Raw genomic sequence first — 57,671 nt, 5'->3', positions numbered from 1 at the left:
TCTTTATAACTTAGTTGTGTTGTCACAGAAAAAACCTCAATCAAATAAAAACCGGTCGAAATTATACCACCAAGCAAACGTTTGCGATAGCGTCCGCCTGTAAATCTTTTTAATAGCATTTTGAAATATCAAAATACTATTATCTATTTCAATGCTATAAAAAACTCATCTAGGATAGGGCTATCCCACTATTGAGAAGAAGGAACACACAATGTCATTACTTTCAGCAAATTTCACCGACTGGCTGGCAAAACACGCAGACACTCTCGATCAATCTAATCAACACAGTGCCGAGTTACTCACCAAAATCGCTAATGAAGGCATTTTCCGCTTAGGTGTACCCGCCGAATTTGGCGGCGACGGTAAATCAATTTTCAATGCAATTCAAGGCATTGAAGCCCTTGCCCAATACTCCCTAACCGCCGCTTTCATCAGTTGGGGACACCGCACGCTGATCGAAAATCTGATTGCCTCCGCTAATCCGATCCCCCGCCAATTATGGCTGGCGGAATTGCTAAGCGGTAAACGCGCCGGCGGCACAGGGTTGTCTAATGCGGTCAAATTCCTCTCCGGCGTGGAAGAGTTGCAAGTTACCCTTTCCGAACGGGGCGGTAAAAAAGTTTTAAACGGGCGACTGCCTTGGGTAACCAACTTGCAAGCGGGGCGTTTCGTTGCTATTTTTGCAGCCGCGGTCGAAGGCAGCAATCAATCGGTTATCTTGACCATCCCCTCTGAAGCAGACGGCTTGAGTCGCAGCGATGATCTGGAATTTATCGCACTGCAAGGCAGCAATACCGCTGCATTAACCTTTGAGAATGTGGAACTAAATCCCGATTGGATAATCTCATCAGACGCAAATCACTATCTCGCACAAATTCGCCCCGCTTTTTTAGGCTTACAGTGCGGAATGCCGTTCGGGCTTGCTAAGCGTTGCTTAGCAGAAGTTGCCGCAACGCTGGCATCAAACCGAGCCGTCTTACAGCAAGAATGGCAAACCGTCAGCCAACGCCTAGCGGAGATTGAGCAACAATTAGCACAGGGATTGGCGGAAAAAGATTACTTTATTCGCCACCCGAAAGCCCTGTTCCAATTACGGATAGACATTGTTGATGTGGTCGCTCAAAGTGTATTACTGGAACTGCAAACCGGCGGCGGACGAGGCTACCTCAAACACGGCGGGTTAAGTTTCGCACGCCGTTGGCGTGAAGCGGCATTTTTGCCGATTGTTACGCCAAGTGCCGTCCAACTGCGTTTAGTGTTAGCGAACAGCAAATAGCACACGGCTCGGTTATTTGCTGAAAAAGTCGGCGTATTTTTGCAAATTTATTTGCCAAAGGGCTTTTCTTTTGTTATTTATACGCCCCTAAAAACAGCCCCTAAATTTAGCAGCATCACCCAAGTTGGCAAAATCGCCCGCAATACTCTTTCATCACGCGGTCGCTTTTGTCAACATTTTTGCAAAATGCCCTTTGGCAACTCGGGGAAATCGTGATCGGCAGTTAGGGAAACCAAAACGGAGTGAATTATGACAGTGGCAAAAACCACTTCTTTAAGCTTATTGACCCTTGCCGGGGTAACCCCTTACCAACTCGGTAAGGACGAAGAGTATATGAACGAAGCACAAGAAGCGCATTTTCGTAAAATTCTCAAAGCGTGGCACGCACAAATTATGGAAGAAGCGGAACGTACCAAAAGCCAGATGCAAGATGATATTACCAATTTTGCCGATCCTGCCGACCGTGCCACTCAAGAGGAAGAATTTAGCTTAGAGTTACGCAACCGTGATCGTGAACGGAAACTGCTCAAACGCATTGAACAGACCCTGATTAAATTAGACGAAGGCGATTACGGCTACTGCGATGCCTGCGGGATTGAAATCGGTCTGAAACGCTTAGAAGCCCGCCCAACCGCCGAGTTGTGCGTAGATTGCAAAACTCTTGCCGAAATTCGTGAAAAGCAGATGGGCGGTTAATTTCCCGGCTTAAACAAACAGATATGGACAATGAATTTCATTGTCCATTGTTACTTTATACGAGGTGTATTATTTTAAACTACATTAAATCCTTTTTTTCTCGGCAAAAAAAAGAGAAAAACCTACCGCTTGCAGAGCCGATTTCCCCTCAAAAATCGGGCAAGCCGCTTGTTCAGACTGCGCCGAAACGGGATAGCAGTGTCGCGCCAAAGAAAAATAGTAAAAAAGCGGCACATACTCCTCCGCATATTCTACATCAGCAATTTACGGTTAATGCGGCGGATTACGGCATCTCCCTGAAACATTTTCCGCAAAATGCGATCAACATTGTCAATAAATTACTCAATCACGGCTATCAAGCCTACATTGTCGGCGGCTGTATTCGTGATTTATTGTTAGGCAAGCCCGCCAAAGATTTTGATATTGCTACCAATGCTCGTCCGGAAGAGATCCAAAAGATTTTCGGTCGCCAATGTCGCATTATTGGTCGCCGTTTCCGCCTTGCTCATATTGTCTATGGGCGGGAGATTTACGAAGTCGCTACTTTCCGTGCCGAACATCACCGCAACAGCAATGACAGAATGTCCAAAACCAGTGAAACGGGAATGTTGTTGCGGGATAATGTGTACGGCACAATGCGGGAAGATGCGGAACGGCGGGATTTCAGCGTTAATGCGCTCTACTTTGATGTCAAACGCCAACTGATCTTCGACTTTTTCAACGGCATCAGGGATCTGCGTGCTGGCAAACTGTCCCTGATCGGCGATCCTGTTGTCCGCTATCAAGAAGATCCGGTCAGAATGTTGCGTGCCATACGCTTTATGGCAAAATTGGATATGTTTTTGGAAAAAAGCAGCGATGCACCAATTCGCCAAATGGCACACTTGCTAAAAGCAATTCCGCCGGCACGGCTATTTGATGAATCGTTAAAATTACTGCAATCCGGCTGCGGCTTTAAAACCTACCAATTACTGCGTCAGTACGGCTTGTTTGAACAACTTTTTCCGGTACTCGCCCCTTATTTTACCGAGCGGAACGACTCACAAAGCGAGAAAATGATCGCCAAAGCGTTAAACTCAACGGACGAGCGTATCCGGGATAACCTACGGGTCAATCCCGCCTTTTTATTCGCCGCGCTACTTTGGTATCCCCTGCGGGAAAAAATTGACGAACTGAAAAACGAAGGCGGCTTAAACAGCTATGATGCAATGATGCTGGCGGCTAACGATATTTTGGCGGAAAGTAATCGTGCCGTTGCACTGCACCGCCGTCATACCGCCGTTATTCGAGATATTTGGGCGTTACAATTCCAATTCCCGAAACGCACGGAAAAACGGGCAAAACAAACCCTTGCTCACATCAAATTCCGTGCCGGTTTCGATTTACTGGTGATGCGGGCGGAAATTGAGGGCGGCGATTTAGTGGAATTAAGTGCGTGGTGGCACGAGTTTCAATTCAGTAACGATAACCAACGCCACGATATTCTGCAAAATGTGAGAACTCCGCCAAGTGAAGAGCAACCGAAGCGTAAACGCAAACCCCGCCGCCGCTTTTCACGCGCGAAAAAATCGACACGGGGAGAAAACTGATGCCTAGCGTTTATATTGCCCTCGGCTCAAACTTGGCAAATCCTGTTGCACAGTTGGAACAAGCGGTTGTTTCGCTCCAAAAATTTGCAAAGGAAATGAGCGTCAGTGCCTTTTACGGTAGCAAACCGCTAGGCCCTCAAGATCAACCCGATTATGTCAATGCCGTTGCAAAATTTGACACGGAACTCACCGCTTTAGCGCTGTTGGATCGCCTACAACAGATTGAGAATGAACAAGGGCGGGTACGCTTACGCCGTTGGGGAGAGCGTACCTTGGATCTGGATATTTTGCTTTACGGCAATGAGCAAATCAGCAGCGAACGTTTAACCGTGCCGCACTACGATATGACAAACCGTGAATTTGTCATCGTGCCGCTCTACGAACTCAATCCCGATTTAATCTTACCGGACGGCACGCCGCTACGCAGCCTGTACCAACAGTTTCAAGATCATCAGATGGTGAAAATCCGATAAGCGAGATGGTCTCTGACATTTTATGTGTAAAGCGTAGCCCCACTTCCCTTACATTGAGGGAAGTGTAGCAATGAAAAACTAAAAAAAGAGAGGCATTTCTATATATCTCTCTTTTTACTTTATGAGAAGATTACTGAGCGGTTAGCGACCGCCCTTTCAGATGGATAATCACCACTTCCGCTTGCGAGCCGAGCCGCATTGGGATTCCCCAAAAGCCGTAACCGGACGTAACCACATAATGCCCTTGTCCGATTTTTTGGTAGCCGTAATCAAGGGGATAAAGTAAGGCGGTGATCAAATTTGCCGGAAAAATCTGCCCTCGATGAGTATGCCCCGACACTTGTAAATCAATGGGTAGTTTGGCGTGCTGCTCAATTTCGCTCGGACGGTGGTCGAGCAGCAAAATCGGCAGGGTCGAATCGAGGTTTGCCAATAATTCGGCAGCCGTCGGGCGATTTGCGACTAAATCGTCGTTACGCCCGATAATCGCAAATTTTTGCGGTAAAACGACCGCTTGATCCGCCAATAAATGAATACCGGCTTGGTGGATTTGCTCTGCAATCGCCGCTTGCTGTCCGAAAAGATCGTGATTGCCGAGGGTAGCATAAACCCCCAACGGGGCATTTAATTTCTTGAGGGACAGTTGCATATTTTCGGCAAGGTAGGCTTCCACATTATCGTCCATAATATCCCCCGGTAGCAAAATCAGATCGACCTTTTCCCGTTCAAAGATCGTGGCTAATTTGTCAAGCTGGCGGCGACCGACTAATTTGCCGAGATGTAAATCGCTGGCAACGCCGATCTTCATCGGAGCGATCGGTTTATCCAATTCAATATCATAATGCACGACATTGGGAACATAGGCGTTATACACACTCGTGCCGATCAGGGCGATAAATAAAATGCAATAGCCGCCTTTTAAGTAACGGTTAAGACGTTGCGGTTCAATCCAACGCTTAGCGAACCAAGACAATAACTGGGTGGCAAGGCGGCTTAACAGTGCGAACCATAAGATGACGAGTAACAATGCCAACGGGCGAAATAATGTTATTTGAGTGGTGAAATGCAGCAGAATTAAACCGTTGATCACGAGATAATTCAGGACAAGATTAACACGTCGTGCCGTTTTGCCGAAATTAAACAGCCACGCTTGCGTACGAGAGAAGGTATAAACCAGCCCTTGTAGGATAATCACCACAATCGCAAAGGTAATATAATAGCGGTATTCCATTTTTCCTCTTTAAAAATCAATTTGATGTCGTAGTGGTATCATATCGCAAAAAATACCGTATAACGCACCGCTTGTTGAATAACTTTGGTCATCAATTCGATCAAGAAAGCCCTATCGACTAATGCCGATAGGGCTTGGATATAGCAAACGCCTTAGGACAAGGAGAAAATATGTCTGAAATTGCTATTTAGCAAGTTTCTGACGAATGGCGTTTGCTAATTCGGTGCTGACTTTTTCAAAGTGAGCTAATTGTCTTTCCACAATTTCCGGTACGGTTACACCTGATAAACCAGCAGCAAAGTTACCTGCTAAACGGTCTTTTTGTTCCGGTGTGAAGATATTGTATAACGTAGCCGGTTGTGAGTAATAATCTTCATCGTACTCACGGAAGTTGAAGTGCGCCGCTTCACGCTCAATTTGAAGTGGTAATTGATCGTGGGTCGGAACGTATGTGTCAAAACGGTTCGGTGCATAGTTCGGGTTTTCACCGCCGTTGTGATCTACACGCATTGCACCGTCACGGTGAGTCGTGTGGTACGGGCATTTTGGTGCGTTCACCGGAATTTGGTGGTGGTTCACGCCTAAACGGTAACGCTGTGCATCTTGGTAAGAGAACAGACGACCTTGTAACATACGGTCTGGTGAGAAACCGATCCCCGGAACGATGTTGCTTGGCGCAAATGCCGCTTGTTCAACTTCAGCAAAGTAGTTTTGCGGGTTGCGGTTTAACTCTAATACACCCACTTCGATTAACGGGTAATCACCGTGCGGCCATACTTTCGTTAAGTCAAACGCATAGTTGTGTTTATGCGCATCTGCTTCCGGCATAATTTGGACTTGGACTGTCCAACGTGGGAATTCGCCACGCTCAATCGCTTCGTATAAATCTTGTTGGCTGGATTCACGGTTTTCACCCACTACTTTTGCCGCTTCTTCGTTGGTGTAGAATTTGTGGCCTTGTTGGGTTTTGAAATGGAATTTCACCCAGAAACGTTCGTTGTTATCGTTTACAAAGCTGTAAGTATGGCTACCGTAACCGTTCATATGACGCAATGTTTGCGGAATACCACGGTCAGAGAACAATGTCATAATTTGGTGCATTGACTCAGGGTGGCGAGACCAGAAATCCCACGCAGCATTCGCATCACGCAAGTTGGTTTGCGGGTTACGTTTTTGAGTATGAATAAAATCAGGGAATTTTAACGGATCACGGATAAAGAATACCGGTGTGTTGTTACCCACTAAGTCCCAGTTACCTTGAGAGGTATAGAACTTTAATGAGAAACCGCGTACATCACGCTCTGCATCTGCCGCACCACGTTCACCCGCTACGGTTGAAAAGCGTAATAACACTTCAGTTTGCGTACCCGGTTTAAATACCGCCGCTTTGGTGTATTGGGTAATATCTTGTGTTACGGTGAAAGTACCGTAAGCTGCCGAACCTTTAGCGTGAACCACACGCTCAGGGATACGCTCACGGGCAAAGTGGGCTAATTTCTCTTGAAACCAGACGTCTTGTAAAAGTAAAGGACCACGCGGACCTGCCGACATTGTATTGTCGTTATCCACCACCGGCGCACCGGCTGCCGATGTTAAAGTTTTGTGATCAAAAGGGCATTTCGTTGACATAAGTCATTCCTCCAACAAATAGATAGGTAAAACTACGGCGGCTATTATAAGCGTGCCGAAACATTTCTCAATCTATCAATCTAATAAAATATCTCGATTGATTTACTTTTAATTGATAGATTTTGAAAATCAAAATCACTAAAAATTCGTCATTCTTCAATATGAACGAAATTCATAGTCGATTGAAAATCTTTCACTTTTATTTTATCTAATGACCGCCTATACTTCCATTGTAACAAAATTGTTAAGACAAGGGGAGAAAATGACACAAACTTTTATTGAAGGCAGCATTATCGCCCGACTATTTTTACATCGGGCTATGCCTATTGATTTTGGCTTCACTGATCGCCGGTTATATTGATGCGATTGCCGGTGGTGCAGGGCTGATCTTAATTCCGGCATTTTTGATGGTGGGGCTGCCGCCCCAGCTTGCATTAGGGCAGGAGAAATTGGTCAGTACCCTCGGCACGATTGCCGCCATCAAAAACTTTATGAAAAGTAGTGCGATCATTTGGAAAATTGTGCCGATTGGCATAGCCTCCGCCTTATTGGGCGCTTATTTAGGGGCAGAAGTCATTTTGATGCTGCCGACCCACATCATCAATTATATTATTTTTGCGTTTTTGCCGCTCGGCTTGGCTGCGACCTTGTTTAAAGGTAAATTGCTTGCCGGCAATCCGCAAACAAACGAAATTAAAGAATCTGCGTTAGCAGTGTTTATTACCTGCTTAATTGTGGGCTTTTACGACGGCTTTTTCGGGCCGGGCACAGGCAGTATTTTCATTATTGCGTTGTTTATCATCAATAAATTAAGCCTGCTACAAGCCTCGGCAACCTCGAAGATCTTTAATTTTGCCTCAAATATCGGTGCTTTTGTCTCCTTTTTAATTGCCGGCAAAATGGCTTTTCTGATTGGTATTCCGATGATTATCGCCAATTTACTCGGCAATCATTTCGGCAGCTTACACGCTATTCGTTCTAACGGTGAAATTATTAAGAAAATTTTAGTGATCACCGTGGGACTATTAATGGTATCCTTAGCCTACAAAGCATTATCTTAAGAGGAGAAACACGATGAAAACCGCATTAGTAACAGGCGCAACCGCCGGTTTCGGCTTAGCCATTTGTAAAACTTTAATTGAAGCCGGCTACCAAGTGATCGGCACGGGCAGACGCACCGAGCGTCTCAATGAATTAAAATTGCAATTCGGCGACCGATTTCTACCGCTTGCATTTGATGTGCAAGACCTCACAGAGACCGAAAAACAGCTCGCTGCCCGTCCGCAAAGCTGGCAAGCGGTTGATTTATTGGTGAATAATGCCGGCTTGGCATTAGGATTGGAACGGGCGGATCAAGCCAATCTTGACGATTGGACAACAATGATCGACACCAACATCAAAGGCTTAGTCGCCATTACCCGCTTTATCCTGCCGGAAATGGTGGCGAAAAATAGCGGACATATCATCAATCTCGGTTCGATTGCTGGCAGCTACGCCTACCCCGGCGGGAATGTTTACGGCGGTACGAAAGCCTTCGTCAAGCAGTTTAGCCTTAATTTAAGGGCGGATTTGGCGGGAACGGCTATTCGGGTAAGTAATGTCGAACCGGGTCTATGCGGCGGCACGGAATTTTCCAATATCCGCTTTAAAGGCGATGACGAAAAAGCGGCTAAAGTCTATGAAAATGTGCAGTATGTTACCCCGCAGGATATTGCTAATATTGTGCTTTGGCTCAATCAACAGCCGCCGCACGTTAATATTAACCGCATTGAAGTGATGCCTACCGCCCAAACTTTTGCACCGTTAGCCGTTTCAAGAGCGAACGGATAAACCAATAACACGTCGGGCGGTATATTTTCCTATCGCCTGACGGTTCTTTTCCTTGTCCAAATTTATACTACGGTAGCATTTAACAACACCACGCTTGTGTCCGTCATAACATCACTCCGTTCTAAGAGGTGATGAAACAGACTTACTGCGTGTACCTAACCGCTTCGGAATATCAATTTGTAGGATTTCAGTTTGTCCCTAGAAGTTGATTAAAATCGTTTTTGGTCAAACTGCGATATTATTCGCAAATTTTCCCGCTAAACCGACCGCTTGTTTAGCTGCGTAGCCCTACCCCTTTTTCAATCAAGGTATAGGCGATAAGATAAAGCCCCAGCACAAACCCAGCCAATACGCCGAAAGTATAGTAGATAGAGACATCCGCCGTCCCTAAAAAGCCGTAACGGAAACCGCTGATCATATACACAATCGGGTTAAACTGAGAGACACTTTGCCAAAACGGCGGCAGTAGGCTAATCGAGTAAAATACCCCGCCAAGATAGGTTAACGGCGTTAGCACAAAGGTGGGGATTGTGCCGATATCATCAAAGGTTTTCGCAAAAATCGCGTTGATTAAACCGCCCAAGGCAAAGGCAATAATCGTCATCAGCATCGTCAGTACAATCACTGCCCAAGAATAGATCTCGTAAGAAACAAAACAGAGGGCGACAAGGGTAACCAAGATGCCGACCAACCCGCCTCTCACCAAACTGCCCGCCACATAGCCCCAAATAATAATGTGAGTTGAAAGCGGCGAAACGAGCAATTCTTCAATATTGCGCACAAATTTACTAAGGAAAAACGAGGACGCAGTATTATTATACGCCGCCGTAATCGCAGACATCATTATCAGCCCCGGGGCGATAAACTGCATATAATTCACACCGTTCATTTCCCCGATACGATGACCGATCAATGTCCCAAAAATCAAGAAATAGAGCAATGTCGTAATGATCGGCGGGACTAAGGTTTGTCGCCAAATCCGCAGCACCCGTTTTGCTTCCTTCATTGCCAGCGTATAAAATCCAATCATATTTTGCCTCATTTCTCCCTAAATGCTGTGCTGATCTCGCTTAATCACACGGCACAATCTTAATTGCCAAGCCGCCCGTGGAGGTTTCACGGTATTTGGCATTCATATCTTTGCCGGTTTCGTACATTGTTTCAATCACTTTATCCAAGCTCACTCTCGGCTCGGAGGTTAAACGCAGTGCCATTCGGCAAGCATTGATTGCTTTGACGGACGCAATCGCATTCCGCTCAATACACGGCACTTGCACCTGCCCGCCCACCGGATCGCAGGTTAAGCCGAGATTATGCTCCATTGCGATTTCCGCCGCAATACATACTTGAGTCGGCGAGCCGCCCATAATTTCCGCCAAGCCTGCCGCCGCCATTGAGCACGCTACACCAACTTCACCCTGACAGCCCACTTCCGCACCGGAAATAGACGCATTCATTTTGTACAGCGAGCCGATTGCACTGGTTGCCAATAAATAGCGTTCAATAATATCGTCATTTAGCTCCCCGATAAATCGGCGGTAATACGCCAACACTGCCGGCACAATCCCGCACGCACCGTTGGTTGGCGCAGTAACCACGCGACCGCCCGCCGCATTTTCTTCATTTACGGCTAAAGCAAACATATTCACCCAATCAATAATTTGCATCGGATCATTATTTAATTTGCCCGTTGCCTCAAGGGTTCGGCGTAAAGCGGGCGCGCGGCGGACAACTTTTAACGGCCCCGGCAATAAACCTTCCGTATTTAGTCCCCGCTCAATACAACTGTCCATCGCCTGCCAAATTTTCGCCAAATACTCTTTAATCTCTTGCTTCGGGCGCAACGCCAGTTCATTACGCCACACTAAACTGGCAAGCGGTAACCCTTGGGCTTTGCAGTGATATAGCAGATCTTCGGCATTTTTATAGGGGAACGGCACACTGATTTTGCTTTGTTGGGATTCACCAAAATGCTCATCATCGACAATAAAACCGCCGCCGATCGAGTAATAGGTTTTACTGAACAGCGTTTCATCGCCGGCAAAGGCAGTGAAAATCACGCCGTTTTCGTGGCGAGGCAGAAAATCATAATGGAACGGCATATCCGCAAAGAAATCAAACCGAATTGTTTTGGCACTCTCCGGTCGTGCTTCCGCCAATACTAATTGTTGATCGGCTTTCAACCGGGTAATCACGCCTTCAATCCGCTCAATATCGACATTATCCGGTAAATAGCCCATCAATCCCATAATCACGGCAATATCGGTGCTATGCCCCCTTCCTGTCAGGGCAAGCGAGCCGTAAACATCAACACGCAAGCGGTCGGTTTTTGCCAATAATTTGCAAGCGACCAATTCATCAATAAATTCTTTGCCGGCTTTCATCGGGCCGACCGTATGGGAACTAGACGGGCCAATCCCCACTTTGAACATATCAAATACACTAATCATAAACACACTCAATCATAACAGACGAAAAAGTAGGTATCGCCGCAATGCCGATACCTACTCGTAAACTCAGCTCAAAATAGGAAAGATTCTATCACATTAGAATAAGCCGTAAACTATCGCTGAAATGGCAATCAGCCCCATTACGACCACAAAAACATTGCTAAGTTTACCGCCGAATTTTTGTAAAGACGGCACAGTGCGAATAGCATACATTGGCATAATAAACAGGATCATCGCAATCACCGGCCCGCCTAAGCTCTCAATGAAGCCGAGAATACTTGGGTTGATGGTTGCCACAATCCAAAGGGTAACCAAAAAGATCACCGCCGTAATTTTTTTGAATTTTGCCGGTTTGATCGGCTCATCACGCAACTGATTAACCAGCCCCTCTAAACCTTCTCTCGCCCCTAAATAATGCCCGAAGAATGAACTTCCGATGGCAAGGAAAGCGACCAACGGTCCAAAGTAAGAGATGACCGGATTATCGAATTTATTTGCCAAATAAGATAGCACCGAGATGTTTTGCGATTTGGCTTCCGCTAACTCCTGCGGCGTTAAAGTTAATACGCAACTAAACACAAAGAACATCACAAATAACACTAAAATGCCTGCGGTGCAACGTAAGGTACGGCTGGCATTTTTATCGGTTTGTGCCGGATCTTGATAGAATTTTTGCTGCGAAAGGGCAAAACTTGAAATTGCCGGCGAGTGATTAAATGCAAAGACTAAAACAGGAATTGTCAGCCATAATGTCAGCGCAAAATCACCGGCTTGCGGCACTTCGCTTAATGCAGCACCGTTCCAATGCGGAATTAAATAAATAGACAAACCTAATAGAATCGCCACCAAAGGATAGACCAAATAGGTGGTAATTTTCAACATCACCGCTTCATTGAGCAACATTACACCAATCATCACCGCAATTAAAATCAGCGATAAAATGTATCTCGGCGGCACCGGCATTTGCAATTGGTTCTCCAAAAACGACGCTACGGTGTTAGTAATACCAACACCGTAGATCAATAAAATCGGGAAAATCGCTAAAAAGTAAAGTAACGTAATCATTACCCCTGCCAACTTACCAAAATGCTCCCGCACTACACTGGTAATATCGCTGCCCGGCTGCTTAGACGACAACACAAAACGGGCAAGCCCACGGTGTGCCAAATAGGTCATCGGTCCGACTAACACCGCCATTACCACTAAAGGTAAAAAGCCGCCCATTCCGGCATTGATAGGCAAAAACAGTACACCGGCTCCGACCGCTGTACCAAATAAATTAAGTACCCACGTTAATGAAAAACGTGTTGATGAAGTTTGATCCATTCGATCCTCCAAAAGATTGAACAAGCGGTTGCCAAAACGGCAACCAAAATGATTTGGAGGATAACTAATCTAACAATGCAAACATAAGATCCACCGCCAAACCGAATGCGATCATAGTGCTTTTAGGAAAAATCACAATCCCAAAGTGTAAAAAATGTGATCTAGGTAAAAGAAACTCAAGCTAATTTATTTATCTTGAATAAAATTTACTTTTTATTGCTTGTTTTTAGGGCGACTATTTTTTGTTCAGGTGATAAAGAGCTAAGTAAAACCGACTCACTGTTCCAACTAAAAAGAGAGGAAATCTTTTAGTTCATCACCCCTAGCCATTAAACATCGGTAATAGTTTAAACATTGCCGAAAAATGAAACAGTGCGGTTAATATGCCAAATAAGATCACAATACATAATAGCGGAGTTCCACCACACACTCTGAATGGTTTATGCATAGGCGTTTGGCGTGCTTTATAGACTAAAATAGCAGGAATGATACACGCCCAGATAGTCGCTACCGCACCGGCATAACCGATCGCTTGCAAAAAGCCCAACGGAAATAATACTGACAGAAGTAAAGGCGGCAAGAAGGTAACAGCCCAAGATTTTGTTCTCCCCCTACGGCAATTATCAAATTGAAATAGATCGGCTAAAAAATCAAAGACACCTAACCCCACGCCGATAAAAGAAGACAAAATTGCCGAAATGGTGAATATGTTGATAGCGTTTTTCACCGAGTCCGATGCAATCATCTCCCCTAATCTATTCAGTAGCACATCTAAGCTGCCGTTATTGGCAATCACATCGCCAAACTGATGACGGGGTAAATTGCCAAAAATACCAAGCAACCAAACTAAGTAGAAGGCTAATGCAATCAATGTTCCGCCTAAAATAGCATATTTGGCTTTATGTTCATTGCCATAATAAGCCCGCATTGTCGATACTGAATGATGGTAGCCGAAAGAGGTTAATGCAACCGGTAACATTGCGATCGCATAAGGCGCATACCGACCGTCTTCTGTCTGTAAATCAAACAAAATGTGTAGGTCAATATTGAGAATGAGACCGTAACTGCTGATCACAAAGCTACATAGCATAAATAAAATAAGCACAACGGAAATACGATCAACCCAACGGGTAGAATGCCAAACAAAAACAGAAAAAACACAGACAAAAATGATTGATCCAATGCGACTTCCAAATTTCCCCAAAGAGATTATGGGACTTATCAATTCAGCTAAAATACTGCCCGAAGCCGTAATATACGCATAGAGTAAGATGCTTCCGACAAAATAGACCGCCACATTATTTATGATACTTATTTCTCGTCCAAGTATCTTCTTTGTTACCGAACTGAAAGATGCCCTAAGATCGAAATCTTGATAAGGCTTCCAGCAGTAGCCAGCCTGATAGTGTCATCACGATCATTGTGGATATAATCGCAAGGCTAGACCAAATAGTCCAAGCACCTGCACCCGATGTCGGCAGCCCGAGCATTCCTGCTCCAACACAAACACTGGCAATAATACAAGCACCGCCAATAAGAGAAGGGGTTTTATTCATAATCGCTCCTCACCCACTCACCATAGGTAATAGCCTAATAAAAAATACCGCACGGTAAGTGCGGTATAGACTGATTAAACTTCTGTTAAACGAGCGGTAAAATGACGCAATACCTTAGGCTCATAAGTAAACGTAAGACCTCTAATTTTTTCAGCATTCGCTTTTACTTTAGCAAAAGCTTCAATAATAAAGTCCATATGTGTCTGCGTATAAGTCGCTCGTGGGATGGTTAATCGCAATAATTCAGCAGGACAAGGTAGCTGTAAGCCGGTTTTTGGATCTCGCCCTAATAAGAACGAACCGATTTCAACCGCTCTGATCCCCGCCACTTTATACAATTCACAGGATAAAGCTTGGGCAGGAAATTGCGCCGGAGGGATATGAGGTAATAATTTTCCGGCATCGACAAACGCAGCGTGCCCGCCGGGTTGTTGGCATACAACACCGTTCTGTTCCAACCCATCGACCAAATAGGCAACTTGATTGATGCGATACGCTAACCAATCTTGACGCATTCCATCTCGTAGCCCAACCGCTAAACGTTCCATCGCACCGCCTTCCAGCCCGCCATAAGTCGGAAAGCCTTCCTGCACAACGCAAAGCGTGCGGCACTCATTATAGACGTCCTCAAATTTGTTTTCTTTAAAGCAGAGTAGCCCGCCCATTTGCACCATTGCATCTTTTTTGGCTGACATTGCTAATATGTCTGCGTAGCGATAGCTTTCATAGGTAATTTGTTCGATTGTCCAATCTCGATAGCCCGCTTCTCGTTGCTGAATAAAATAGGCATTTTCGGCAAAACGGGCGGAGTCCATTACAACGGGAATATCATATTTCTGGGCAATTTCATACATTCCTTTCATATTTTCGATTGAAACGGGCTGACCACCGGCGGAATTGCAAGTAATCGTACAGACAATATATGGCACATTTTCCGCTCCTACTGCTAAAATTCCCTGCTCTAATTTGTCCAAATCAAAATTGCCCTTAAAATCGTGTTCAACGGCAGTATCAAATGCTTCCTTAATATAAGTATTACACACTGTTGCTCCATTGATTTGGCTATGACCTTGGGTGGTATCAAAAAAATAGTTAGAAAACACTGTCATTTTGTGCCGATCTAAGCCTTTTTCTTGCTCTCGTTTTTTTATCAAGACCGGAATATAAATTTGTTCCGCCCCACGCCCTTGATGAGTCGGAATAGTATAGTGATAACCAAAAATCGTTTTTACTGCCTCGGCTAACGCATAATAACCGCGGCTACCACTGTACGCCTCATCGCCCCGTAACATTGCCGCCTGCATATCCTGCGTAATTGCGCCAGTTCCGCTATCGGTTAATAAATCAATAAAGACATCTTCGCTATCTAATAAAAAAGGGTTCATTCCCGCCTTTAAAATCGCTTGCTCACGATATTCCCGAGAGGTTCTTTTCACCGGCTCAATCACACGGATACGGAAAGGTTCAGGTAAATGTTTAAAGTTATTCATCATAAATCCTTGCACTAAAATAAAAGGAGACGCCCCTTACATAATATGTAAAGGCAGCCTATTCAAATAACCATACTACGTCCTTATTAAGAGAAGATAGGACGTTAGCTCTTTGCTATTTGATTAACAGAAATCAATAAACCACACTAGAAATAAAGCGGTAAGTTATTGAATATAAAATTGAAAAGAAGAATAAGACGAGATTATGGGAAATAGAAAGAGAGTTTTGGATCAATAATAAACCAACATTGATTTTTAGATAAAGTAAACATAGGATTTACCCTCTATAAACGACAGTGAATATAAATACAACCACCCTAAATAAGATATTTCAATATCGTATACAACATAACAGATTAGGTTATTTTGTCATTCATTCTGTGTTATTTTTGTGAAGTTGATCACATTTTTGCAACAAATACGCGTAAAGCTACCGCTTGTTTGCTTTATTCCATATAAGTGAAGCGATGAATTTTCCCACTCAGTCTCCGTTTTCTGTAAACTTTTGAAAAAGATGAATGATCGTTCATTTTGCGACTAGTCCAAAACAGAGGATTTATTTACAATAGTCTTATTTTCTATCAGAAGGAAGACCAAATGCAATTTTCCAAAATCAGCTTTACCCTTGTTGCCGCATTAGTTCTGAGTGCGTGCAGCAGCAAAATGAGCCAAGACGGTTCTCTAGAACAAGCACAGCAAACCTACCAGCAATATCAAGATATCAGTCAGCAATTCCAGATCAATGAAAAATGGTGGCAGAACTATCAAGATCCGGAATTAAACCATCTAGTCGAAACAGCGTTAGCTAATAATATTGATTTAGCCAAAGCCGCTATTGCTGTAAACCGTGCATTATACAATGCCAATTTAGTCGGTGCGGATTTAGTGCCAACCTTTAACGGCAGCGGTTCTACTTCCGTATCAAAAGGGGTTGGCTCGGCGGGCAGAAACGCTGTTTCAACCGGCACCTCCAATCTCGGTAGCCAACTTGGTTTTAATTTAAGCTATACTCTTGATCTTTGGGGACGTTTAAAAGATACCGCCAGTGCGGCAGAATGGGAACATAAAGCTACCCAAGAGGATTTACAGGCAGCCCGTTTGTCCTTAATTAACAGTGTCATTAACAGCTATTACAATTTGGCTTATTACCAAGAAGCGATCCTTGTTACCCAGCAAAGTATCAAAAACTACGAGCAGATGAGCAAAATTCTCACGAATAAACTCAATGCCGGTGCAATTGATCAATTAAGCGTGGATCAATCAATTCAAGCCGCATTAGCCGCAAAAAATACCCTTATCAGCTTACAGTCTGCCCGTAAAACCGCAGAACAAACCTTGCGTAACTTGCTTAATTTACAACCTAACCAACCGCTTGCAGTACGTTACCCAAGCCTAAGCAAAATTAAATTGCAGGGGGTGAATTTAAATGTGCCGGTATCTGCTATCGCTAACCGTCCTGATGTCATCGCCCGTTTGCAACGTTTACAAAGTGCGTTTAACAGCTTAACTGCGATGGAAAATAGCTGGTTCCCGACTATCACCCTAGGCGGCAGCCTAGCCAGCAGTGCGGTGAAAGTCGGCGATGTCGCAGATAATCCTGTGGCGGGCGGAACAATCTCCTTCAACTTGCCTTTCTTAGATTGGAACCGTGTCAAAAACAACATTAAGATTTCCGAAGAGAACTACAAATTGGCGAAGCTGAACTACGAACAGACGATCACCAGCGCCCTGAATGAAATCGACACCTACTATGCGGCATACCAACTTTCCCGCAACGGCTACGCCAATTTACAAAAACAGTATGAATACGATAAACGCATCAGCGGCTACTACAAAAACCGTTATCAACAGGGCGTATCCGAATTGCGTGAATGGTTAAATGCAATCAACGCCGAAAATACCTCGCAGCGAGCCTTACTCGAAAGTAAATATACTATTCTGCGCAATGAAAATGCGGTTTATCAAGCAATGGCAGGCAAATACCAACGCTAACCCCTCTTACAAGCGGTCAGATCCCCTTAATTTATTGCAAAAGGAAGGGGATTTTTATGTCCGCTCCCTATTCATTGCAGAAAAGGGTATAATCCCCCGCTCATTCTTATTTCTATACCGATTACAATGAAATTTATTATTAAACTTTTCCCTGAAATTATGATTAAAAGCGACTCCGTTCGGAAACGCTTTATCAAAATTCTCACCAGTAATATTCGCAATGTATTAACAAAACACGATGAAACCGTTGCCGTTGTTCGCCATTGGGATTTTATCGAAGTTCGCACTAAAACTGCCGACAACGCACCGCTAATACTGGATTTACTGCAACGCACTCCCGGTATTCACCATATTTTGGAAGTGGAAGAAACTCCGTTCAACTCGCTACACGATATCTTTGAGCAAACCTATCAAGCGGTCAAAGAGACGCTGGTCGGCAAAACATTCTGCGTACGGGTGCGCCGCAAAGGCAAACACGATTTCCGCTCCCTCGATGTTGAACGCTATGTCGGCGGCGGTTTAAATCAACATATTGAGTCCGCCAATGTACGTCTGACTCATCCTGATGTAACGGTGCGTATTGATATTGACCACGACAAAATGCTACTGATTAAAGCACGCCACGAAGGCTTGGGCGGCTACCCGATCGGCACACAGGAAGACGTACTGTCCCTCATCTCTGGCGGATTTGACTCCGGCGTGTCGAGCTATATGCTCATTCGCCGAGGCTCACGGGTACATTACTGTTTCTTTAATTTGGGCGGCGCTGCGCACGAAATCGGCGTCAAACAGATGGCATATCACATTTGGCAACGCTACGGTAGCTCCCACAAAGTCCGTTTTGTCGCCATTAATTTTGAAACGGTGGTAGGCAAGATTTTGGAAAACGTCGATAACGGGCAAATGGGCGTGGTATTAAAGCGAATGATGGTGCGGGCGGCCAGCAAAATAGCCGAACGCTTTGATATTCAAGCGATCGTAACCGGTGAGGCTTTAGGGCAAGTCTCCAGCCAAACCCTTACCAATTTACGCTTAATTGATAAAGCAGCCGACACCTTAGTGCTACGCCCGCTGATTGCCCACGACAAGGAGCAGATTATTGCAATGGCAAAGCAGATCGGCACGGACGATATTGCCAAATCAATGCCGGAATTTTGTGGGGTAATCTCGAAAAATCCAACGGTAAAAGCGGTTGAGAGTAAAATTCTTGAAGAAGAAGGGCATTTTGACTTCACGATCCTTAAACAAGCGGTTGCCAACGCACAATTTTTGGATATTCGAGACATTGCAGAACAGACGGAAAAAGAGGTTGTCTCCGTTGAAACGACCTCGGCATTGGGCGAGAACGATGTAATTTTGGACATTCGCAGCCCGGAAGAAGTAGATGAAACCCCTTTTGAATTAGCCGGTGTCGAAGTTAAACAGCTTCCGTTTTACAAACTCTCTAGCCAATTTGCCAGTTTGGATCAATCCAAAACCTATTTGCTCTATTGCCAACGTGGTGTGATGAGCAAACTGCAAGCGCTCTATTTAAAGGAAAACGGTTTTCACAACGTCAAAGTCTTCCTCTAAAAATAATGGGCTGAAAAGCCCACTATTTTAAAGTTCGGATTTTAATTTGCGGATAAGTTCCAGATTTGCCGGAGGGAACTGCCCTTCATCAAGTTCGGACTGTGCCAGCCAAAAGCCTTCCTGCCCTTCTCGTCCAAAGGGTTCGCCAACCCACTCTTCAACCAAGTAGAAGAAAAACGCTATCGTTTTATTCGGGTAGTCAAAACAAAAATGTTCATAAGGAAAGGCACTTAATACGTGAATGCCGATTTCTTCTTCCAATTCACGTTTTAAGGCTTGTTCCGGCGTTTCCCCCGCTTCGACTTTTCCGCCCGGAAATTCGAGGGATTGCGCGAAATCCTGACCTTCCAGCCGTTGTGTGAGATAAATTTGCCCAAATTCGTTGCGGATAATGCCCGCAGCAACTTGAACGATCGGTTTATCCATTTTATATCCTACTGTTTTTCCGTGTTAAAACAGGCGGTCAGTTTGAGCGGGATTTTTGCAAAAGCGTTGCACATTTTTCCGTTAAACCGACCGCTTGCGCCTTTATGCGTAGCGTGCTTTGCTGCCGTGGCAGTGCTTATATTTTTTGCCTGACCCGCACGGGCAAGGCTCGTTGCGTCCGATATTCAAATTTGCAAAATCTTGCTCCGAACCGCCCGCTTGTGTGCCGCTTTCCGCCCCTTCCGCTTGGTAAGCGGCGGCTTCCTGATCGGCAAGGGCTTGACGTTCACGCTCCGCCTGTTCGACTTCCTCTTGGCTGCGGACTTGAATACGGCTTAAAATGCTGATTACGTTGGCTTTCAGATGATCCAGCATTTCGGTGAACATCGCAAAAGATTCTTTTTTATACTCTTGCTTCGGATCTTTTTGCGCATAGCCCCGCAGGTGAATCCCTTTGCGTAAATAATCCATTGCGGATAAATGCTCTTTCCAAAGTTCATCAAGGTTTTGTAACATTACGCCTTTTTCAAAGTTGCGCATTACCTCTGCGCCCACGATTTGCTCTTTCGCTTGATACTGCTGTTTCGCCAGATCAATAATCCGCTCACGCAAGGTTTCCTCGTGTAGATCGCTCTCTTTTTCAAGCCATTCAGCGATCGGCAATACCATTGAAAACTCTTGTTTTAAGCGGTTTTCCAGCCCTTCGATATCCCACATTTCTTCGATAGATTGCGGCGGAATATATTGGTCGATCACTGCATTGAACACATCGGCACGGATAGTTTCAATCATCGGTGAAATATCGTCCGTTTCAAGCAAATGATTGCGCTGCTCGTAAATGGCTTTACGTTGTTCATTTGCGACATCATCGTATTGCAGAAGGTGCTTACGGCCGTCAAAGTTATGAGCTTCCACTTTTGCCTGCGCCGAGGCAATCACTTTGGTCAGCAATTTAGATTCCATCGCCTCGCCCTCTTCGGTGAAGGCTTTGCGCATCATATTCAACTTGCCTTCGTTAAGGTAAATGCGCATCAACGCATCGTCCAGCGAGAGATAGAAACGGGACGAGCCCGGATCGCCTTGCCGCCCTGCCCGTCCACGCAACTGGTTGTCGATCCGGCGGGATTCGTGGCGTTCCGTACCGATAATGTGTAAACCGCCGGCTTTCATTACGGTATCGTGGCGAGCCTGCCACTCTGTTTTGATGGCTTCGATTTGTTCATCGGTCGGGTTATCCAACTTAGCAATTTCTGCTTTCCAGTTACCGCCCAAGACAATATCCGTCCCCCGTCCCGCCATATTGGTCGCAATGGTAACAGCCCCCGGATAGCCGGCATCGGCGACAATTTCTGCCTCTTGTGCGTGGAATTTTGCATTCAATACTTTATGGGGAATACCGGCTTGGGTCAGTGCTGCCGAAAGCGCTTCCGATTTCTCAATCGAGATTGTGCCGACCAGCACCGGTTGATTGCGGGCAATACAGCCTTCAATGTCCTTAATCACCGCTTGGAATTTTTCCGGCTCGCTCTTAAACATTAAATCCGTTTTATCATCGCGGATCATCGGGCGGTTAGTCGGAATTACTACCGTATCTAAGCCGTAAATTTGTTGAAATTCAAAGGCTTCAGTATCGGCAGTACCCGTCATACCGGCTAATTTTTCATAAAGACGAAAATAGTTTTGGTAGGTGATTGAGGCAACCGTCTGGTTCTCCCCTTGAATATTCACCTTTTCTTTGGCTTCGATCGCCTGATGCAGCCCATCAGACCAACGGCGACCTGCCATTGTCCGTCCGGTATGTTCGTCAATAATCACCACTTCACCGTCTTTCACGATGTAATCGACGTTGATCTCGAACAATTTGTGCGCACGTAATGCGGCATAAACGTGGTGCAACAAGCTGATGCGTGCCGGTGAATAGAGGCTTTCGTGTTCTTGCATCAAGCCCATTTCGGTGAGTAATTGTTCGACTTTCACCTGCCCCCGTTCGGTCAAATGCGCCTGTTTATTTTTCAGATCAAGGGTGAAATCGCCTTCGCCGGTAAATTCTTCGCTGTCTTCTTTATCCTGTGCAATCAAATGCGGAATGACTTTATCAATCGCTTGATAAATATGGGTGGCATCTTCCGCCGGCCCAGAAATAATGAGCGGTGTGCGGGCTTCATCAATCAGGATAGAGTCCACTTCATCGACCAATGCATAATGCAGCGGGCGTTGAAAACGTTCCTCTTTAGAATGGGCGAGATTATCCCGCAAATAGTCAAAGCCTAGTTCACTGTTGGTTGCGTAGGTAATATCCGCCGCATAAGCCTGACGTTTTTCATCGGGGGCTAAGCCGGGAATATTGACCGCCACGCTCATTCCTAAAAATTCAAATAACGGGCGGTTTGTTTCGGCATCACGGCGTGCCAAGTAATCATTAACGGTAACAACGTGTACGCCTTTGCCCGTCAAGGCGTTCAAATAGCAAGGCAAGGTTGCAGTGAGCGTTTTCCCTTCTCCCGTACGCATTTCGGCGATGTTACGTTCGGTCAGCACCATACCGCCGATAAGTTGCACATCAAAATGACGCATTCCCAACACCCGCTTACTCGCCTCACGCACCGTTGCAAAGGCTTCGTGTAACAGGCTGTCAAGGCTTGCCCCTTCAGCTAAACGTTGTTTAAATTCTGCGGTTTTTGCTTGTAATTGCGCATCGGTTAATTGTTCAAATTCCGGTTCTAATTTATTGATTTGCGCCACACGCTTGTTTAAACGGCGTAAAGTGCGATCATTGCTGCTGCCGAAAATCGCCGTCATCAATTTTGTTAACATAAGGTTTTCCAATTCTCAAATAGGGTGAAATAAAAAGCACTTGCCCGCTCGGCAAGCTATTCAAAATACAATATCAAACGGATTAAACGTATAGCGGCCCTGCTCGAATAGGCGGTTTAGGCGAAACGATCAAGCGGTAAGATGCGGTAAAAAATTCACAAAACATCACCGCTTGCAACGGTTGGAAAGGGATAATCGGTGAATCGAACCGAACAAAATAGGGCTGCTCCGGCTCGGCGCTGTCCATTTCGATCATTTCAGGGGCAAACACTTGCGAATTTTGGGTATCCTCGTGCAAATGCCCGTTTGCTAAATGCGGCAATGCGAAAATTGCCACCAATCCCACAAGAAATGGCGACCAAAATGCCGATTTAGAAAAGTAACGAAAAGATCTCATTAGTCGATTTACTGAAAAAATTGTGCCGATTATACGATAATTTTTGTAGAATGTTGCCAATTATGGTGATAAATCCACGAAAAACAAGGCAAAAGCGAGAAAACAGATGAAAAAAAACACAACTAGAAACATCGGCGAGCTTTTACAGAACTCAAGCCTTGCTAAGATTGTCCAACGCGCTAACGAACTCAATATGTTGAACCATAACATTCAACAATTATTGCCAAGTCAATATCGTGGGCTTTACCGAATTGTCAATTTATACGATAATTTACTCGTTTTTGAGGTGCAAAACGCCACCGTCCGTCAGGGGCTTTTGCTGCAACAAGCCCATTTACTCAAATGCATTCAAACGGATTTACCCCAAGTCAGCGAACTTCAGTTTAAGGTTAATCCTGATTTTAAACCCGTTTAATTGCCTTTTTGAACCGTGAGGAATTAACAATGAAAAAGATTATCCTAATGTCTATCGGCACCCTATTAAGTGCCTGTTCTACGCTCTCGCCAAAAAGCGTCTCCGGTACTTATGAAGGGACGCTCCCTTGTGCCGATTGTGAAAAAATCGAAGCGAAATTAGTGTTAAATGCGGACAACACTTATCAATACAACACGTTGTATTTTAAAAATAAAGAGAAACACCCATTCATCGAAAAAGGCACTTACACTTGGGACGGCAATAAAAAAGGTGTTATCCGTTTAACCAATTCCGGCAATTTAGCGGTGAAATTATCCGATACTTTCGTAGAATTTTGCGATGCGAACGGCGAAACGAGCAAAAGCGGTAATAATTATAAACTGCATAAAACCCCGTAATCTTCAGGCTTCGCTTGCTTACCCACATCAGCCGAAAAGGGCGGTATTGTCGCCCTTAAATAAAGCTGGTCTATTTTGCTTGTTTGAGTTTGTCCACCGTTTTAATCACCGCCCTTGATTGTTTGTCCATTGATACTTCAATGCGGTGATCAACCACCACATTCATATTGATAGTGATCCCCTCCGGCGGGGTTTCAAGCTGAATTTTCGGCGTGCAAGCGGTTAGATTCAGCCCAGATATTGCAATCAGTAACAAAGCCTGTTTCATTGACGTTTATCCAATTGTTGATAGAGAGAGTGTTCAATTTGCTGTTCAAATTGTGAGCCATAGTTAATCAGTTTCCAGAGTTCAAACAGATTTTCTTGATGGCTGTAATTGAGATTGATTTTCGCATTCTGATGTTCGGCAAGCTGCGAACGAAGTTGTGCCGCTAACCGCATTTGCCCTGTTTTATCCACATTCACCTGGGCAGTAAGCTGATTTACCTGACTCTCATTGACCATATACGCCAAAATCCGTTCCGTATAACCGCCTTTGCGGATCGCCTCAATCAATTCAGCCCCTAATTTTAAACGGGATTTGCCGAGCTGGGTGATCGAGCCGTTGCAGATATAGCAAGGATTGCCTTTCAACCAAAACGGAAAAACCGCACTCGCTTTGCCCGATAAATTTAGCTGGTGATATTTTGCCAGAGCCAATATCTCCTCAAATTGTATCTGATCGAGATTAAGATAGGCGACCTGCGTTTGCGGTAACGCAAATTTTGCCACATCCAAATTTCCGCCGAGCAGATTCAGCGATAATTCCCGCAAAAAGAGCGGGCGGCGTTTACTATACGGCCAATGTCCGTGAATTTTCACCCGAATATTTTCCATTTTTAGCCCGATATCCAGCAGATCCGCCCTCAATTCAAGCGGTTTCTTCATTCCGATATCCACTTCATTTCGCTCAAGCTGATAGGGCAGCGAAAATTGTATGCCTTTCATTTCGCCGTTCGGAAAAGAGAGGCTACCGTTTTGAATTGAAAAATGCCCGCCGGCAATTAGCCCTTGCTCCACCGCAAAGCTAAACGCGGTTTCCCCTTTTACCGAGCCACCGGTAATCAACCAGTTTTGTCGAAATGGAAAAAGCGACTGGAACACCGTAGCAGGTTGTGCCAACCAATATAGTCGCCCTTTAAATCGGCTCTGATTTTCCGTCAATTCACGGCGGGCAAACAGACGGATCGGCCCAAGCCGCCCCGCTGTTACCTCACCCTTAAAGTTCAGATTTTCCACCTCGCCGTTAAAAGTCAGCCTTGCCGTTGGTTTAATCAACTCGCCGCCATAGTCAAAAATGACTTTAGGCGCGGATAATTTCACCCCACCTTTCAGTTGAAAGGCTTGATAAGCAAATTGAATCGGTTCGCTCAAACTGAGCCGTGTTTGATCGATGCGTACGCCGTTGCGGTGGATTTTTGCCAAATGCCCATCAAATTCACTCAACTCGACCAAATTTTTATGCCATTTTCCCCGCCCCGAGACCTTTAAACGATTGTTTAACGCATTGAGGCGACTTCCTCCCCAAAAACGCCATTGCCATTGATCCTTGACCGCCTCTTTTGTGGTGGGATCTTGAAAGAAATCCAATGCACCGGCTTTAAAATTTTTGGCATAACCGTCCAAGTGCATTTCAATCCCGTTAAAATCGGGGCTTTCCCCTCGAAAAATGGCTTGTAAACGCCCGTGAATCCCCTGTTTGTCCACTCGAATACCCGCCAGTGGAAAACGCAAATCGTGAATCGTGAGAAAACGTTCTTTGCCTGTTATACGCAACAAAGCACCCTGTAAAAAACGCAGGCGTAGATCGTCAAACTCTCCGCCAATCTCAAGGGGCACGCTGCTATATAAAATAAAATTTTGGTGCTTCACATTACCGGTGATTTGAAGTGGTAACATCAGGGCATTTTTTTGCAATATCCCGTTTTGGGTGCTCACCACAATATTGCCCTTACCTTTGCTGTTTTGCGACAAAATACTTAGCCGAAATGCCGTATCAAGCGGTAGCCATTGCCCCGGATTTTGCGGGCGAAACTGCGCATTGATAAACATTTTGAGCGGAAACTCGGCAAAGCCTTGCCAATTCAGTAGCCCTTGTTCAATATTCAGACTTTGCTCATCAAACCGAAACGGCAAAGTGAGCAACGCTTCCGACTGGTTCGCCGAGTTAATCGTCAGTTGCCCCGCAACCGCCTCTGCTTTTTGCCACGCCAACGTTGCCGAGCCTTGTTGCAAGCTAGGTTCGGTAATTACGCTCTCCGGTAATTGCCATTGATAATTTACCTTAAGCTGAAACGGTAATCGGGTTAAATCCTCGTCTAATGTCGCAGACAGCTGCCCTTGATGCCGTTCATTCTCATTTGGTTGATAGTGGATTTGTGCCGAAAGGCGATGATTTTCCAACTCTGCCTGCAATATTGAGCCGTTTTGGGTGAGGGAAGTGGTCAGTTTAGGCTGAAAATAGGCAAATTCAAGCTGTGAGGGTTGAGCAAGCAGTGCCACTAGGCGAGACGGGAAATCTGTCGGGAGATTGACTACCGAAAAAGCCTCAATATTGGCTTTTGCGTCCGGTAGCCACGCAAGCCATTCAGCAAGCTGAACAGGACTATCGTCCGAGGGGGAAGCAGGCAGCTTTGCTAAACAGGCGTAATCCAAGACCGCTTGTTTCACTTCCAGTTGGCGTTGCCCCCACCAAACCAACTTGAGATTATCCACACTCACTAGCGGGCAATTTTCCGCTTTTAGCTGAAAACGGGGCAAGTGCAACTGTTTAAGCGAAGCCGAAAACCCATCGGGCATTGAAATCGTCCACCCTTTCGGTAATGCAGAATTGATCACCGCCGTCAATTGCGGGCTTGGCAGCCAAAGCATACCGGCAACGACAAGTCCGATAAATCCGGCAATCAGCGTGAGGCTTCGCTTAATGCTCATCTAAACGGCATTGATTAAAGGGTAAAGCAGCGACAGGAAAGTTGCTACTGTCCAAGCGGTCGGTTGCTTGATATTTTTCCCCAATAAAAGCCAACCGAGCATCGCCAAAATCACAAATTGCCCTGCAAAAAAGAGCAAATAAGGGCTAATTGCCATTGTCGGCATTCGTTGCAGGTGCTGATAAAGCACAAAAACCGTCCAAATATAATTCGCAATTAAGGCAAGCAGTGCCAGTTGAACTAATAATTTCAAAAAGCCTTCCAAACGGCTGCGAGCAAGCACCAAATACCAACCGGCAAGTAAAATGCCCAGTTGCAGTTGAGCAAAGTTATTGGCTCTCGCCCAATTAAACAGAGACGGAATTTCAACCCAATAAACCATTAAGTATTGCACCACACCAACAGCGACTATGGCTAAGCCGCAATAAATCAAGGTGCGGTAAATTGTTTCATCTTCCGGCAATTTCCAATAAATCAGCGGGAATATCAGTGCCGCACAGCTTGCAACCAACATTGGTGAATGCTTTGGCGTAAATGCAACCAAATAGACGAGATGCCCTAACGCAAAAACCAGTAGGAACGGTAAAATGAAGGTCAAACGCCCTTTCTGCCCGGGGCAGATTTGCCCTTTCCAAAGTACAACAAAAGCAATAGCCCCCGTAATAAAAAACGCCAACAGATAAGGCGAAATGAAAATACTGTTCGGAATACCGCTAAAATGGTTCAACGCCATTTCAATCAATAACATCAATAAGAGCGGCAATACTGCGTGGGTCGCAATCTCTAATTTTGAGGGAGTGTACTGATCTTGGGACATAATCTCAATTCAAAAATGATTTTAGAGCAGAATTATGCCATAAATCAGCCAAAGTGAGTATCTAAAAGGCTTGAACCTCTAAAAACGTGCAGAAAAACTAAATACCTCTGCTAATTTCCTTATATTTGTGATAGACAACGCCCCAGCAGGTTCAGGATAAGTATCGTAGGGTTTCTCTGAATGTCTCTTTACCAACAAACACATAAGGTTGCGTTGCCTATTCATCACTCACACTTTTTCGATAATATTTCCCTTTTAACGCTAATTTGTCAGCCAGTTGTTCAACAATTATCTGTGCTTCATTACGCAGCACTTGTTCAAATGATTTTTGCTTGGTTTGTTGCTATTGAAAAAGTTGGCATAATGCTTGATATTGGGTCATTTATCCTCCTTAATCGCCATAAGGTCAATCATACACTTTGCTACGATGATTGATTTTGATGACGGTGATAATCAGCTCACCATTTTGAATTTGGGTTATCACACGGTAATCCCCGATACGATAACGCCAATACCCTGCTAAATTGCCGGTTAGCCCTTTTCCTCTGACCGTCGGGTCATCTAATTTCGCCACCTCTCTCAAATAAGCAAGAATGCGGGCAGATGTCGATTTATCGAGCTTTTGAAATTCCTTTACCGCACTGGGTAAAAATTTAATCTCCCAAGCCAAGCTCTGCCTCCAGCTCATCAATACCGACCAGTTGCTCGCCTGACTCTCGAAACGCTTTTAGGGCTTTATCCGCAAGGAAAATATCCTCCATATCTTCAAGGTATTTTAAAATTGCCTCTTTGGCATAAAAGGTTTTACTCCGTCCTGTTTCATCGGCAAGACGTTGTAAGCGGGTTTCAATCTCTTCGGGTAATCGTAGTGCTAACATAGTATGTTCCTCTTTGAATGCTATACAATTATAGCAACTTAATTACTGACTATCCAGCACAATGTTCACATACTCATCAAACCCTCTATCCCCGTTGGTTAAATCAATAAAACGGTTAATAAACGGCTTGGTAACAAACAAAGGATTATCCATTACCAAAGCCATTACACACCCTTTAATATTACCGTTTTCCCGTGCAGTAAAGACTTTAATCTGCGTGTAAGGCGTTTGCCCCGACCAGACTTGGAAAAAGTGCTGCCAGCCAGTACGAAGTTGGGCGGTTTGGTCATAATGTTAGCCCATATAACTAAACAGCTCTGCCAGTAGCGTTTGCGACCGGGCAAGGTATTTAACCGCCCGCCCCAACGGGGCAGTTTCCAATCATTTCTAACATTCCCCGCAATAAAGACGTTTTTTTACCAATATGTATATTGGATATTTGTAGATAACTTAATCCCTCCTCTTGTAGCGGTATTTCGAGAAGATACAGTTCATATTATCATCGCCTTTCCTTATAGCCTATTTTCAGACATAATTCCAATAAGGATGTTTATCGGAAGTATTGTATGTATCACATTTCAAGTTTTCGTAACCATAATATAAATAAGCAACAAATAGAGTAATTAACGAGATACTTTATAAGATTACAAACTCACCTAACAAATGATGAATGTAAGATATATTTTGTAACAAATAAGTTACAATCCTCCTTCCGATTTAGAGTATCCTGGTATGTCATACTAAAACGTGATGAAATCTTTCTTAGGATATGGATAAAAATCAGAAAGCCTACTGTTTATTCAGCGGACGTTTAACAGTTCAAGTCTTTTAGATACTCACTGCCACAAAGTTATGTCATAATACGCACTCTTTTTTCTATTTAAACAGGATTTTATAATGCGAATTTTGCACACAATGTTGCGTGTCGGTAACTTGGAGCGAGCCATTCAATTCTATACCGAAGTCTTGGGAATGAAATTACTGCGTACCAGTGAAAATCCGGAATATAAATACACCCTTGCTTTCTTAGGTTACGCCGATGAAAGTGAAAGTGCAGTCATTGAGCTGACTTATAACTGGGGGGTTGAGAGCTACGAGTTAGGTACAGCCTACGGGCATATTGCCTTAGGTGTCGATGATATTTATGCCACGGTTGAAGCAGTGCGTCAAGCGGGTGGTAAAATTACCCGTGAGCCGGGGCCGGTATTGGGCGGTAAAACGGTGATCGCTTTCGTTGAAGATCCGGACGGCTACAAAATCGAATTTATTGAGAATAAAGACGCTCAAAAAGCCCTCGGTCATTGATCTTCCCTTTAATTTGCGGGCGTTAACAACTCGCCCGCCCTTTTATTGATAACTTAGAATGACAACCTTATCCGAACCGATTAACTATAATTTAATGAAACACCGCTTCCGCGGCTATCTGCCGGTGGTAATTGATGTGGAAACGGCAGGACTAAATGCACAAACCGATGCGTTACTGGAAATAGCGGCGATAACACTCAAAATGGACGAACAGGGTTATCTTCTGTTGGATCAGCAATACCACTGCCACGTTCAGCCTTTTGAAGGGGCAAATATCAACCCCGATTCTCTTAAAGTTAATGGTATTGACATTGATAATCCACTGCGTGGTGCGATACCGGAAACGATTGCGATCACAGAAATGTTTAAAATGGTGCGAAAAGCGGTGAGAGACAACGGCTGCCAGCGGGCTGTGATTGTGGCGCATAATGCCACTTTTGACCAAGCCTTTTTACAGGCGACGGCAAAACGCATTAACGCCAAGCGAGATCCTTTTCACCCTTTCGCAATGTTTGATACCGCAACCTTAGCCGGTTTTATGTACGGGCAAACGGTTTTAGTCAAAGCCTGCCAAGCGGCGAACATCAGCTTTGACGGCAAACAAGCACATTCTGCCTTATACGATACCGAACGCACTGCCGAACTGTTTTGCACAATGGTCAATCGTTTGAAAGATCTCGGCGGCTTTCCGCCCGCCGCCAACAATTAAACAAGCGGTCGTTTTTACCCTCATATTTGCAAAAAGGCTACCTAAAGTAGCCTTTTTGTTTAACCGAGTAGCACCGATAGCCCTTCATATACCAAGCTGATGCCAAATAAGATAAAGATGACACCGGCAAAATTATCCAAATAGCGATTATATTTCGCATAAAATTGACGAATTTTACGATGAGAAAACAGCAGGGCGACCAGCCAAAAATAGATTAAGGCACTGCCCGTCAACATTAGTAGAACCCACAAAATATCGCTTAAGCCATCAAGATTAGACACATAACCGGCAAGCACGCTACTGAAAAAGACAACGATTTTCGGATTGGAAAGATTGATCAATAACCCGCCGAGAATCTCTTGCCAAGCAGATCGGCTCTGTTTAACTTCTTCCGCCTGTGCCAACGCCGCATTTTGGGTAATTTGCACCATTTTCAGCCCGCTATATGCCAAATAGCTGCCGCCAATTAGCATTAGAATCTGCTGAAAATTCGGTAAAAGACGATTTAAAACCGCCAAGCCGAACAGTACAATCAACGCCCAAAACCCGACACCGAAGGTTATGCCGATTGTCGCCAATATGGCACTACGGCGAGAACGACTCATTGCCTGACGGCTAACATAGAAAAAATCAGGGCCGGGACTGATCAACCCGACTAATTGTACAACAAAGATCGTCCACATTAGAGACTCCAATAGATTAGATAAAGGGCACACAGCGAGTAAACCGCTGCCAGAATATCATCAACCATTATGCCTAAACCGCTCATGAGTTTTTGATCAAACAAACGGATTGGATACGGCTTCAAAATATCAAAAAATCGGAAAATAACAAAGGTCAGTGCGTAGTAAAGCCAGTTATATTCGGGCAAGAATGAGAATATCATAAATATCGCAACCATTTCGTCCCATACAATTCGCCCGTCATCGTGTACGCCAAGATCCTCGCTGGTTTTTTGGCAGATATAACAACCGCCAAGAAAGCCTAGCACCGTTAATAATATAAAAATGGTCTGACAAGCGGTCAGTTGCCACAAAAAAATTGCAACAAACAAACCCATTAGACTGCCCCACGTCCCCGGTGCTGGTTTAATTAAGCCGGAGCCAAAGCCTAAGGCGATGACGTGAATCGGATTTTTTAAATTCGGTTTCATTTTATTTGAAGTGGTCAAAGCCAATATGCGTAGGAAGCGGACATTCTTGTCCCTCTCGCCATAACGTTAAACCCTGTTCAAGCGGCACAATTCGCCCGATACAATGGCAAGAAAGCCCTAATGCTTGTGCCGTTTTTTCCATCTCATCTCGGTATTGTTCGGCAACGGTAAAGCAGAGTTCATAATCTTCACCGCCCGTCAGCGCCCATTTTTCAGCTTGGGCAAGGGAATAATTTGCTCGCAACGGTTCAGAGAGTGGCAGATTTTCAAGATAGAGCTGCGCCCCGCACCGGCTACGTTTGAGAATATGCCCTAAATCCGCTAATAAGCCATCGGAAATATCAATCGCACAACGGGAAAATGCCCTCAACATTTGCCCAAGTTCGACTCTCGGCGTAGGGCGCAGATGCCGTTCAACACAATACGCTTGAGAGGCATTAAACGGCAAATGTAGCGGATTTAACAGTAATGCCAAGCCTGCCGCACTGTCGCCTAAACAACCGGAAACGAAAATCCAGTCGCCTATGTCAGCTTGATGCCTAAATAAACCTTGTCCCTGAGGTAATGCCCCCTGCGCCGTTAATGTAATAGATAAGCTGCCTTTTGTCGTATCGCCACCGATTAAACTGACATTATAGCGATCTAAAATATCAAATAAGCTACGACTAAAAGCCTGCAACCAGCAGTGATCAACCTCCGGCAAGGTTAAAGCAAGAGAAACCCAACGAGGCGTTGCCCCCATTGCCGCCAAATCACTGAGATTTACCGCAACGGATTTATATGCTAAATCCTCCGGGGAAATTGTGGGTAGAAAGTGAGTACCGCAAACCAACGTATCCGTTGTTACGGCGAGTTGCTGCTCAGGCGATAATTGTGTTAAGGCACAATCATCACCGATTGAGAGAATAACACCGTTATGCGCCGTGCTATTTTCCCGCTGAAAATAACGCTTAATCAGATCAAACTCGCCCATTTCCGCTCAATTATTTACGCTGAAGTTTTGGTGCAAGTTTATCGAGTACACCGTTAATATATTTGTGGCTGTCATCGGAGCCAAACACTTTGGCGACTTCAATTCCCTCATTGATCGCCACTTTATAAGGCACATCCAACTCAAATTGAAGCTCGTAGGCAGATAATCGCAAAATTGAACGCTCAATCGGATCGACCTCATTCTCCGCACGATCCAAACAAGCTCGGAGCGATTCATCCACCGCCTCAATATTTTCGATCGCCCCTCTTAATAAACGGCGAAAATAAGGCACGTCAACACCTTTCATATCCTGCTCTGTAACAAAAGTCTCTGTGATAAAAGCCAATTCAACTTGTTCTACACTGTTTTGTGAAATATGCCAAGAATATAATGCTTGCACCGCACATTCTCTTGCCCGGCGGCGGGGAGATATTTTTAATTCCATACAACCTTTATAAATTCTCTTAAAAAACGGGAACAGATTTTAGCATAATCCCCCTATTTTTGCTTGGATTTCTTGTCAATTTTTGTGGCAACAACAGGCGGCTGCCTAATAATATAAGGGGTAACGAAAATCACTAATTCCCGTTTGGAAATTTTATCCCGACTTTGACTGAACAGATGTTTTAAAACCGGAATACTGCCCAATAGAGGCACTTTATCCTCTCCTTTTGCGGTTAAATGTTGGAAAATGCCACCTAATACGATCGTTTCACCGTGTTTTGCAAAAACCTGTGTTTTGAGTTCCTGTTTGTCTATCGCAATCAACTCACTTGCACCGCTGCGATCGTGAGGGGCATTTTGTGTTACGACAAGATCCAATAGAATTTGATGATCCTTTGAAATATGCGGAACAACCTCTAAGCCTAATACCGCCTCTTTAAATTGAATATTTTTCATATCGGCTTTTCTATCGTAAATCGCATAGGGAATTTCCGCCCCCTGCTTGATACTGGCACTCTTTTTATCGGTCGTCAGCAAACGCGGGCTGGCAATAATTTCCACACTATTTTCCCGCTCTAATGCGGTTAATTCCAAATCAAGTACCCGGCTATTGATGGAAGCAATCTGCAACGCCGCCGATGCACCGTTTATCACCGGAAAATTCACATTTAACTGCGGTAGATTCGCCCCTTTTGCTTCCAATGAACCCGAAAACTTATGATAATCCGCCGAAGGTGAAAAAACACCCCAACGCACGCCTAATGCCTTTAGGTGTTCGCTACTGATTGTTACAATCCGTGCCTCAATCGCAATTTGCTCCGTTGGCTGATCAATTTTCTTAATCAATTCAAGGAAATAATTTACCGATTGCGGATTATCTTTAATAATTAAGCGATTACTGCGATCATCAAAATGAAGATAACCATTCTCCGACAGCAGATTACCTTGCCCTTTCGTTAAAGATTCAATCACCTCGGAGGCTTTTGAATAATGTAATTTAACGGTTTTTGTGATCAATTTAGCCGGCTTCGGTAGCGTACTCTGATTAAGTGCTTGCGTTTTAATCGGGGTTTCTGTCTTTTCACGAATATAATAAATATGATTGTCTTGTTTAACATTTAATTGATGAATGTTGGCAAGGCTATGAATAATTTCATCAAAAGAGCTATTTTCAATTCTGAGGCTTTTTGTCGGCTGAATATCATCAACCAGTACGATATTTTTATCGTTTTCTTCGGCTAAATAACTGATAATCTCTGCCGTTGGCGCATTTTTTAAGGAAATTGAAATTGAATTACCTAAAACAGATAATGATATGAAACATATCATTGAAAAAATATAACGCATATTTCCTCCTAAAGTTTGATTGTTTTTATTAGCGGTTTTTGGCAATCCTCGCTTTTTTTCCAATCAATATAACTTATCTGTTTTAAATCAATATGTTTAATTTGTATATCAGATAAAGTAAGATATTGATTTTCGCTAAAATCATATAATTTACGTTCCGAGTCGACAAATAATGCTTTATAATATTCCGACAGTTTTATAAGCCCAACTAATCTCAATGTATCAAAATCAACATCGATCATTAGCTCTTCAAATTGCCCCTTCGGGCGACAAGCGGTTGATTTCTGCTGCTTATTTGCAAAATTCTGCTCGTAACTAGCCGCTTGCGGCACTTTTTCTTCCACATAAAAGGGATCAGCTAATACACACAGCGAACAGAACAATAATAGGATAGTTATTCTTTTCATCATTATTTCCTTTATTCATTTAACACAAGAGTAGCATTTAATTGAACTAATTTATTTCTATGTAATTTTACAAGGCTTACCTCTTTAAACTTTAAACGATCAATTTGATTAAAGAGATGAATAATATTCAGCAATTCATCAGCTTGTTGATTAGCCGTTATATAGATATATTTTTCATCTAAAAATTGCCACTGAATACTTTCCACTTCTGCACTATTCTCGGTTAAAACAGATTTAATTTGCTGAGTAATCTCCGCCAAATTCGCATCTTTTTCAGTGAGCTCACGTTGGCGTTTTTGCATTGCCGAGAGCAATGCGGATTGCTGCGTCTTTTTCTCCGATAACATAGGCATATCGACCTCTAGCAGCCGATATTGATAATAGTGAGAAACATAATAGAAAGCCGGATACCCGACAATCATCACAATGATAGCAATTCCTATTTTCCACCAAGATTGATTTAGATAATCTAGTAGCTGATAAATATAACTATTCGGGTAAATATAATATTTGGCAAGTTTAGTTTTCATCTTTTTCACTCGCTAAAGAAATAGTCAAGCCAAATTCAATCTCACCCATTTCATTAGTTTGAAAATGATCAAGTTGGTAAGTATAGGGTATATTTTTTAACTGCTTTTCAAGCTGCTCAAACTGATTCTGGTGCGTTAACTTTCCGACGAGTTTTAATTTGGGCAATGTCTCTATATAAAGTTGAATAAGCTCTATCCCACCCTGTACGTTAAGGTTATGAATATAATCCAATAAAAAGATAATATGTGCTTTCGCTAACTTTTCAGAAGAGTGCTTTACTTTAGCTTGTTGTTGAAGTTCGGTTATTTTCTTTTCTATCTGTTGGATATCTTGCTTTATCTGTTTATTTTGTTGATTTAACGATTGGTTATTTTTACTTATTTTTTGGGCAAAAAACCATAAACTGAACGCAACTAAGATAGCCAATATAAAACATATCACTATAAAAATAAGGTGTTTTACACTTTTTTCCAGCCATTTTTGTTGGTGATACGAGGTTAAATTTATGCCCTGCCAGTCCATAAAGATGCTCCTAATGCTTTCAGATAAAGCGTAGGTTCAAGAATATCCTCTGTAAACGCTACGTTTTCCATTGGATAAACCGTTATATTTTCCGGCAAATTTTGATAAACCTTTAATTCATCAAATTTAAAATGAATATAACGTCCTTGTATTGGATAGCAATATGCTGAAATATCGTCTAAAGGATCATTATTTAGATAATGCAATCCTCGAATAAAACAGAATAATTCACAATCTAAAACCTGTTTATCATTCAATACTATTTCATCAACATACGTTTTCTTAATTGCATACAAAATAACCCGGATAGCATCATTCTCCGAAAAAGGTTTAATTTGATAATCAAAATAAACATTCTCCAAACCTAGCGGTAATGTTTGATTAAAGTAATGCACTATCTGCCGATAAATCATTTTTTGGGAATAGTGTGCCGGAAAAAACAGATATTTCCGCCAAATAAACGGATAGGGGGTCGCATAGACTAAACGAAATGCCGATAATCCAAATGCCGTCTGAATTATCTCAAAAAGCGATGGTATTGAAGCCGACTTAGCCAGCCAATGCACCTGCGGTTGATTATTTTTGAATGAGACACAACAAAGATAATTGTTATTCTCACTTATTCCTACGATCGGAAAAAAGCGTTTCTTCTGCCATATTTTCACGGTAATGCTCTACCTATTTCATATTTAAGGAGATCAAATTATTTTTTTCGCTTATAATTGAGCGTTATATCACGAACGTTGAAGCTATTTTGGTTTCAAATGTTAATGTCGTCATTTAGTAAAAGAGAATTTTTCGATGAAGATCGTAAAAATAATATTTAGTGCTTTACTTACGCTATTGATTGTGGCTGCAATCGGCGGCGGATTACTCTATATGCATCTTAAAGCGGATTTACCCGATGTCAGCAGTTTGAAAACCGTTGAATTACAGCAACCAATGCAAATTTTTACCGCAGACGGTAAACTGATCGGCGAGGTGGGCGAGCAACGCCGTATTCCAGTCAAATTAGATGATGTGCCACAGGCACTGATTGATGCGATTATTGCTACCGAAGATACCCGTTTTTACGAGCATAAAGGGATTGATCCCAAAGGGATCTTACGGGCAATTATCCGTTCAACCCAAGGGGATACCCAAGGGGCAAGCACCATCACACAACAATTAGCCCGCAACTTCTTTTTGTCGCCGGAAAGAAAAATAGAACGCAAACTCAAAGAGGCTATTCTAGCGATTGAAATCGAAGAAAATCTCTCTAAAAACGAGATTTTGGAACTCTACCTCAACAAAATTTATCTCGGCTACCGTTCCTACGGGGTTGCCGCAGCCGCTAAAACCTATTTTGGCAAACGCCTTGATGAACTAACCCTTTCCGAAGTGGCGATTATCGCCGGTTTACCGAAAGCGCCTTCAACAATGAACCCGTTATTTTCGGTTAAACGGGCAGAACACCGCCGTAATGTTGTGCTTGGGCGAATGTTAGAGGTCGGCAAAATTACCAAAGCACAATTTGAGCAAGCGAAAGCCGAACCCGTTATCGCAAAATTTTACGGCTCGGCACTTGAATTTCGTGCCGACTATGTAACGGAAATGATCCGTCAGGAAATGGTTAAACGCTATGGCGAAGATGCCGCCTACAATAAAGGCTTCAAAGTCTATGCCACGGTGTTGTCCGCCGATCAAAAAGCGGCACAAGACGCTCTGCGTGATAACTTAATTCATTACGATCGCCGCCACGGCTGGCGAGGTGCTGAAAAATTATGGCAACCAAAGGAAAAAGCGTGGGATGAAGAAAAGATCATCGATCATCTAAGTAAGCTGCCTTATTCCGAGCCGTTTACTGGTGCAGCCGTCCTTGCCATTACTAAGGAAAAAGCCGATATTTTGCTGCCTAACGGTGATCGTGCCGTACTCAAATTTGCCGGAATGAAGTGGGCAAGAAAATTCATCAATGATTCCGCACAGGGCAAAACCCCAACAATCGTGAAAGATGTGCTAAATGTCGGTGAACAAATTTGGGTGCGCCAAGACAGCAAAGGAAATTGGGAGCTGGGGCAAATTCCGGAGGTCAATTCCGCTTTAGTCTCGCTCGACAGCGATAACGGCGCTATCGAGGCGATTGTCGGCGGTTTTAGTTTTGAACAGAGCCGCTTTAACCGTGCGACTCAATCGTTAGTGCAAGTCGGTTCGTCCATTAAACCGTTCATCTACGCTGCGGCATTAAACAAAGGGTTAAGCCTCTCGACGACGATTAGCGATAAACAATTAACCATCAAAAAACGCGGGCAAAAACCGTGGACACCGAAAAACTCGCCGAATGTCTATTCAGACACACCGCTACGTTTACGGGTAGGGCTAGGTTTATCCAAAAACGTGATAATGGTAAGAACAATGCAAATGGCAGGGGTCGATTATGTCGCCAACTATCTGCAACGTTTCGGCTTTAACCGTGAACAATACCAAGCGACCGAAGCCCTTGCCCTCGGCGCTGCCTCCTTTACACCGCTTGAAATGGCAAGGGGCTATGCGGTGTTTGATAACGGTGGCTACTTGATTGAGCCTTATATTATCGATCGCATTTTAGATAATCAGGGCAATGAACTCTTTAAAGCAAACCCGAAAATTGCCTGCTTTGCGTGCGATGATAAGCCGGTTGTTTACCCAGAACCCGCCTATTTCGATTTTGTGAAAATCGAAACACAGAAAAGCGTAGAGGCAGATGCCGAAGTTCTTGATCCAAGCACGGCGAAGGAAACTGAAAATGAGGTCATTCCGGAATTGGAAATTGCGACCATCAATAAAGAAAACGCGCCCAATCTAATGGCGGAATCCGCTCACAGCAACCAAGAAGTTCAATATGCCCCGCGGGTGATCAGCGGAGAAGTTGCCTTTTTAATACGTAGTGCCTTATCCAGTGCGATTACCGGAGAAAAAGGGAAAAGTTGGCGAGGCACTAGCTGGCGTATTGCTAATGAGATCAAACGGAAAGATCTCGGCGGCAAAACAGGGACGACCAATAATGCCAAAATTACGTGGTATGCCGGCTTTGGGGCGAATATCGTAACCACCGTCTATGTCGGTTTTGATGATAATAAACGGGAGCTTGGGCGAGGCGAAGCGGGCGCACAGACCGCAATGCCGGCGTGGGTTCGCTATATGAAAGTGGCACTTGCCGATAAAGCCCTGCGAGATGAAGCCATACCGGCAAATATTGTGGAAGCCAAAATTGATAGCGTCAGCGGTTTTCTAGGCGACGGCTTAACCGAATACTTTATCAAAGGTACCGAACCGACCAGACGCTTTATCGTCGAAAAAGCCATCGAAGCACCAAAATCGAATAACGATGCGTTAAATAAACGCTTAGGCTTACCGCCGCCGGGCGTATTACAAATTCAAGGTAAAGAATTATTCTAAACAGCGATATTGCGCTTGTTTAGGTTGAAAAGAGGGGCGATTTATTGCGATAATATCGCCCATCTTTATTTAGGGCGATTTGTGGTGAAATTGACAGACAAGTGTGTTGTTTTTAATCACTTTTGAAAAATTTAAGGCAAAACAGACCGCTTGTACCCTTTGCAAGCGGTCTGTTTTTTCGCAAACTTTACCACAAGTTAAATTTCAAACTTTTTTATTAGAAAAGAACAATGGCAGAAAAACGTAATATTTTCTTAATCGGGCCGATGGGCGCAGGCAAAAGTACCATTGGACGCCAGTTGGCTCAAATGCTTAATATGGATTTTTTAGACTCGGACGCCGTCATCGAAGAACGTGCCGGTGCGGATATTGATTGGATCTTTGATATTGAAGGCGAAGCCGGTTTCCGTAAGCGTGAAGAACGCATCATCAATGAATTAACCCAAGCACAGGGGCTGGTGCTTTCAACGGGCGGCGGCTCGGTACTCTCAAAAGATAACCGTAATTTCCTCTCCGCACGCGGGATTGTTGTTTATTTAGAAACGTCGGTGGATAAGCAGTTTGAACGCACGCAGCGGGATAAAAAACGCCCGTTACTCCAAACAGACGATCCGTACCAAACTTTAAAAGAGTTAGCGGAAATTCGCAATCCGTTATATGAAGAAATCGCCGATATCGTGTTACAAACCGATGAACAGAGCGCTAAAGTGGTCGCCACCCGCATCATCGATATGATGGATAACTTACAGTAACAAACAAAGAGGTCGCGAGATGTTACAGGTCAATGTTGAATTAAAAGAACGCCGTTATCCTATTTTAATCGGAGCCGGCTTACTGGCAAAACCGGAAAGCTATGCACCGCTCAAGAAAGGGGATAAGGTAATGATTGTGTCAAATCCGACCATCGCCCCGCATTATCTTGCGACCGTTGAACACACGCTAACCCAACTGGGTTGTCAGGTCGATAGCGTACTGATTCCCGATGGGGAAAAATACAAGACCCTTGATTCCCTTAACCTGATTTTTACCGCTCTGTTGGAAAAAAATCACAACCGAGATTCAACTCTAATCGCTCTAGGCGGAGGTGTGATCGGTGATGTGGCAGGCTATGCAGCAGCCTCTTACCAACGGGGGATTCGTTTTATTCAAATCCCGACTACCTTGCTTGCGCAGGTCGATTCTTCGGTCGGCGGCAAAACGGCGGTCAATCACCCGTTGGGCAAAAATATGATTGGGGCGTTCTATCAGCCGGTCAGCGTCATTATTGACACCCTCACGCTTGCCACCTTGCCGAAGCGTGAAGTCAGTGCCGGCTTAGCGGAAGTGATCAAATACGGTGCGATTTTTGATCTGCCGTTTTTTGAATGGTTAGAGCAACACATTGACCATCTTATTGCGCTCGACCAAGCGGATCTCTGCTACTGCATTCAACGTTGCTGTCAGCTAAAAGCCGACGTTGTGGCACGAGACGAGACTGAAAAGGGCGATCGCGCGCTCCTAAACTTCGGGCATACTTTCGGACACGCTATTGAAGCGCATCTCGGTTACGGGAACTGGCTACACGGCGAAGCGGTTGCGGTCGGAATGTTGGAAGCCGCAGCACTCTCCGAGCAATTCGGCGATCTTAATGCACAGGACGTAGCACGTCTTGAAACCCTGCTTGCCAAAGCAAATCTGCCGACCATTTCGCCGGACGGTATGCTGCCGGAAGCCTATCTGCCTTATATGTGGCGGGATAAGAAAGTGTTAAGCGGTCAGTTACGCCTGATTTTACTCAAAAAATTAGGGGCGGCTTATGTCAGTGCGCAAGCAAGTGAAGCGCAAGTGATTGCGGCAATTTCTCGCTTTACCCAAGCCTAATTTTTTCAATGAAGCAACGAGCCTTTTTAAAATGGGCAGGCGGAAAGTACCGTTTAACCACTGAAATTGAACGCCATTTACCCAAAAAGGCTTGCCTTGTTGAGCCTTTTGTCGGCGCGGGTTCTGTTTTCTTAAATACGGATTTCGACCGCTATCTCTTAGCCGATGTTAATCCCGATTTGATTGGCTTGTTTAAAACCGTCAAACAGGATGTCGAGCGCTACATTCAGCATACGCAAGCCCTGTTCTTTCACGCTCAAGCCAATACACAAACGTTCTATTTAGCGCAGCGGCAGCAATTTAACGCCTCAAGCGATCCCTTTGAGCGTGCGGTCTTATTCCTCTATCTCAACCGTTTTGGTTATAACGGTTTATGTCGATATAACCAAAAACGGCAATATAACGTCCCGTTCGGGCGTTATAAAAGCCACTATTTTCCGGAAAAAGAACTCCGTTTTTTCGCCCAAAAGGCACAGCGTGCAGAATTTATCTGTGCGGATTTCCAACATACCTTTCAGTATTTGTTTGAACATCAAGACGATTATGTCGTCTATTGCGATCCGCCCTATGCCCCGCTCCAACAGGACAGCAATTTTACCGGCTATGCCGGCGGCGGTTTCAGTTTAACCGAGCAATCCGAACTTGCGGCTTGGGCAAGAAAAGCCCAGCAGCAGAATATTCCGGTACTGATTTCTAATCACAGCACGGCGTTTACCCGCCAAATTTACTCGGGTGCAATACTCAAAGAATTTAAAGTGCAACGTAGTATCGGGCAAAAATCACTCTCACGGGTGAAAGTCAATGAGCTCTTTGCACTCTTTGCGTAACCATTTTTAGTTTTATAAAGGAAAAAATATGACTCATCATCACACGGAACGTCAATCTTGGTCTAGCCGTCTAACCTATATTATGACCGTTGCCGGCGCGACGGTCGGCTTCGGCGCAACTTGGCGTTTTCCCTATTTAGTGGGCGAAAACGGTGGCGGTGCTTATGTGGCACTTTTTTGTATTGCAATGATCGTGATCGGAATTCCGATGATCTTGGTGGAAAATGTGATCGGTCGCCGAATGCGGGTGAATGCGATTGACGCTTTCGGCGGCTCGGCAAACGGCAAAAAAATTCACCGAGGCTGGAAACTGCTCGGTTATATGGGACTACTTGGTTCGTTCGGTATTCTCGCCTACTATATGGTACTGGGCGGCTGGGTATTGAACTATATCGGCAGCCTGCTCAACGGCACGCTCGATCTCTCCCGCCCGATTAGCGTAGAAACCACCGCCAGCTATTTCAACGACAGTATTTTCAATAGTCCTTTTAGCATTATCGCCTATACCGCCCTATTCGTTGTAGTGAACTATTTCATCTTAGCAAAGGGGATTGTGGACGGCATTGAGCGTGCGGTTAAATACCTAATGCCGCTCTTATTCCTGTTTTTGATTGTAATGGTCGTGCGTAATATTACCCTCCCCGGCGCAATGGAAGGAATCCGCTTTTATTTAATGCCGGACTTTAGCAAAATCAGCGGCAAACTGTTTGTATTCGTGTTGGGGCAAGTTTTCTTCGCACTCAGCTTAGGCTTTGGAGTGCTGATCACCCTTTCCAGCTACTTAGATAAAAAAGAGAATATCGTCAAAACCGCCACCATTACCGGCATTATGAATACCGTGATCGCCGTGTTGGCAGGCTTTATGATTTTTCCTTCGCTGTTTAGCTTCGGGATTGCGCCTAACTCCGGCCCGACCTTAGTCTTCCAAAGTTTACCGATTGTCTTTTCAAATATGTGGGGCGGCACAGTGTTTGCAGTGATTTTCTTCAGTCTGTTAGTGGTGGCGGCATTAACCACCTCGCTAACGATCTATGAAGTGATTATCACCGCCTTACAGGAAAAAATGCATATCGGCAGAAAAACCGCGATTGCGCTGACCCTCACAACCATTTTTGTGTTGGGAAATATCCCGTCCGTACTCGGCGATAGCCTTTGGAAAGACGTTACCATTATGGGCAAAAGTATCTTCGATGCCTTCGACTACATCAGCGGTAACATTCTGTTTATCTTGACCGCCCTCGGCAGTGCCGTCTTTGTCGGCTTCGTGCTTAAAGAGGATGCCAAAGCTGAACTGAGCGCAGGTAAATTATTCACAACCCTATGGTTTAACTATGTGCGCTTCGTTATTCCGATCATCATTTTAGTGATATTTTTCAATTCCTTATAGTCGGATCTAAGACAAGCGGTCGGTTATACGTGCTATTTTGCAAAAAATGGCAGATAACCGCCCGCTTGCATTTTCGATAAAGAACAATTTCGTCTAAATCCAAATTTTTTCTTTCATTCCCCCCCTATTCACTATATCATTGCACCCTGTTTGAATGCGTAATAATGGCGCTTTTTTTGGACTGAATCTCTATTCAGATTTTGCATTTTCTCAAGACTCCCAGGGGGAAAACAAAAATAAATGGAAAAGTTAGCACAAAAACCAATTATTGAACTTCGTTCTATCACTAAACGTTACGGTGAAAAAACGATTATTGATGGCTTAAATCTGACGATTAATGACGGTGAATTTTTAACTATTCTCGGCCCATCAGGCTGCGGTAAAACCACCGTGTTACGTTTAATCGCCGGTTTTGAAGAACTCACGGACGGTTCAATTATCCTTGACGGGCAAGACGTATCGGATATCCCTGCCGAACAACGCCCGGTAAATACGGTTTTCCAAAGTTATGCACTTTTCCCTCATATGACTATTTTTGAGAATGTTGCATTTGGTTTAAAAATGCAGAAAGTGCCGAACGATCAAATTAAGCCGAGAGTAATGGAAGCCTTGCGAATGGTACGCTTGGAAGAAATGGCACAACGCAAGCCGTCCCAACTTTCCGGCGGTCAGCAACAACGTATTGCTATTGCCCGTGCCGTTGTCAATCAACCGAAAGTGCTTTTGTTAGACGAATCTCTATCCGCTCTTGACTACAAACTGCGTAAAGAGATGCAAAACGAGCTGAAAGCTCTACAACGTCAGCTCGGCATCACCTTTATTTTCGTTACTCACGACCAAGAAGAAGCCTTGACAATGTCCGATCGGATTATCGTAATGAACAAAGGCAATATTGAACAAGACGGTTCGCCTCGTGAAATCTACGAAGATCCGAAAAATCTCTTTGTCGCACGCTTTATCGGTGAAATCAACGTCTTTGATGCAACCGTGATTGAACGCATCAGCGACAAAACCGTAAAAGCGAACGTTGAAGGGCGTATTTGCGAAATTCACACCGACATTGCAGTACAACCTCAACAAAAACTGAAAGTGTTATTACGCCCTGAAGATATTGTGATCGAAGAATTGGATGAAAACGAGAGTTCCAAAGCCATTATCGGACACGTCAGCGACCGTACCTATAAAGGAATGACCCTTGAATCTAACATTGTGTTGGATCACAACAATATGAAAGTGTTAGTTAGCGAATTTTTTAACGAAGACGATCCGCATATTGACCACTCAGTCGGTCAAAAAGTGGCATTAACCTGGCACGAAGGTTGGGAGGTTGTACTAAACGATGAAGATCACTAGTCATAAATTCCAAAATATCACCGTTGCGGTGATCTTTGGTTGGTTAATTTTCTTTGTCTTAATCCCGAATTTGCTGGTGCTGTTCACCAGCTTTATGACGAAAGACAGTAGCAATCTCATTGAATTCAGCTTTTCATTGGATAGCTACAAGCGGTTAATTGACCCACTTTATTCACAAGTGCTGTGGAATTCCTTCTATATGGCGGGGATTTCCACCTTGATCTGTTTGGTGATTGGCTATCCGTTTGCTTTCGTGATAGCGAAATTGCCGGCAAAATATCGACCGTTTTTACTCTTTTTGGTGGTATTACCGTTCTGGACAAACTCGCTTATCCGCATTTACGGAATGAAGATTTTCCTTGGAGTCAAAGGGGTGCTTAACAGTACACTCTTAACCCTTGGGATTATTGACCAGCCAATCCGGATTCTCAATACCGAAGCAGCGGTTGTCATCGGCTTGGTTTATATTTTATTGCCGTTTATGATTTTACCGCTCTACTCTTCGATTGAGAAAATTGACGGACGCTTGTTAGAAGCAGCCAAAGACTTAGGCGCAAACGCTTTCCAACGTTTTATCCGCATTATTATCCCGCTTACAATGCCGGGCATTGTGGCAGGCTGTTTATTGGTATTGCTACCGGCAATGGGAATGTTCTATGTTGCAGACTTACTCGGCGGTGCAAAAGTCTTGCTCGTCGGTAATATTATTAAGAGCGAATTTCTCGTTACCCGTAACTGGCCGTTCGGCTCGGCAATCAGTATCGGCTTAACCGTATTGATGGCATTGATGTTATACATTTACTACCGAGCAAATAAATTGATGAATAAGAAGGTGGAGTTAGAATAATGAAGCGTGTTTTTAAAAGCCTTTTTATGTTTGTCGTGTACGCCTATTTGTACATTCCAATCATCATTTTAGTGGTTAATTCATTTAATGCGGATCGCTACGGCTTAAGCTGGAAAGGATTTAGCTGGAATTGGTATGAACGCCTGTTTAACAATGATACGTTGATTCAATCCGCCGTTCACTCCATCACTATTGCATTTTTTGCGGCAACCTTTGCGACTTTAATCGGTGCATTAACCTCGATTGCGTTATACCGTTACCGCTTCCGTGGTAAACAGTTTGTCGGCGGAATGTTATTTGTCGTAATGATGTCGCCGGATATTGTAATGGCAGTCTCCCTACTGGCGCTGTTTATGTTAGTGGGTGTCTCTCTTGGCTTTTGGTCGCTACTGTTGGCACACATTACGTTCTGTTTACCCTATGTGGTCGTTACCGTTTCATCTCGTTTGAACGATTTTGACGGTAAAATGTTGGAAGCAGCGAAAGATCTCGGTGCGGGCGAATTAACGATCTTGCGTAAAATTCTGCTGCCGTTGTTACTCCCTGCGATCATCTCCGGTTGGTTATTAAGTTTCACAATCTCCCTTGATGATGTAGTGGTTTCTTCATTTGTTACCAGTGCAAGCTACGAAGTATTGCCACTGAAAATCTTCTCATTGGTAAAAACAGGGGTAACACCGGAAGTAAACGCTCTCGCAACCATTATGATTATCTTCTCTTTAGCACTCGTGGTACTCAGCCAGCTAGTGTTGCGGAAGAAAGACTAATTCTGATAACGTTTATCATCTAGCCAAAAAGCACGCCAAAGCGTGCTTTTTTATTGCATAAGACGATAAGAAATTTTACCTATTTTCGATACACTCCGACCGTGAGATAAACTTAGTTTACGGCAACTTAGAGAACACATACTGATGTTATTATAACCATCGTATTATTCTCATATTAAAAGGACGCCAACTTGGCGTCCCTGTAATCCTAACATATGTATTGCAAAGAAATTACAAAAAGTAACCGCTTGTTTATGAGGCTTGCTCACGGGCAACTGCACGATAGCCAATATCTCGGCGATAGAAACGACCTTGCCATTGAATTTGTTCGGCAAGTTTAAGGGCTTGTTGCTGAGCATCGAAAACACTCTCGCCGAGAGCGGTGGCACATAACACACGTCCGCCATTCGTCAGTAATTTCCCCGCTTTTTGTTCCACACCGGCTAAAAAGACTTTCTGTCCGTGTTGTGCGGCAGCAATACCTTGAATTTCATCGCCCTTACGATAATCTCCTGGGTAGCCTTCCGCCGCAAGTACGATACCTAACGCAGCCTGTTCACACCATTTAGATTGCACTTCATTCAGCTTGCCTTCACAGGCTTTTATGCAAAGCTCAACCAAATCAGATTCCAAGCGCATCATAATCGGTTGAGTTTCCGGATCACCAAAACGGCAGTTAAATTCAATCACTTTCGGCTGCCCGTCCGGCATAATCATCAAACCGGCATAGAGAAAACCGGTATAATGGTTATTTTCCGCCGCCATTCCCTTAACGGTCGGATAAATCACTTCCTGCATAATACGTTGGTGAATATCGGGGGTTACCACCGGTGCAGGCGAATATGCGCCCATTCCGCCGGTGTTCAAGCCTTTATCCCCCTCGCCGACCCGCTTGTGATCTTGGCTGGTTGCCATTGGTTCAACGTGTTCGCCGTCCACCATTACAATGAAACTTGCTTCTTCACCGTCTAAAAATTCTTCAATAACAACACGGCTACCCGCTTCACCAAAGGCATTACCGGAGAGCATATCTTTAACCGCGTCTTCCGCTTCCTGCAAAGTCATTGCGACAATCACACCTTTACCGGCAGCTAAACCGTCCGCTTTGATGACGATCGGCGCACCTTTCTCACGCAAATAAGCAAGTGCTGGTTCAATCTCGGTAAAATTTTGGTACTCTGCGGTTGGGATACGGTGGCGGGCTAAAAAATCTTTTGTAAACGCTTTTGAGCCTTCTAATTGTGCGGCGGCTTGCGTCGGGCCAAAAATCGTTAAGCCGGCAGCACGAAAGGCATCGACAACACCGATCACCAAAGGGGCTTCAGGCCCGACAATCGTCAGCCCAATATCGTTATTTTTCGCAAACTCAACCAACGCCGGCACATCAGTCGCCGAAATCGCCACATTTTCAATACCCGACTCTAATGCCGTCCCTGCATTGCCCGGTGCGACAAACACGTTAGTTGCCAAAGGCGATTGACGAACTTTCCACGCCAGTGCGTGTTCACGCCCGCCGTTACCAATAATTAGAATATTCATAAATTTCTCTCAAGATAATTGCAAAAAAGGGGATAAATTCAACCGCTTGCTTAAATCGCAAACGTTTGCGTATTCTACCGAATTTATGTCAATTCTAAAAGAAAAACCGTTTATGGAGCGCATTTTATGAATTTGGGCGAGAACCCTTGCTCAAGCACTCTCAAGTCTTACTCATAACGGGCATCTGTTAATGTCTTTAAAAATGCTTCCAAAGCCTCAATCTCGGCATCGGAAAGCGGAGGGGCTTTTAACATTTTATGCGCCACAGTCGGCGGGTACTCGGCTTCCGCCCAAGGCTGATTGGTTTCAGGGTTATTCTTTCGTTTCGGATTATTGAAACTATCCAAATAAAGCAACACTGTTTTCAGTTCTTTAAATACCCCATTGTGCATATAAGGCGGAGTTACGGCAACATTGCGCAGGGTCGGTACTTTAAACTTGCCCATTTGGTGAGGATCGCCCGCAGCCTTAGGATTGCCTCCCAACCCTCGGTCGATATAATCGGCAGGCAAGCCATTATGCTTGATTAACGCAGGATTACTCGGCACGCCAATATTTTCATAATGGTAATTGGTAAAGGTTTCTTGAGAATGAGGTTGATCGGAATGTCTAAGGTGGCAACGGCTGCAATGTGTTTTTTCGGGATTAAAAAAGAGTTCTTTGCCTTGTGCCTCAAGCGGCGTCAGTCTATATTCTCCTTTGAGGGATCTATCGTATTTCGAATCAAACGGCGCAAGCAGTGCGCTCTCTTTTTGGAACGTGGCTAACGCATCTTCCATTGCGCTATATACATCATCAACCGTATTCCAAACTTTCTCGCCGTAATGTTGGGTAAGAAGATTAACATACATCGGCGTATATAATAGCCGTTTAGCGAGGCTTAGTTCATCGGGCATTCCCATTTCTAATGGATCAAGCGGTGGCATTCCGGCTTGTTTTTGCAAATTATCCGCCCGACCGTCCCAAAACTGCCCGCCGATATAGCTTTGGCTTTCGGGATCGAAATGAAATTCGGGCGAAAATCTCGCATAGAGAATAGTCGGCGAGTTACGCACACCAAATAGTGCGGGATTATCCCCTTGCGACACCATTCCCTGCCCACTATTTTGGCGAGTATCAATAAAAGCGGCATCAGGGTTATGGCACGTCGCACAATTTTGCGTGCCGTTAAATGAAAGCCGATGATCGAAGAACAGAATTTGTCCTAACAAGGCTTTATCAATTCCCCCTGCCGGTACTACACGCTCTGCACTCTCTTTTGCACCTACTGACAAAGCTACCAACAGCAACCCGCAAACAAAGCCGCGTTTCATCTTATACCGCCAAATCGGCTTCATTACCTCGGTCTTGAAGCCATTGTTTACGATCTTCCGCACGTTTTTTCGCCAACAGCATATCCATCAGCTCCAACGTGGTGCTACCGTCCGCCTGTTCTTCCTTATCTTCAAAAGTAAGCTGTACTAAACGGCGTGTATTCGGATCCATTGTCGTTTCACACAACTGCTCGGGGTTCATCTCCCCCAGCCCTTTAAAACGCTGCACACTCGGTGTGCCTTTTTTCTTGGCAAGTCGGGCTAAAATTGCCTCTTTTTCCGCTTCATCAAGGGCGTAATGTACCTCATTTTTACCAATATCAATGCGATAAAGGGGCGGCATCGCCACATAAACGTGTCCGTTTTTCACTAATGCCGGAAAATGGCGTAGGAACAAGGCACACAACAAAGTCGCTATGTGCAGCCCGTCCGAGTCCGCATCGGCTAAAATGCACACTTTACCGTAGCGGAGCTGGCTTAAATCATCGCTATCGGGATCAATCCCCATTGCCACTGCAATATCGTGTACTTCGGCCGAGGCTAACACTTGATCCGGCGACACTTCCCAAGTGTTGAGAATTTTACCCCGTAGCGGCAAAATGGCTTGGTATTCTTTATCCCGTGCCTGCCGTGCCGAGCCGCCCGCAGAATCGCCCTCCACCAAAAACAGTTCGGTTCGGCTTAAATCCTGCTGAGTGCAATCCGCCAGTTTTCCCGGCAATGCCGGCCCGCTTACCAGCTTCTTACGCACCACTTTTTTCTCCGCTTTCAAGCGGTTTTGTGCCGAACTAATTGCCATTTCCGCCAATTGTTGCCCTAGCTGCACATTTTGGTTGAGCCACAAAATAAACGCATCTTGCACGATATTATCCACATAGCCGGAGGCTTGACGGGAAGAAAGCCGCTCTTTGGTTTGCCCTGCAAACTGCGGTTCCTGAATTTTGAGCGACAGCACATAAGCACAGCGATTCCACACATCATCAGCCGCCAACTTTACCCCTCTTGGCAACAAGTTATGCTGCTCACAGAAGGTACTCATCGCTTTGAATAACCCTTGACGCAAACCGTTCACGTGCGTGCCGCCCAGTGAGGTCGGGATCAAATTCACATAACTCTCGGTAATTAACTCTCCGCCCTCCGGTAGCCACGTTAATGCGCAACTGACCGCCTCCGTTTCATTCACCACATCGCACATAAACGGCGGATTCGGTAACGTTTCATACTGCTGCAAGGCTTCATTGAGGTAGTCAGCGATACCGTCTTCGTAATACCACGTTTCTTGCTGCTGGTTGATATGATCGGTAAAGTGAATGGTCAATTTCGGGCAAAGTACCGCTTTTGCGCGCAATAAATGACGCAGGCGGCTGACGGAAAATTTCGGCGAATCAAAATATTTCGGGTTCGGGTAAAAACGTACTGTCGTCCCCGTTTGACGTTTTGGGCATTGCCCCACGATTGTCAATTCTTCGACTTTTACGCCGTTGGCAAACGCAATCGTATAAATATTGCCGTTGCGTTTAATCGTGATTTCCACCCGTTCCGACAAGGCATTCACCACCGAAATTCCCACCCCGTGCAAACCGCCGGAGAAAGTGTAATTTTTGTTAGAGAACTTACCGCCTGCGTGCAATTTGGTAAGAATAAGCTCTACGCCCGATATTTTTTCGGTGGAATGAATATCGACCGGCATTCCCCGCCCGTTATCCGTTACCTCAAGGGAATTGTCGCTGTGCAGGATCACTTCAATGTGATTGGCAAAGCCTGATAACGCTTCATCGACACTGTTATCGATCACCTCTTGCCCTAAATGGTTCGGGCGGGAGGTATCGGTGTACATTCCGGGGCGTAACTGCACCGGTTCGAGATCTTTTAACACGGTGATTTCATCGGCACCGTAGCGTTTTTCAGACATAACTTGGCTCTTTATTGTAAATAAACACAGGGGTGAATTTTAACGAATTAGTCGAAACGGGACAATCAAAAATTATGCTTTTCCAGCCCTTGTAAAATGGAACATTCCGGCTTTTCGTTGCCTTGACAGGCGCAATGCCAACTCTGTAACAAGGAAACCATTGCCTCCAAATCGGCAATTTTCGCTTTTAATTCAAGGATATGCTGTTCGGTAAGCTGTTTTACCTCACGGCTGGAACGCTGACTATCGTCATTTAATTTTAACAACTCACCGATTTGGGCAAGGGAAAAGCCGACTTTACGGGCATTGCCGATAAAATGTAACCGCGCCAACATCTTATCGCTATAAAGGCGGTAGCCCGATGCCGAACGTGCCATTTCAGGCAGCAGCCCTGCTTTTTCATAATCTCGAATTTGTTTGGCGGAAAGCCCGCTAAGTTTAGAGGCTTGACTAATATTCATTATGCTTGACTTTAACTTAGGGTAAAGGTTTATGATGCAGCTACTTTATCAAACTCAAGAGGAAAACAAAATGGTAACAACCACATTAAAACTCGGCGGTTTACACTGCCAACACTGCGTCAAAAGCGTTGAAAACGCCCTCAACCAATTACCGACCGTCCGCCGAGTGTCTGTTGATTTAGCCGCTCAAACTGCCGTGATTGAGAGCGAAGAAGAGGCTCAAACGTTAATTGATACCGTCATCGACATCGGTTTTGATGCAAAAATCTAGCCGAAACTGACCGCTTGTTAAACCGCAGGAGCAACAATGGAACAGCAATTTTTACTCAACGGCTTACACTGCGCTGCCTGTGTTCGCCGAGTTGAAACCGTGATCGGGCGGCTGCCTAACGTCGAATTGGCATCGGTCAATTTGGCGGATCAAACTGCCTTTGTACAAGGGAATGTGAGTGCCGATGCGGTGATTCAAGCGGTAACAAAAATCGGGTTTGGCGCAGAATTATTGGAAAGCGAGCAAACACGGCGGGAGAAGCAACAGCAGCAAACCCAAGCAATGCTCACCCATAAAAAGCGCCAATTCAGCCTAGCCCTTGCCGTTGGCTTTGCGCTAATGGGCTATGGGTTGATAGGAGGAATGACTGTCAGCGAGGCAAACCGCCCGATTTGGCTAATGTGGGCGGGCGTTACCGCCTGCACAATGTATGCGAGCGGGCGGCATTTTTTCACGGGAGCGTGGCATAGCCTGAAAAATCGTGCCGCCACGATGGATACACTTATTGCCCTCAGTACCGGCGTAGCTTTCCTCTACTCATTTTATTTAACGCTCAATCCCAGCTCGCAAGCACACCTTTATTATGAAGCCAGCGTGATGATTATCGGCTTTTTAAATCTCGGCAAATTTTTAGAGCTGAAAGCCAAGCAGCGTTCTTCCCTCGCCTTAGAAAAATTGCTCGATCTCGCCCCGCAACAAGCGGTCGTTTTAGACGGAGATCTTGCAAAACCGTTGCCGGTTAAAGCAATCAAACCGATGATGCGCCTTCAAGCACACACGGGCGATCGACTGGCGGTGGACGGTATAGTGGAAAGCGGCACAATTTGGGTGGACGAATCAATGCTGACCGGCGAAGCCTTGCCGATTGAGAAAAAAGCCGGTGCAAAAGTGCGTGCCGGCACACTGGTGCAAGACGGTGCTGGGGTGTACATTGCCGAGCAAGTCGGCGCACAAACCGCCCTTGCCCGCATTATTCACGCGGTTCGCCACGCCCAGTCCAGTAAACCGCCGCTTGCCCAGTGGGTCGATAAAGTCGCCGCGGTTTTTGTGCCGGTTGTCGTCAGCCTTGCCGTAATCAGTGCGGCTATTTGGCTGCTACTCGGCAAAGAGTTTGATTTTGCCCTGTCTGTTTTCACCACCGTGCTGATTATAGCCTGCCCCTGTGCTTTAGGACTGGCGATCCCCCTTTCCACCATTGCCGGCGTTGCCCGTGCCGCAGAATTGGGGGTGTTAGTCCGCAACATTGAGGCGTTACAAGCCGGCAGTGAAGTCGATACCCTCGTGTTCGATAAAACAGGGACGCTCACCACCGGTGAAATGCAGGTCAGCCGCTTTGACACCTTTAACAATGCGGATCGAGATGAATTACTCCGCCTTGCCAAAAGCCTTGAGCAGCACGCATCTCACCCGATAGCCAAAGCCATTGTAACATTTTGCACACAACACACCGCTTGCACGCTGAACAATATTCAAATCGTGAAAGGGCAAGGGATTATGGCAGATAACGGCACTGCCAACGTTCAAATCGGTAATCGGCATTTTGCCTTATTCCGAGAGACACTCACCGACACCGAGCAACAGCAACTCATTCACTCAAAATCGGTTGGCACGCAAGTGTTTATCGCGGTGGATAACCGCACTCTCGGCGTTTTTTATTTAGCCGATCAGCTCCGCCCAGAAGCCAAGCAAGTGATCGCCCAATTTCACGCCCAAGGCTATCAATGTCTGATGCTCACGGGTGATCGCCAACAAACCGCGGAATATTACGCTTCGCAGCTGGGAATTGAACAGGTGATTGCCGAGGTACTGCCGGAACAAAAAGCTGTACATATTCAAGGTTTACAAGCAGAGAGGAGAAAGGTAGCAATGATCGGTGATGGCATCAACGATAGCCCTGCTCTCGCCCAAGCTAATGTCGGCATTGCGATGTATCACGGCAGTGAAATTGCCGTGGAAACCGCCGATCTATCCCTGATGCAAAGCGGGCTTCAGCCGTTAGCCGCCGTTTTGCCGTTCTCCAAACAGGTGTTAGCCAATATGAAACAAAGTCTGTTTGGTGCATTTGTGTACAATGCGATCAGCATTCCGTTAGCTGCCGGCGTGCTTTATCCCGTTACCGGCTGGTTGCTTAATCCGATGATTGCCGCAGCAGCAATGGCTCTCTCTTCGGTTACGGTGGTGCTCAATAGCCAAAGATTATTGAAAAAATAATCGGTATGGTTGAAGGGGGGCTAAGCGTAGTCAGATATAGCCCGCCTCAATCTAAAGTGCAGTATTATGTAGCAAATGCACAAAAATAGACATTTTAACAGAATTAGGGACACATTGCGTGTGTCCTTTATAAAAATCAAATTATTTCAATAGGTTAAAATCCGGACACACTGCGTGTGTCCCTACGAGCGAATAAAAAACAACTTTGTGCAACTGGTACATAATATTGCTAAATATGCTCCTTAATATATTGCATTATTTCTTTGCAAACAATCGAAGAAAAATATAAAACCCATCGTTTCTACGATGGGTTTTCAATATTGAATAGCCGTTGCATAACATTGATGCTTTAACTTTGAGGAACAACCACACAGGCTATTAGTAAAATCATTTCAATCTGTTTTCACCAACACCAGAGTGGCGTTCATCACTAAAGCGTTGCTAAAGTGCAATCTTTTCGGCTAATCCGACCGCTTGCAATTAGGCTTTTGGCGCGCCAATCGGCAATACGGTACGACCGAAACTTTCGTTGATAATTTCCGCTGCCGCTAAATAGAACGCTAATAATGCGGTTAATAAGCCGAAGTTACCGCCGATATGGGTAAGGGTGGCATTATGGGTAAAATCACCGGCTGCCAACAGGTAGAAAGTGATGGTTAATGCCAAGAAAATCGCTTGTAACGCACGAGCCTTAGCTAAAGTGCCGATAAACATCATTAGGGTGAACGTCCCCCACGCAACCAAGTACCAGCCGACAAATTCCGCCGATACACTTGCTGCAAAAAAGACCTTGAATAACGCAAACGACCACCAAAATGCGCCGTAGCTGATAAATGCAGTAAAGCCAAAGCTGTTGCCTTTTGAAAATTCAAACATTCCCGCAATCATCTGTGCCGTACCGCCAAAGGCAAAGCCCATCGCTAGCACCAAGCCGACATTTTCGCCGCCAAATGTGCCGTTATTGATTAAGCTCAGTAACCAAGTCGTCAGTGCGAAACCGCATAAACCAAGTGGACCCGGGTTTGCTGTAGTTAAGTTGTGTGTTGACATTTTAGCCTCCTAACGGTTGTTGTTGGTTCTTAGTAAATTCCAATATTTTTCATAAATATCGACAGCCTCGCCGACATCACTTTGCAAAATGCCTTTCTCGATCTCATCAAGCGGCGGGAAAATCAAAGGGTCATTCACCATTTCTTCGGACAGCAAGGCTTTCACATTTTCATTCGGCATTGAAAAACCCATTGTTTCAATCACCTCTTTGGCACTTTCAGGACGCAATAAGAAGTCAATAAATTTATGTGCCGCCGCTTTATTTTTGGCATTTTTAGGAATTGCGTAGTTATCCATCCAAATCACCGCCCCTTCTTTCGGGAAAATAAATTTGAGATCAGGATTTTCGCTTTTCGCCCGGTGTGCCGAGCCAGTCCACTGCATTCCAACCGCTACTTCCCCTTGCAAATAAGGCATTTCAGGCGAGTCGGAATTAAATACCAGCACATTCGGCACTAACTGGGTTAAACGCTCATAAGCCGCTTTAATCTCCGCTTCATCTTCGCTGTTCGGCGACGTGCCGTTTAGTAGGTGAGCAATATGGAACACTTCACGGGCATCGTTCATCAGCAAGACTTTGCCTTTAAATTCGGGTTTCCAGAGATCCGCCCAGCTCGTTAGCTGGTTAGGGTCGATCTCCGCACTGTTCACGCCGATGCCGGTCAGTCCGTACACATAAGGGAGCGAGAATTTGTTTTCCGGATCAAACGGCTTGCCCATCAAGGCTTTACTGACATTCTCAAACTGAGTGAGTTGGCTTTTGTCAATTTCCGCCAACATTCCCTCTTTTGCCATTTTGCCGACGTAATAGCTAGACGGAAACACTAAATCGTAGCTCGCACCATCAGTTAATTTCAGTTTGGAATACATTTCCTCATTACTTTCAAAGGTGGAATAAATCACCTCAATGCCGGTTTCCTTGGTAAATTTTTCCAACAATGAAGACGGCACATACTCCGTCCAGTTATAGACATACAGTTTTTCCGCTGCCTGCACACTCATTGCGCTAAATGCAACGGCGAGTGCCATCAATTTCGCAAACAATGCACGACCTGATTTGATCAATTCTTTTTACCTCTCACTAAGTGTAGTTTGTTTACATTTTTTAAACAATTTCGTCTAAAAAATCAACATAAATTTTTTAAGTGGGCGAAGTATAGCGATTTTATGTCTGTCTGGCTACAACAAAAACCATAATTGGCTTAATTTCGGCACTTCCTGCGCATATTGTGCCATTTTGAGACGGAAAGCGGTCGGTTCAAAGCCGGTTTTTGCAAAATAGTGCCGTAAAAAAACCGCTTGCTGTGTTATATTGAGCGGGTTAGCGGCAAAAAATAAAGCAATATCCAGTGCCGGATCGGAGAGGGCGGCATATTCCCAATCAATCAGAAAGAGTTCGCCGTGGTTAAGTACGATATTTTGCAAATGCAGATCGTGATGACAAATCGCCCGCTTAAACGGTGAAATGGTCGGGAAAGGTGGTGAAAAAGGGAGTTTTTGCCGCACATCAGGGGCTAACTGTTGCCAAAAAAATTGACAACGTTGGGCAAGATCAAAGGGCATAAGTGCTTCGCTACCCTTTTCCGCCTGCACGTCAAAAGTATGCAAGGTTGCCAAACGGCACGCCAACATTTTGAGTAACGTCGGACTAAATTCAGTTGCCGTTTGTCCCTCAATCCAACTGAGTAGGCTGGCCTTCTCCGTATGATAGAGCGGCTTGGGGCTGAAACCGAGCGGGGCAATCTGCGAAAGCAGGTGGGCTTCTTGGCGATAGTCTATCCCGCAACGATTCGCCCGTGAAGTTTGATGACGCAGCACATAACGTTCGCCGTTTGTCAGCTCTACCCTTTGACTACAAGCGGTCAATCCCGGCAAATTTTCGACAGAACGTACCGCTTGTCGCCGAGTCTGCGTCAGCCAATCCAGCGGCATTACCTCTGCCCACGCAGATAGATGCGGTAATTCACACTTTCCTCGGTAGGTTTTTTCAGGGGCAAGGCTGTACTCTGTTGAGGAAGCAGCCATAGCGACTGCCACGGCTGACGCTCCGCTGTGGTTTGGGTAACGCCCTGTTTGTCATACCAAAATAATTTGTAGAATACCGCCAAGTCGGCTTGGGTAAGGTTTTTAACCTGTAACCGCTCGCTGCGGGCGTCCACCTCAATCCGTTCGTGAATGTGTGCCTCAATATTGACGATCGGCTGCTTCCCGCTCGGCAAATAGCTGACGGGAGAACTGCCGCAAGCGGTTAAAAGCAGTGAGCAAAATGCAATTAGAAAAAAACGGCTTGCCATCTTATTTCGCCAACATTTTGCCTAGCGGTTCGCCCCCAACCAAGTGCATATGAATATGGAACACTTCCTGCCCGCCGTGCTGGTTACAATTCATAATCAAACGGTAGCCGCTTTCATCAATGCCCTCTTGCTTGGCGATTTTTGCCGCCACGGTGAACAAACGCCCCAATGCCGGCTCATCTTCTTCGCTAACGTGATTGACGGTCGGGATAAATTTGTTCGGCACAATCAAAATATGGGTTTTCGCCTGCGGAGCGATATCACGAAAGGCGGTAACCAGATCGTCTTGATAGACAATCGCCGCCGGAATTTCTTTGCGGATAATTTTACTGAAAATTGTCTCTTCGTAGTTGGTAAGCATAATGTTTCCTTATTTTAATGAGTAAATGAGTAAATGAGTAAATGAGTAAATGAGTAAATGAGTAAAAGGTGGAAATATTTTAGCATTTTTGCAATATTATGTAGCAGTTGCACAAAGTTGTTTTTTTGTTCACTCGTAGGGACACACTGCGTGTGTCCGGATTTTAACCTATTGAAATAATTTGAT

Annotated in this window: 57 protein-coding genes and 1 pseudogene (1 of these 58 running past the window's edge); 22 read left to right on the top strand and 36 right to left on the bottom strand. The window is 44.8% G+C overall.

The window, feature by feature from the left end; translation table 11 throughout:
• Positions 1–26: the beginning of a phosphoribosylformylglycinamidine cyclo-ligase gene (purM, locus tag RO21_RS00910; RefSeq protein ID WP_047975963.1), read on the bottom strand. It extends 1,006 nt beyond the left edge of the window; 26 of the gene's 1,032 nt are visible here — the first part of the coding sequence; the start codon lies at positions 24–26; the stop codon falls past the left edge of the window.
• A gap of 185 nt (positions 27–211) precedes the next feature.
• On the opposite strand from purM, the gene RO21_RS00905 reads away from it, so the two are divergent.
• The 4 genes from RO21_RS00905 to folK all read left to right on the top strand — a co-directional run bounded on the left by RO21_RS00905 (position 212) and on the right by folK (position 4,034).
• Positions 212–1,276 (top strand): acyl-CoA dehydrogenase family protein, encoded by a 1,065-nt coding sequence (locus tag RO21_RS00905; RefSeq protein WP_047975917.1) that lies wholly within the window; start codon positions 212–214, stop codon positions 1,274–1,276.
• A gap of 249 nt (positions 1,277–1,525) precedes the next feature.
• Positions 1,526–1,972 carry an RNA polymerase-binding protein DksA gene (dksA, locus tag RO21_RS00900; RefSeq protein ID WP_047975916.1) on the top strand — a complete coding sequence of 149 codons (447 nt, stop codon included), beginning with the start codon at positions 1,526–1,528 and terminating at the stop codon, positions 1,970–1,972.
• Between the two features lie 23 nt (positions 1,973–1,995).
• The gene (pcnB, locus tag RO21_RS00895; protein WP_084724223.1) at positions 1,996–3,561 is read left to right on the top strand and encodes a polynucleotide adenylyltransferase PcnB; all 1,566 of its coding nucleotides are present in this window, start codon (positions 1,996–1,998) and stop codon (positions 3,559–3,561) included.
• Positions 3,561–4,034 carry a 2-amino-4-hydroxy-6-hydroxymethyldihydropteridine diphosphokinase gene (gene folK, locus RO21_RS00890; protein ID WP_047975915.1) on the top strand — a complete coding sequence of 158 codons (474 nt, stop codon included), beginning with the start codon at positions 3,561–3,563 and terminating at the stop codon, positions 4,032–4,034. Before pcnB ends, folK begins: the two co-directional genes overlap by 1 nt.
• Before the next feature lie 130 nt (positions 4,035–4,164).
• On the opposite strand, the gene RO21_RS00885 is transcribed toward folK, so the two are convergent.
• Complete coding sequence (locus tag RO21_RS00885) at positions 4,165–5,265, bottom strand: metallophosphoesterase (protein WP_047975914.1); 1,101 nt, start codon at positions 5,263–5,265, stop codon at positions 4,165–4,167.
• Positions 5,266–5,448: 183 nt separating this feature from the next.
• A complete protein-coding gene (locus RO21_RS00880) occupies positions 5,449–6,894 on the bottom strand; it encodes a catalase (RefSeq protein WP_047975913.1) in 1,446 nt (481 codons plus the stop codon).
• 278 nt (positions 6,895–7,172) lie between these two features.
• Between RO21_RS00880 and RO21_RS00875 the strand changes: the two genes are divergently transcribed.
• Positions 7,173–7,955, top strand: coding sequence for a sulfite exporter TauE/SafE family protein (locus RO21_RS00875; RefSeq protein ID WP_047975912.1), 783 nt, complete (start codon positions 7,173–7,175; stop codon positions 7,953–7,955).
• Positions 7,956–7,968: 13 nt separating this feature from the next.
• The gene (locus RO21_RS00870) at positions 7,969–8,724 is read left to right on the top strand and encodes an SDR family oxidoreductase (protein WP_047975911.1); all 756 of its coding nucleotides are present in this window, start codon (positions 7,969–7,971) and stop codon (positions 8,722–8,724) included.
• A 274-nt stretch (positions 8,725–8,998) separates the two neighbouring features.
• Here the strand turns inward: RO21_RS00870 and RO21_RS00865 are convergent, their stop codons facing one another.
• The 6 genes and pseudogenes from RO21_RS00865 to tnaC form a co-directional block, all read right to left on the bottom strand.
• Entirely contained in the window at positions 8,999–9,754 is a 756-nt protein-coding gene (locus tag RO21_RS00865) for an ABC transporter permease (RefSeq protein WP_047975910.1), read from the bottom strand.
• Between the two features lie 40 nt (positions 9,755–9,794).
• Positions 9,795–11,174: an L-serine ammonia-lyase gene (locus tag RO21_RS00860; RefSeq protein ID WP_047975909.1), complete on the bottom strand. Its 1,380-nt coding sequence runs from the start codon at positions 11,172–11,174 to the stop codon at positions 9,795–9,797.
• Positions 11,175–11,270: 96 nt separating this feature from the next.
• Positions 11,271–12,500, bottom strand: coding sequence for a serine/threonine transporter (locus tag RO21_RS00855; RefSeq protein WP_047975908.1), 1,230 nt, complete (start codon positions 12,498–12,500; stop codon positions 11,271–11,273).
• Positions 12,501–12,822: 322 nt separating this feature from the next.
• A pseudogene (locus RO21_RS00850) lies at positions 12,823–14,056 on the bottom strand (aromatic amino acid transporter).
• A gap of 74 nt (positions 14,057–14,130) precedes the next feature.
• The gene (gene tnaA / locus RO21_RS00845) at positions 14,131–15,546 is read right to left on the bottom strand and encodes a tryptophanase (RefSeq protein ID WP_047975907.1); all 1,416 of its coding nucleotides are present in this window, start codon (positions 15,544–15,546) and stop codon (positions 14,131–14,133) included.
• Between the two features lie 203 nt (positions 15,547–15,749).
• The gene (tnaC, locus tag RO21_RS13715; RefSeq protein ID WP_084724225.1) at positions 15,750–15,818 is read right to left on the bottom strand and encodes a tryptophanase leader peptide; all 69 of its coding nucleotides are present in this window, start codon (positions 15,816–15,818) and stop codon (positions 15,750–15,752) included.
• Between the two features lie 325 nt (positions 15,819–16,143).
• On the opposite strand from tnaC, the gene tdeA reads away from it, so the two are divergent.
• Positions 16,144–17,538 (top strand): toxin/drug exporter TdeA, encoded by a 1,395-nt coding sequence (gene tdeA, locus RO21_RS00840; protein WP_047975906.1) that lies wholly within the window; start codon positions 16,144–16,146, stop codon positions 17,536–17,538.
• Between the two features lie 126 nt (positions 17,539–17,664).
• Entirely contained in the window at positions 17,665–19,110 is a 1,446-nt protein-coding gene (gene thiI, locus RO21_RS00835; protein WP_047975905.1) for a tRNA uracil 4-sulfurtransferase ThiI, read from the top strand.
• Positions 19,111–19,137: 27 nt separating this feature from the next.
• On the opposite strand, the gene mutT is transcribed toward thiI, so the two are convergent.
• The 3 genes from mutT to secM all read right to left on the bottom strand — a co-directional run bounded on the left by mutT (position 19,138) and on the right by secM (position 22,747).
• Complete coding sequence (gene mutT, locus RO21_RS00830; protein WP_047975904.1) at positions 19,138–19,536, bottom strand: 8-oxo-dGTP diphosphatase MutT; 399 nt, start codon at positions 19,534–19,536, stop codon at positions 19,138–19,140.
• Between the two features lie 102 nt (positions 19,537–19,638).
• Positions 19,639–22,350 carry a preprotein translocase subunit SecA gene (gene secA, locus RO21_RS00825; RefSeq protein ID WP_047975903.1) on the bottom strand — a complete coding sequence of 904 codons (2,712 nt, stop codon included), beginning with the start codon at positions 22,348–22,350 and terminating at the stop codon, positions 19,639–19,641.
• Positions 22,351–22,432: 82 nt separating this feature from the next.
• Complete coding sequence (gene secM, locus RO21_RS00820) at positions 22,433–22,747, bottom strand: secA translation cis-regulator SecM (protein WP_084724222.1); 315 nt, start codon at positions 22,745–22,747, stop codon at positions 22,433–22,435.
• A gap of 106 nt (positions 22,748–22,853) precedes the next feature.
• Between secM and RO21_RS00815 the strand changes: the two genes are divergently transcribed.
• Positions 22,854–23,162: a DciA family protein gene (locus RO21_RS00815; RefSeq protein ID WP_047975901.1), complete on the top strand. Its 309-nt coding sequence runs from the start codon at positions 22,854–22,856 to the stop codon at positions 23,160–23,162.
• Between the two features lie 29 nt (positions 23,163–23,191).
• Entirely contained in the window at positions 23,192–23,560 is a 369-nt protein-coding gene (locus RO21_RS00810; protein WP_047975900.1) for a copper resistance protein NlpE, read from the top strand.
• 70 nt (positions 23,561–23,630) lie between these two features.
• Here RO21_RS00810 and RO21_RS00805 read toward each other — a convergent pair whose 3' ends face one another.
• The 6 genes from RO21_RS00805 to RO21_RS13605 all read right to left on the bottom strand — a co-directional run bounded on the left by RO21_RS00805 (position 23,631) and on the right by RO21_RS13605 (position 28,389).
• Positions 23,631–23,828, bottom strand: coding sequence for a YnbE family lipoprotein (locus tag RO21_RS00805; RefSeq protein ID WP_047975899.1), 198 nt, complete (start codon positions 23,826–23,828; stop codon positions 23,631–23,633).
• Positions 23,825–26,530, bottom strand: a complete 2,706-nt coding sequence (locus RO21_RS00800; RefSeq protein ID WP_047975898.1) for a YdbH family protein — start codon at positions 26,528–26,530, stop codon at positions 23,825–23,827. Before RO21_RS00800 ends, RO21_RS00805 begins: the two co-directional genes overlap by 4 nt.
• Positions 26,531–27,346, bottom strand: a complete 816-nt coding sequence (locus RO21_RS00795) for a hypothetical protein (protein ID WP_047975897.1) — start codon at positions 27,344–27,346, stop codon at positions 26,531–26,533.
• A 406-nt stretch (positions 27,347–27,752) separates the two neighbouring features.
• Positions 27,753–28,016 carry a type II toxin-antitoxin system RelE family toxin gene (locus RO21_RS00790; RefSeq protein ID WP_053067691.1) on the bottom strand — a complete coding sequence of 88 codons (264 nt, stop codon included), beginning with the start codon at positions 28,014–28,016 and terminating at the stop codon, positions 27,753–27,755.
• Positions 28,000–28,224, bottom strand: a complete 225-nt coding sequence (gene relB / locus RO21_RS00785; RefSeq protein ID WP_047975895.1) for a type II toxin-antitoxin system RelB family antitoxin — start codon at positions 28,222–28,224, stop codon at positions 28,000–28,002. The genes RO21_RS00790 and relB overlap by 17 nt, the downstream gene beginning before the upstream one ends.
• 42 nt (positions 28,225–28,266) lie before the next feature.
• A complete protein-coding gene (locus tag RO21_RS13605) occupies positions 28,267–28,389 on the bottom strand; it encodes a hypothetical protein (protein ID WP_277619723.1) in 123 nt (40 codons plus the stop codon).
• 732 nt (positions 28,390–29,121) lie between these two features.
• On the opposite strand from RO21_RS13605, the gene gloA reads away from it, so the two are divergent.
• Complete coding sequence (gene gloA / locus RO21_RS00780) at positions 29,122–29,529, top strand: lactoylglutathione lyase (RefSeq protein WP_047975894.1); 408 nt, start codon at positions 29,122–29,124, stop codon at positions 29,527–29,529.
• A 58-nt stretch (positions 29,530–29,587) separates the two neighbouring features.
• Positions 29,588–30,238, top strand: a complete 651-nt coding sequence (gene rnt / locus RO21_RS00775; RefSeq protein ID WP_047975893.1) for a ribonuclease T — start codon at positions 29,588–29,590, stop codon at positions 30,236–30,238.
• 59 nt (positions 30,239–30,297) lie between these two features.
• On the opposite strand, the gene RO21_RS00770 is transcribed toward rnt, so the two are convergent.
• The 9 genes from RO21_RS00770 to RO21_RS13085 are packed head-to-tail and all read right to left on the bottom strand — an operon-like array spanning position 30,298 to position 36,280.
• On the bottom strand, positions 30,298–30,921 hold the full coding sequence (locus tag RO21_RS00770; RefSeq protein WP_047975892.1) for a LysE family transporter: 624 nt from the start codon (positions 30,919–30,921) through the stop codon (positions 30,298–30,300).
• Entirely contained in the window at positions 30,921–31,391 is a 471-nt protein-coding gene (locus RO21_RS00765; RefSeq protein WP_047975891.1) for a phosphatidylglycerophosphatase A family protein, read from the bottom strand. Before RO21_RS00765 ends, RO21_RS00770 begins: the two co-directional genes overlap by 1 nt.
• Position 31,392: 1 nt before the next feature.
• On the bottom strand, positions 31,393–32,364 hold the full coding sequence (gene thiL / locus RO21_RS00760; RefSeq protein ID WP_047975890.1) for a thiamine-phosphate kinase: 972 nt from the start codon (positions 32,362–32,364) through the stop codon (positions 31,393–31,395).
• 10 nt (positions 32,365–32,374) lie between these two features.
• The gene (gene nusB, locus RO21_RS00755) at positions 32,375–32,809 is read right to left on the bottom strand and encodes a transcription antitermination factor NusB (protein ID WP_047975889.1); all 435 of its coding nucleotides are present in this window, start codon (positions 32,807–32,809) and stop codon (positions 32,375–32,377) included.
• 53 nt (positions 32,810–32,862) lie between these two features.
• Positions 32,863–34,155: a type IV pilus secretin PilQ gene (pilQ, locus tag RO21_RS00750; protein ID WP_047975888.1), complete on the bottom strand. Its 1,293-nt coding sequence runs from the start codon at positions 34,153–34,155 to the stop codon at positions 32,863–32,865.
• Between the two features lie 8 nt (positions 34,156–34,163).
• Complete coding sequence (locus RO21_RS00745) at positions 34,164–34,562, bottom strand: pilus assembly protein PilP (protein WP_047975887.1); 399 nt, start codon at positions 34,560–34,562, stop codon at positions 34,164–34,166.
• 11 nt (positions 34,563–34,573) lie between these two features.
• Positions 34,574–35,092: a hypothetical protein gene (locus RO21_RS00740; RefSeq protein ID WP_047975886.1), complete on the bottom strand. Its 519-nt coding sequence runs from the start codon at positions 35,090–35,092 to the stop codon at positions 34,574–34,576.
• A complete protein-coding gene (locus RO21_RS00735) occupies positions 35,082–35,615 on the bottom strand; it encodes a hypothetical protein (RefSeq protein WP_047975885.1) in 534 nt (177 codons plus the stop codon). The genes RO21_RS00740 and RO21_RS00735 overlap by 11 nt, the downstream gene beginning before the upstream one ends.
• Positions 35,597–36,280: a type IV pilus biogenesis protein PilM gene (locus RO21_RS13085; protein ID WP_053067690.1), complete on the bottom strand. Its 684-nt coding sequence runs from the start codon at positions 36,278–36,280 to the stop codon at positions 35,597–35,599. Before RO21_RS13085 ends, RO21_RS00735 begins: the two co-directional genes overlap by 19 nt.
• A gap of 136 nt (positions 36,281–36,416) precedes the next feature.
• Here RO21_RS13085 and RO21_RS00725 point away from each other — a divergent pair, with 136 nt between their 5' ends.
• The 8 genes from RO21_RS00725 to potC all read left to right on the top strand — a co-directional run bounded on the left by RO21_RS00725 (position 36,417) and on the right by potC (position 46,073).
• Entirely contained in the window at positions 36,417–39,032 is a 2,616-nt protein-coding gene (locus RO21_RS00725; protein WP_047975884.1) for a penicillin-binding protein 1A, read from the top strand.
• A 230-nt stretch (positions 39,033–39,262) separates the two neighbouring features.
• Positions 39,263–39,784 (top strand): shikimate kinase AroK, encoded by a 522-nt coding sequence (gene aroK, locus RO21_RS00720; RefSeq protein ID WP_047975883.1) that lies wholly within the window; start codon positions 39,263–39,265, stop codon positions 39,782–39,784.
• 19 nt (positions 39,785–39,803) lie between these two features.
• The gene (aroB, locus tag RO21_RS00715) at positions 39,804–40,892 is read left to right on the top strand and encodes a 3-dehydroquinate synthase (protein ID WP_047975882.1); all 1,089 of its coding nucleotides are present in this window, start codon (positions 39,804–39,806) and stop codon (positions 40,890–40,892) included.
• An 8-nt stretch (positions 40,893–40,900) separates the two neighbouring features.
• Positions 40,901–41,719, top strand: coding sequence for a Dam family site-specific DNA-(adenine-N6)-methyltransferase (locus tag RO21_RS00710; RefSeq protein ID WP_047975881.1), 819 nt, complete (start codon positions 40,901–40,903; stop codon positions 41,717–41,719).
• A gap of 28 nt (positions 41,720–41,747) precedes the next feature.
• Complete coding sequence (locus RO21_RS00705; RefSeq protein ID WP_047975880.1) at positions 41,748–43,106, top strand: sodium-dependent transporter; 1,359 nt, start codon at positions 41,748–41,750, stop codon at positions 43,104–43,106.
• Between the two features lie 240 nt (positions 43,107–43,346).
• Complete coding sequence (gene potA / locus RO21_RS00700; RefSeq protein WP_047975879.1) at positions 43,347–44,459, top strand: spermidine/putrescine ABC transporter ATP-binding protein PotA; 1,113 nt, start codon at positions 43,347–43,349, stop codon at positions 44,457–44,459.
• Positions 44,446–45,306, top strand: a complete 861-nt coding sequence (gene potB, locus RO21_RS00695; RefSeq protein WP_047975878.1) for a spermidine/putrescine ABC transporter permease PotB — start codon at positions 44,446–44,448, stop codon at positions 45,304–45,306. Before potA ends, potB begins: the two co-directional genes overlap by 14 nt.
• Complete coding sequence (gene potC / locus RO21_RS00690; RefSeq protein WP_047975877.1) at positions 45,306–46,073, top strand: spermidine/putrescine ABC transporter permease PotC; 768 nt, start codon at positions 45,306–45,308, stop codon at positions 46,071–46,073. Before potB ends, potC begins: the two co-directional genes overlap by 1 nt.
• A 252-nt stretch (positions 46,074–46,325) precedes the next feature.
• Here the strand turns inward: potC and purD are convergent, their stop codons facing one another.
• The 4 genes from purD to RO21_RS00670 all read right to left on the bottom strand — a co-directional run bounded on the left by purD (position 46,326) and on the right by RO21_RS00670 (position 51,298).
• Positions 46,326–47,612, bottom strand: coding sequence for a phosphoribosylamine--glycine ligase (purD, locus tag RO21_RS00685; RefSeq protein WP_047975876.1), 1,287 nt, complete (start codon positions 47,610–47,612; stop codon positions 46,326–46,328).
• A 167-nt stretch (positions 47,613–47,779) separates the two neighbouring features.
• A complete protein-coding gene (locus RO21_RS00680) occupies positions 47,780–48,925 on the bottom strand; it encodes a cytochrome-c peroxidase (RefSeq protein ID WP_047975875.1) in 1,146 nt (381 codons plus the stop codon).
• Position 48,926: 1 nt separating this feature from the next.
• On the bottom strand, positions 48,927–50,837 hold the full coding sequence (gene parE / locus RO21_RS00675) for a DNA topoisomerase IV subunit B (protein WP_047975874.1): 1,911 nt from the start codon (positions 50,835–50,837) through the stop codon (positions 48,927–48,929).
• 65 nt (positions 50,838–50,902) lie between these two features.
• Positions 50,903–51,298, bottom strand: a complete 396-nt coding sequence (locus RO21_RS00670; RefSeq protein WP_047975873.1) for a MerR family DNA-binding protein — start codon at positions 51,296–51,298, stop codon at positions 50,903–50,905.
• A gap of 31 nt (positions 51,299–51,329) precedes the next feature.
• Here RO21_RS00670 and RO21_RS00665 point away from each other — a divergent pair, with 31 nt between their 5' ends.
• On the top strand, positions 51,330–51,569 hold the full coding sequence (locus RO21_RS00665; protein WP_241482341.1) for a heavy-metal-associated domain-containing protein: 240 nt from the start codon (positions 51,330–51,332) through the stop codon (positions 51,567–51,569).
• Between the two features lie 36 nt (positions 51,570–51,605).
• Positions 51,606–53,780, top strand: a complete 2,175-nt coding sequence (locus RO21_RS00660) for a heavy metal translocating P-type ATPase (RefSeq protein ID WP_047975872.1) — start codon at positions 51,606–51,608, stop codon at positions 53,778–53,780.
• Positions 53,781–54,260: 480 nt separating this feature from the next.
• Here the strand turns inward: RO21_RS00660 and RO21_RS00655 are convergent, their stop codons facing one another.
• The 5 genes from RO21_RS00655 to hinT form a co-directional block, all read right to left on the bottom strand.
• Positions 54,261–54,830 (bottom strand): acetate uptake transporter, encoded by a 570-nt coding sequence (locus RO21_RS00655; protein ID WP_047975871.1) that lies wholly within the window; start codon positions 54,828–54,830, stop codon positions 54,261–54,263.
• 9 nt (positions 54,831–54,839) lie between these two features.
• Positions 54,840–55,859 carry an extracellular solute-binding protein gene (locus tag RO21_RS00650; protein WP_084724224.1) on the bottom strand — a complete coding sequence of 340 codons (1,020 nt, stop codon included), beginning with the start codon at positions 55,857–55,859 and terminating at the stop codon, positions 54,840–54,842.
• Positions 55,860–56,009: 150 nt separating this feature from the next.
• The gene (locus RO21_RS00645) at positions 56,010–56,855 is read right to left on the bottom strand and encodes a phosphotransferase (RefSeq protein WP_241482340.1); all 846 of its coding nucleotides are present in this window, start codon (positions 56,853–56,855) and stop codon (positions 56,010–56,012) included.
• A complete protein-coding gene (locus RO21_RS00640) occupies positions 56,762–57,124 on the bottom strand; it encodes a YcfL family putative periplasmic lipoprotein (RefSeq protein WP_047975868.1) in 363 nt (120 codons plus the stop codon). Before RO21_RS00640 ends, RO21_RS00645 begins: the two co-directional genes overlap by 94 nt.
• A gap of 1 nt (position 57,125) precedes the next feature.
• Entirely contained in the window at positions 57,126–57,485 is a 360-nt protein-coding gene (hinT, locus tag RO21_RS00635) for a purine nucleoside phosphoramidase (protein ID WP_047975867.1), read from the bottom strand.
• Positions 57,486–57,671: the final 186 nt, after the last annotated feature.

This window comes from Muribacter muris, assembly GCF_001038205.1.
In the GTDB taxonomy this organism is placed as follows: Bacteria; Pseudomonadota; Gammaproteobacteria; order Enterobacterales; family Pasteurellaceae; genus Muribacter; species Muribacter muris.
The sequence above is the reverse complement of the archived record's forward strand: the minus strand, read 5'-3'. Positions and strand labels throughout refer to the sequence as shown.

Coding starts and splice junctions, on each gene's coding strand:
- RO21_RS00905 (WP_047975917.1), top strand. CDS start 212: ATGTCATTACTTTCAGCAAATTTCACCGACTGGCTGGCAAAACACGCA.
- dksA (WP_047975916.1), top strand. CDS start 1,526: ATGACAGTGGCAAAAACCACTTCTTTAAGCTTATTGACCCTTGCCGGG.
- pcnB (WP_084724223.1), top strand. CDS start 1,996: ATGGACAATGAATTTCATTGTCCATTGTTACTTTATACGAGGTGTATT.
- folK (WP_047975915.1), top strand. CDS start 3,561: ATGCCTAGCGTTTATATTGCCCTCGGCTCAAACTTGGCAAATCCTGTT.
- RO21_RS00885 (WP_047975914.1), bottom strand. CDS start 5,265: ATGGAATACCGCTATTATATTACCTTTGCGATTGTGGTGATTATCCTA.
- RO21_RS00880 (WP_047975913.1), bottom strand. CDS start 6,894: ATGTCAACGAAATGCCCTTTTGATCACAAAACTTTAACATCGGCAGCC.
- RO21_RS00870 (WP_047975911.1), top strand. CDS start 7,969: ATGAAAACCGCATTAGTAACAGGCGCAACCGCCGGTTTCGGCTTAGCC.
- RO21_RS00865 (WP_047975910.1), bottom strand. CDS start 9,754: ATGATTGGATTTTATACGCTGGCAATGAAGGAAGCAAAACGGGTGCTG.
- RO21_RS00860 (WP_047975909.1), bottom strand. CDS start 11,174: ATGATTAGTGTATTTGATATGTTCAAAGTGGGGATTGGCCCGTCTAGT.
- RO21_RS00855 (WP_047975908.1), bottom strand. CDS start 12,500: ATGGATCAAACTTCATCAACACGTTTTTCATTAACGTGGGTACTTAAT.
- tnaA (WP_047975907.1), bottom strand. CDS start 15,546: ATGAATAACTTTAAACATTTACCTGAACCTTTCCGTATCCGTGTGATT.
- tdeA (WP_047975906.1), top strand. CDS start 16,144: ATGCAATTTTCCAAAATCAGCTTTACCCTTGTTGCCGCATTAGTTCTG.
- thiI (WP_047975905.1), top strand. CDS start 17,665: ATGAAATTTATTATTAAACTTTTCCCTGAAATTATGATTAAAAGCGAC.
- mutT (WP_047975904.1), bottom strand. CDS start 19,536: ATGGATAAACCGATCGTTCAAGTTGCTGCGGGCATTATCCGCAACGAA.
- secA (WP_047975903.1), bottom strand. CDS start 22,350: ATGTTAACAAAATTGATGACGGCGATTTTCGGCAGCAGCAATGATCGC.
- secM (WP_084724222.1), bottom strand. CDS start 22,747: ATGAGATCTTTTCGTTACTTTTCTAAATCGGCATTTTGGTCGCCATTT.
- RO21_RS00815 (WP_047975901.1), top strand. CDS start 22,854: ATGAAAAAAAACACAACTAGAAACATCGGCGAGCTTTTACAGAACTCA.
- RO21_RS00810 (WP_047975900.1), top strand. CDS start 23,192: ATGAAAAAGATTATCCTAATGTCTATCGGCACCCTATTAAGTGCCTGT.
- RO21_RS00805 (WP_047975899.1), bottom strand. CDS start 23,828: ATGAAACAGGCTTTGTTACTGATTGCAATATCTGGGCTGAATCTAACC.
- RO21_RS00800 (WP_047975898.1), bottom strand. CDS start 26,530: ATGAGCATTAAGCGAAGCCTCACGCTGATTGCCGGATTTATCGGACTT.
- RO21_RS00795 (WP_047975897.1), bottom strand. CDS start 27,346: ATGTCCCAAGATCAGTACACTCCCTCAAAATTAGAGATTGCGACCCAC.
- relB (WP_047975895.1), bottom strand. CDS start 28,224: ATGTTAGCACTACGATTACCCGAAGAGATTGAAACCCGCTTACAACGT.
- RO21_RS13605 (WP_277619723.1), bottom strand. CDS start 28,389: ATGGCTTTGGTAATGGATAATCCTTTGTTTGTTACCAAGCCGTTTATT.
- gloA (WP_047975894.1), top strand. CDS start 29,122: ATGCGAATTTTGCACACAATGTTGCGTGTCGGTAACTTGGAGCGAGCC.
- rnt (WP_047975893.1), top strand. CDS start 29,588: ATGACAACCTTATCCGAACCGATTAACTATAATTTAATGAAACACCGC.
- RO21_RS00770 (WP_047975892.1), bottom strand. CDS start 30,921: ATGTGGACGATCTTTGTTGTACAATTAGTCGGGTTGATCAGTCCCGGC.
- RO21_RS00765 (WP_047975891.1), bottom strand. CDS start 31,391: ATGAAACCGAATTTAAAAAATCCGATTCACGTCATCGCCTTAGGCTTT.
- thiL (WP_047975890.1), bottom strand. CDS start 32,364: ATGGGCGAGTTTGATCTGATTAAGCGTTATTTTCAGCGGGAAAATAGC.
- nusB (WP_047975889.1), bottom strand. CDS start 32,809: ATGGAATTAAAAATATCTCCCCGCCGCCGGGCAAGAGAATGTGCGGTG.
- pilQ (WP_047975888.1), bottom strand. CDS start 34,155: ATGCGTTATATTTTTTCAATGATATGTTTCATATCATTATCTGTTTTA.
- RO21_RS00745 (WP_047975887.1), bottom strand. CDS start 34,562: ATGAAAAGAATAACTATCCTATTATTGTTCTGTTCGCTGTGTGTATTA.
- RO21_RS00740 (WP_047975886.1), bottom strand. CDS start 35,092: ATGAAAACTAAACTTGCCAAATATTATATTTACCCGAATAGTTATATT.
- RO21_RS00735 (WP_047975885.1), bottom strand. CDS start 35,615: ATGGACTGGCAGGGCATAAATTTAACCTCGTATCACCAACAAAAATGG.
- RO21_RS00725 (WP_047975884.1), top strand. CDS start 36,417: ATGAAGATCGTAAAAATAATATTTAGTGCTTTACTTACGCTATTGATT.
- aroK (WP_047975883.1), top strand. CDS start 39,263: ATGGCAGAAAAACGTAATATTTTCTTAATCGGGCCGATGGGCGCAGGC.
- aroB (WP_047975882.1), top strand. CDS start 39,804: ATGTTACAGGTCAATGTTGAATTAAAAGAACGCCGTTATCCTATTTTA.
- RO21_RS00710 (WP_047975881.1), top strand. CDS start 40,901: ATGAAGCAACGAGCCTTTTTAAAATGGGCAGGCGGAAAGTACCGTTTA.
- RO21_RS00705 (WP_047975880.1), top strand. CDS start 41,748: ATGACTCATCATCACACGGAACGTCAATCTTGGTCTAGCCGTCTAACC.
- potA (WP_047975879.1), top strand. CDS start 43,347: ATGGAAAAGTTAGCACAAAAACCAATTATTGAACTTCGTTCTATCACT.
- potB (WP_047975878.1), top strand. CDS start 44,446: ATGAAGATCACTAGTCATAAATTCCAAAATATCACCGTTGCGGTGATC.
- potC (WP_047975877.1), top strand. CDS start 45,306: ATGAAGCGTGTTTTTAAAAGCCTTTTTATGTTTGTCGTGTACGCCTAT.
- purD (WP_047975876.1), bottom strand. CDS start 47,612: ATGAATATTCTAATTATTGGTAACGGCGGGCGTGAACACGCACTGGCG.
- RO21_RS00680 (WP_047975875.1), bottom strand. CDS start 48,925: ATGAAACGCGGCTTTGTTTGCGGGTTGCTGTTGGTAGCTTTGTCAGTA.
- parE (WP_047975874.1), bottom strand. CDS start 50,837: ATGTCTGAAAAACGCTACGGTGCCGATGAAATCACCGTGTTAAAAGAT.
- RO21_RS00670 (WP_047975873.1), bottom strand. CDS start 51,298: ATGAATATTAGTCAAGCCTCTAAACTTAGCGGGCTTTCCGCCAAACAA.
- RO21_RS00665 (WP_241482341.1), top strand. CDS start 51,330: ATGATGCAGCTACTTTATCAAACTCAAGAGGAAAACAAAATGGTAACA.
- RO21_RS00660 (WP_047975872.1), top strand. CDS start 51,606: ATGGAACAGCAATTTTTACTCAACGGCTTACACTGCGCTGCCTGTGTT.
- RO21_RS00655 (WP_047975871.1), bottom strand. CDS start 54,830: ATGTCAACACACAACTTAACTACAGCAAACCCGGGTCCACTTGGTTTA.
- RO21_RS00650 (WP_084724224.1), bottom strand. CDS start 55,859: ATGGCACTCGCCGTTGCATTTAGCGCAATGAGTGTGCAGGCAGCGGAA.
- RO21_RS00645 (WP_241482340.1), bottom strand. CDS start 56,855: ATGGCTGCTTCCTCAACAGAGTACAGCCTTGCCCCTGAAAAAACCTAC.
- RO21_RS00640 (WP_047975868.1), bottom strand. CDS start 57,124: ATGGCAAGCCGTTTTTTTCTAATTGCATTTTGCTCACTGCTTTTAACC.
- hinT (WP_047975867.1), bottom strand. CDS start 57,485: ATGCTTACCAACTACGAAGAGACAATTTTCAGTAAAATTATCCGCAAA.